The organism is Algoriphagus sp. Y33 (genome assembly GCF_014838715.1).
In the GTDB taxonomy this organism is placed as follows: domain Bacteria; phylum Bacteroidota; class Bacteroidia; order Cytophagales; family Cyclobacteriaceae; genus Algoriphagus.
This window is the reverse complement of the sequence record NZ_CP061947.1, coordinates 2,824,684-2,882,354: the sequence shown is the minus strand read 5'-3', so window position 1 is coordinate 2,882,354 and position 57,671 is coordinate 2,824,684. Positions and strand designations below refer to the sequence as shown.

The following is a 57,671-nucleotide window of genomic DNA, read 5'->3' as shown; positions in this document are numbered from 1 at the left end:
CTGGTGGAATTCTCGGCTGAAGAGCGGAATAATTTCAAAACTTATGTAGCGAATGGAGGCTTTGTCTTTGCCGATGATTGCAATCATGACATAGACGGGCTTTTCGCCAAATCCTTTGAGGCTGAAATGGCCAAGACCTTTGGAGAAGATGCACTCCAAAAAATACCCAATAACCACCCAATTTATTCGTCCTTCTTCGAGTTCGAAGATGGCCCACCCGCAACTTCCTTTGAGCTCAACGGCTGGGGAGATGACCTGATCCATGATTACTTGAAAGCTATTATCGTAAACGGTAGAATAGGAGTTCTTTATAGTAACAAGGATTATGGCTGTGAATGGGATTATGACTTTAGAAACAAACGCTTCTTAAAGGTTGACAATACCAGGTTTGGTGTCAACATAGTGGTTTATGCATTAACACAATGATATTGGAAAACACAGAATTAACAGCATTAAAAGAGTTGGTGGGAAAAATCCCCCAACTCAAAAAAGAGATTGCAAAAGTCATCGTCGGTCAGGAGTCTGTGATCGAAGAGATTATCATTACACTGCTGGCCGGAGGACATTGCCTGCTCGAAGGGGTGCCTGGCTTGGCAAAAACGCTGATGGTGAATTCGCTTTCCCAGGGAATGGAGATGGGTTTCAAACGAATTCAATTCACACCGGATTTGATGCCGGGAGATATCCTGGGGACGGAGATTCTGGAAGAAGACCATGAGACAGGCAAGAAGTTTTTCCAGTTCAACAGGGGGCCTATTTTCGCCAATATGGTTTTGGCAGATGAGATCAACCGGACTCCGCCCAAAACCCAGGCCGCATTGCTGGAAGCCATGCAGGAAAAAGTAGTGACTTACGGTGGACAACACCATCCGCTTCCAGCTCCTTTTTTGATTATCGCTACACAAAACCCTATAGAGCAATCAGGAACCTATCCGCTGCCGGAAGCACAGCTTGACCGCTTTCTTTTATACATCAAATTAGGCTATCCATCCGAACAGGAGGAACTGGATATCCTGGAAAAAACAACCGGGACATATAAAGGCAAGCCTGACCCGGTTTTTTCCGCCACGGATATTCTGAATTTACAGAAACTGACCAGAGAGGTCCACATTGACTCTCAGCTGCTTGCTTACATCAATAAGTTAATTCGAGCTACCCGTCCTGATAAGTCAGAAATTCAAACCGTTATAGACTATGTGGAGTGGGGGGCAGGTACCCGTGCAGGTCAGGCTTTGATTCTTTGTGCCAAAGCCCGGGCACTGGTGAAAGGGCGCTATGCGGTCACTCCCGAAGATATCAAGACACTGGCTTTCCCGGTATTAAGACATAGACTCTCGTTACACTTTCGGGCGGAGGCTGAGAATATTCAGGCTGATGCGGTCATCGCCAAAATCTTAGAAGCATTGCCTATCCATGCAAGCAAGTAACCTCGAAATCATCAAACTCAATAACTTGAAGTTGGCCGCTAAACTTATCAGCGAGCAGCTCAAGAACGGCGTGCACCTGGGCAAACGCGTGGGAGTGGGATCTGAGTTTGAGCAGTACAGGTACTATGAGCCCGGGGATGATCCCAAGCGGATTGACTGGAAGTACTTCTCCCGCTCCGGTAAGTACATGATCAAAGAATCGCAGACAGAAAGCCATTTGCATATCCGTATGATGCTTGATCTATCGGGATCGATGAATTATGAGGAAAACGGAATTGGACGTCTGGCATACGCTAAAAACCTCATTGCGTCGCTTTCCTACTTGGCACACCAGCAAGGAGACTCATTGAGCTATTTTACGTGTCAGGATGGAAAAGTCGTCCAGAAGGTCTCTGCCTCACCCAAGGCATTTCAGCGCATGCTATACTATTTGGAAGAAGAAACAGCGGCCGGATCCTGGCCGATAGGGAAGCAGGACTTTCCTGTTTTGAAAAGCAGGCAGAAAGAACTGGTAATTCTGGTTTCCGATTTTCTGCAAAAAGATGATGAGTGGCTGGACATCGTGGAGCAAATGCGGCATCCGAAAAAGGAGATTGTGCTCTTTCAGATTTTGGGAAAGCAGGAAGAGGAATTTGATTTGAAGGGCAATTTCAACTTTAAGGATTTGGAGTCAGACCATACCGTAATTTTGGATCATAAGGCGATAGAGAAAAACTATAATGAATCCATAAAGAACTATTTATCAGATTTTAAGAAGTCATTACTTCTACCACAAGTTCATTTTTTTCAGGTGCGATTGACAGATTCTATTTCCGGAGTAATCAGCAAATTTCTCTCCCAACGATCCCTCTCCTGATGCAGTTTCTTCAACCCATATTGCTTTGGGGTTTGCTGGGAATCAGCATTCCAATCCTGATTCACCTGTGGCAGGGAAGAAAAGGTCAGGTGCTCCATTGGGCAGCGATGCATTGGCTTTCCAAGGAAGAAAGCTCCGTTGCCAAAGGTTTCCGTCTGGAGAATATCTTGGTGCTTCTGCTGAGGATTCTTATGCTTGTGCTACTGGTGTTACTGCTTAGTCAGGTGTTTATCCCAATCCTGAAAAACATGCCCGAAGAACGGGTCATTCATTTGGTACAGCCAACTGCGCAAGTGGTGGAAGAGTTTAAATTTGAACTTCAGCAAGCCTTGGAAAAGGGTGATGAAGTCTATTGGGCGGACGAAAACCTCACACCAATTGAAGATTTAAATTACTTTAAATCAAAAGATAAAATAAGCAATATTCAAGCTTCACTTGATCTTATTCCAAGCGATGCATCAGCTCTTCATCTATACTTGGCTAATTCCCAAAATGGGTTGAACTCAGATTTTTACCTTAGCCCTCTCAAACCATTTCTTTATTTGGGAAGTGCTGATTTGACAACCTCCCAAAAAAAGCTTATTGCAGTAGAGGGAGGAAAAATGCTTAAAGTTGATCCAAGTGGAGTGGTGATCCCCAGTTCGGAGGAAAATGAAACAGCAGTTTCAATTGGCTTGGAAAAGGAAGATTTCGGGTATTATCTGGGGGATGTTTCTTCCACCGAACGTGAATTTATTAATGCATCTCTGGAAGCAATTTGGGATGTGTATGGATTTGGCTTCGTAGAAAAGGAAAAAATCGATGAGGCAAGCCTTATTTTTGATCGTATTCCCCCATCAGAAAAAGATAGGGTTAAGCTCTATTTTATCTCGGATAGGTTCTCTTTTTCGGAGCAGTCCAATCTGGTAGCTTTTTCGGAGCAATTGGATTTTGAGCATGCTGAAGTGGTGCAGACTGGGAAATTGCCTGAGGTGATTTTAGAGGCATTTTTAGAGTTTTCGGGTGTGGAAAAGAAAGATGCTCCCTTAAGCCATGCCCAGGTTGCGGGCAGGTTTTTGGTAGGGCAACACAAAGATGAAGGCAAGAAGGCAAATCTTAATTTGCTTTTATTGGGGCTTTTTATGCTGTGTTTTGGAGCCGAACGATACTTCGCCAATAAGAAAGGGTTATGAGCAGCATAGTACGTTATATCGCCAAAAGTGAGACGCAATTGCATGTGCAGTCCGGGCTGAAATCCTCGCTCGCCGGTCTGGCGGTTGCAGTGTTTGGGATGATTTTCACCTCATCTGTTTGGGTTATAGGTTTGATTGCTTTACTGGGTTTTATCGCTTGCGGATACGTATTGGGATTGTTCCGGAGCAAGCGGCTTCAGGCTGTTCAGCTGATGCATCTACAGTTTCCTGACCTGGAATTCAGTCTCCAACTTCTCGACAAGACCAACAAAAATATAGCTGAGCAGCTTCAGTGGGAGCGGGTAAATGCTAATTTCCGCGGTGGGGAAATCAAGGTGTGGTACAAGAGTACTTGGCCTTTCCTGATCGCCTTGTTTCTAGTCTCGGGTATCTATGGGCTTTCACGTATAAGTTTTCCCGAAGAAGCATCCCCGCCCGTTAAAGCCAAACCGGACAGTAAAGCGGAAGAAGTTTTCGTGGCTGATCTGCCGGTGGAGATGACTTCTGCAGTAGTTACCATCATTCCACCCGCATATACCGGTCTGCCAAAAGTAAATCAATCCACACTTGAAGTGAATGCTGTAATAGGATCTGGTATAGAATGGGTTATTTCGCTTTCCAATGCCAGTGATCTCTCATTGGAATTAATCAATTCCAACGGGGATGGGTTGCAGTTTACAAAGCAGCAGGAGCAGTTTGTCCTCCGGGACCGGGTGAGGAATTCGGGAATTTATGCGCTTCGTGCGAGTAAGGATAATGAGCTTATCTTTGAGTCTGATTATTTCACGTTGGAGGCTGTCCGGGATTTGGCTCCCGTGATTCAGCCTTCGGATAAGGAACTGTATACCTATCATTTCACCAATGATCCTAAGATCATGCATGTGACTGCAAAAGTCTCAGATGATTTTCAGGTTAAGGAAGTGTTTTTGGTGGCTACTTTGGCACGTGGATCCGGTGAAAATGTGAAGTTTCGGGAGAATAGAATCCCGATACCTATGCGGGATTTCAAGTCCAGAGAGCTGTCGGTAAAACTGGATCTGAATGCACTGGATTTTAAGCACGGTGATGAGCTCTACTACTATTGGGCGGCACTGGATAATAAGATGCCCGAACCTAATTTTTCGAGAAGCGATACCTATTTTATCAACTATGTGGATTCGGCAGGAATGACTGAGGAGGAACTGGTCGGAATGGCCATACATGTCATGCCGGATTATTTCCGAAGTCAGCGGCAGATCATCATCGATACCCAAAAGCTCTTGGCAGACAAAAAGAATCTCACCGGGCGTGAATTCAACGTCATCTCCAATGAAATAGGTTATGATCAGAAGATGCTCAGATTGCGCTATGGTCAGTACTTGGGTGAGGAGTTTGAAGACAATGCGGGTGGAGGAACGGTCGAAGCCTCAGATGTGGAGAATCTATTGGAGGGTTATGAGCATAGACATGACGAAGAAAGTGAAGCAGGAATCACTGATCATATGATTATGCCTACCGCTACTCATGATCACAGCCATGGAGAGGAAGTAGCCACAAATCCCCATAGTGATGACGGAGACGGCCTTGCGGGAATTATGGAATCTTACATACACGATCACCAAAACGCCGAGACAAATACCTATTTCGAAGAGTCTACCAAAGCCACGCTTAAAACAGCGCTGCAACAGATGTGGCAATCTGAATTATACCTCAGACTCTTTGAACCCGAGAAAGCAATCCCTTATCAAGAAAAAGCGCTTGAGTTACTTAAGTCTGTCCAACAGAAATCAAGGGTATATGTGAAGCGGACAGGCTTTGATCCGCCTCCAATCAAGGTGGAGGAGAAGCGGTTAACCGGTGATCTGGATGAACTGAAAAACAAAATTAAAGTTGATCAGCTGGCTCTTACCGGCCGCTTGGCACCACTCGCCGCAGAAGTGTTGGGAATGCTGCCCAAGACAGAGCTCTCGGTGCTTGACAAAGCCGCTGTGCAAAAGCTTGGTGAACTCTGGACGGCGAGGATGAACTATTCAGGCATGCAGGACTGGGTTGTTTTGGTAAGATTGCAGGAGTTGAATGCCGGAAAAATAGATGAAGAGGGAAAAAGGGAATTGTTTCAAAAACTATATCCTCTCCTAACCCAAAGAGAAGGTGTGAATGCATCTTTTCTCAAACAAAAAGAACTCGAAAAAGCCTTTTGGAGCAAGTTGCAATGATTCAATTCGAACCTTTGATATCCTGGACATGGGCTTGGGTGTTTGCCGGCGCAATTATGGTCATATTCGGCTTTCAGCTTTTTTGGACGTTAAAGTCCAAGCATAAAGGGTGGAGAAAAGCAGTCAAGGTCTCTCTTAACGCACTCTTTGCCTTTGTGCTGATCGCTTACCTGGTTCAGCCGGTATGGAAGTCTGATCAGCCTGCCGAAGCAGTAGTGGTTCATTCGGTGTCCATCTCAAAAGATAAGATACGCTATTGGAAAGATAGTCTGGGAATCAAAAAAACTGTGGCCATTGCCGATTACGGGGGACAGGGAAACCCCGTCTATCTCCTCGGCCCAGATTTCACTCAGACAGATTTATTGAAATTCACTGCAAAAGATGTCAGATGGATCCAAGATGTTGAATATGGTTCAATCCGATTTTTGGAATGGAAAGGGATGCTGCGTGACGGGGAAATGCAAGCAGTAAATGGCAAAATCGAAACAGGGGATTCGGTAAGAATCACGTTGGCCCAGCAAGGAGAAACGCTGGCTGAAACGGTGACAGACCCCGATACCGGTGCCTTCCGCTTAAGATTTCCCGCAAAAATAGTAGGAAGAAATGAGTTGAGTTTGATGGTGAATGATAGTTTGCTTGGTTCTATCAATTTCTTTACGCAGGCTGCTTTGCCGGTCCAATACCATTTGCAATTTGCTTTTCCTGATGCCGAAATCAGGACATTAAGGCAGCATCTGATCAACTCAGGCGAGCAGGTGAATGAACGGATTGATATCTCAAAAAGCTCAATTATAAGCTCAGGAAATTCTGAATCGGATTCGCTTCAGTTCTTGATCATCGATCCGGCTCAACTAGCCAAAAAATCTACCCGGGATGCTTTCGATAATGGAGCTTCTGTTTTGGTGATTAATTTGGGAGAGGCAGGGAATGATATCGCTGCAATTAATAAGGCATTTGGAACCAACTTTAAGACTAAGCGAACCACAACCGAAGAAAGCAGAGAACTTGGGGAAGGGCTGACAGCATTGCCTTATGCTATGGAGAATGCAATTGCACAGAAATCGTCTTTTGACCAGGCGTTTGCCATGCAGCAGACCGGCAATGCCAAAGTGGGCGTAAGTTTGCTTGGCAAGACTTTTCCACTCAAATTGGCCGGGGATAGTTTGAGGTATCAGGAGATTTGGGAGGAAATTCTCGGAGTGATGCTTCCCCGGAAATCAGGATCCGTTGAGATTCCGCAACCTACTTTTGCGGGAATGCAAGTTGAGATTCGTATAAATCATGAAGATTTTCAAGATGACTTTATTTATATTGACTCTGATTCAGTTTTTCTTCAGCCATCTCTGGTGAACCCATTCTCCAAAACCGGAAAGTTTGTAAACTTGGATTCCGGATGGGTTTCAGTTGCTGATAGTTTAGAGTTTTACAGTTATGCTACGGATGCATGGCCAAGTTTGAGGACTGAGAAATTACGGGCTGATTTTTTGCGATCCCATACAAAGCAAGAAACCTCCGCCAATAGTTTTACTTCGACAAGGAAAGTATCCGATTGGCTTTGGCTGGGAATGTTTTTGATGCTTTTGACCATGATTTGGCTGGAGCCGAAGGTTTTGATATAGGGGTATATGAGTATCCCCTTAACTGCAAGTACATGTTTTGAATTAATGCTAGAGGTTCAAATTTGGCAATTCCCCCTCCTCAGCTATCGGGACTAAAAGGGGAAAAGAGACTTCTTGTCTTGGCAAAAGTTCAACCCCATTCGGGGTTGTCGTCCGCATCCTTCCATTCCCCCGGTTGCACCGGGGTTATTGAAAGGTTCGACCACTACGTGGTCATTCCGAATCGATCATATGGGTCAACAAAAAACGACCCCGGCTAGCCATTCCCGGATGAGTGTAGCGATTTCGGGAGAATGTTTCTCCAAACAAAAATTATAGCCAATCATATTGGAACTTCAATCCCTTTCAATCCGCCAAACTTCCGATCTTGAAAGGTGTCGAACTAATCTTAGAACTTAAAACCAATAGTCAAAACCATCCAAAATCCGGAAATTCAATCATCCGTTTTTTTACCAAGACCTGATTTGTGGGAACTTACACTGGGTTGATTTACCACATCGTCTACTCCACAAAAAGTATGGATCAACAATCGACCAAAGGAAAATAAAATCGGAATTATTTAGCAGGTGGGTCAGAAATCGGAAATAGTCACTCTTTATCGGGATTTTAATCCTACTACCCTTAAATTCGTAGCTGAAACTGTCCCAATCCTATTATGCCAATTATCAATACCCATACTCTGGCGAAGCTAGTTCTTGCCTGCGGATTAAGCATTGTGACTCAAATCTCTCTTGCACAGACGAACGACACCATTCCTGAGAGTCAGCTCGGTGAAGTCATCGTGACTGCCCAAAAAGAAAGTGAAAATCTGCAAAAAGTGCCTTTTAGTGTGTCTGCGCTTGATACCCGAAAGGTGGAGGAAATGAATCTGTGGCAGACAAAAGATCTTCGGGGATACATTCCCAATCTATACTCATCCAATCCGGGCGACAATAGAAATGTGATGTCTATTCGAGGTATTACGACCACTTCTTACGAGCCTGCAGTAGCGACCTATGTGGATGGCGTAAATCAATTTGGCTTGGATACATACTTCTTCCTACTCAATGACGTGGAGAGAATCGAAGTACTGCGTGGTCCGCAGGGAACGCTTTATGGAAGAAATGCGATGGGAGGTGTCATGAACATCATCACCAAACCGAAATCGGATAAACTTTCAGGCTTTGTCCGTACCGATATAGGGAACTATGGCTTTTCCAGAATAGCGGCGGGGGTGAAGACTATGGTGGTTCCGCACAAGGTGTATGTGGGAGTCTCAATTTTGTCGGACAAGCTGGACGGATATTACACCAATCTTTTCAACGACAGCGATTTTGACAAGCAAAGGAACACGTTGATAGCCGGAAATGTGAATTACCTTTTTGCCAAAAACTGGGAAGCAATTCTAAACTTCAAAAGCAATTCAGGACGAAATAATGGACCGTTCTCTTTGGCACCTAATGCAGATTCTGCGTTGGAGAATCCTTTTGAGGTCAACCAAAATGCTATTACGGAAATGGTAGACGACAGTCAAAATATTTCCCTGGTAATCAAAAATGAGGGTCCGAGTCTTAATTTCTCTTCTCAGACAGCTTATCAAAACAATTATCGCTACTACAAAACTCCAATCGATGGAGATTTCTCTCCGATTGACGGGGTTTCCATAGTAAATAATTATGGCAGGGACTGGAACACTGTTTCTGTCTGGACTCAGGAGTTTAGATTGGCCTCTTCAAATACCGGTCAGAAGCTGAATTGGCAAGTCGGGTTCTTTGGTTTCAACTCTGAGGCTCCGACCAGGCAGGGGATTTACTTTGGAGATGATGCTGCATTGGTTGGCTCTCCGATTTCCAACTTCACCACCATCAATACGAATGTGTCCACCGGATACGGATTCGCTTTTTTTGGACAGGCTAGCTATAGCTTGACTGATAGATTGAAACTTACCGGTGGTTTGCGTTCGGATTATGAGAAAAAGAAGCTGACTGTTTCTCAGGAGATGGATTTTGGACAGGGTGATCCTATGGTCACTCAGCCGGACACTACAGGTAATGTAAGTTATAATGCGATTTCTCCTAAAGTTGCCCTAGCTTATCAGCTGGCAACTACCAATGAGGTTTATGGTAGTTACAGCCGTGGTTTCAGGCCGGGAGGGTTGACGCAGATCGGTTCGGATCCAAGTAATCCACCTTTGTTTGCCTACGATCCTGAGTTTTCGAACAATTTTGAAATTGGAAGTAAGAACTACTTTTTCAACAGGAAAATAAGAGTAAACTTATCGGCATTTATAACAACTGTTTCAGATGTTCAGATACCGGGCTTGATCTTGCCGGATGCGATTGTGGTGACTACCAATGCCGGTGACCTGACAAGCACGGGAGTAGAATGGGAGGTAAGCACAATTCCTGCGAGGAATTTAAGCATTGACTGGAATTTCGGATATACACATGCGACTTTTGACAAGTTGATGCTTCCCGGAGAATCCGGTGAGGTAGATTACTCCGGCAACAGACAGATTTTTACTCCCGACGTGACTTCCATGGTAGCAGTGCAATGGACACCCCAGTTCTTTTACTCAAGTCAGCTGAAGTGGGTAGTGAGAGCGGAGTGGTTGTATTTTGGGGAGCAGTTTTTCAACTTGGAAAATACCATCAGACAAGATGCTTATGAGATTGCAAATACCAAGTTTGGAGTGATGACCGATACCATGGAGCTTTCTTTCTGGGCTAAGAATATATTTGATACCACTTACATCGATTATGCATACAATTTTGGCCCTGCGCATTTAGGCAATCCGGCGACTTTCGGCGTGACGGCGATGTATAAGTTTTGAGTGGTTCGGGAATACTGTTGTCCTGCTTCTCCGGAAGCTGGACTTGATGTAAAAAATGGGTTACTACATAGCCACATAGAAAAACATAGCAGCGCGATCTGATAATCGACGGTTCCCGTGCAATTTTCGCTTGATCTCTTTGTGACTTTATGGTAAGAAAAGCTGCATTAGTCCAAGTCTTCGGACTTGGACCAAATATTTCCATGATAAAATGTGAGTGAGACACTCACATTGGCTTCGACTACCTGAAGTTCATCGTGAAAATAGTTCGTTCATTTGGTATGGAAGTCACCTGAAGACTGCCGTTGTGGAGATTCATAATCTGCCTTGAGATCGCCAGTCCAATACCACTTCCGGTCTTCTTGGTAGAATAAAAAGGAACAAATATCCGCTCCAGAGCTTCGGGGATAATTCCCGGGCCGGCATCTTCCACCTGTATCATTAGCCCTAAATCTCCCTGACCTATAGCTGAAAGCCATATCGTACGGTCAGCTTGATTATGAAGGGATTCAGCGGCATTTTTCACCAAATTGATCAAGATCATCGTGATCTGGTCGGGATCACAGTGTATTTCCAAGTCACTGGGACGAACCTTCGTTTCTACTTTTACCTCAGCCACTTTTAAGTCCTCCTTCATCAGATGGAGTACATTCTCAAAGAGCTGCCTTACAGGCATGGTTACCTTTTTCGGTACAGGGATATTGGTGTAGTCACGGTAGGCATTCACAAAATTCACTAAGCCTTTACTGCGGTTGGCAATGGTATCCAACCCCTCCTGCATATCCATGAAGCCGTCTCTTTTGATCAGAAAACCTTCCTGCTGCACATAGCTGTCCTCATCCAAAATTGTCCGAAGTGATTCTACCAAACTGGAAATCGGGGTGATGGAATTCATGATTTCGTGGCGAAGTACCTTGGTCAGGTTCTGCCAGGCTTCGAGTTCATTGGACTGAAGCTCCGCATTGATGTTTTGCAGTGAAAGCAATGTCCAGCTATGCCCCCCCATTTTCAGTGAAGTGGATTGTATGATCAGGTGCAGGGAAGGATTGACCTTTTTCGAAATCCGCTGTCCAGGCTTCATTTCCATCACATCCGTCAGGAGCTTGGGAGACAGCTTTCCCAGATCAGTAATATCCCGAAATTGGGGAATCTGAAGTAAATGCTTAGCGGCATTATTGATCACCCCGATTTTCCCGGCATCATTGAAAGAAATGATTCCGGTATTGATGTGCTGAATAATCACCTGAAGGAAAAGCATCTGTTCTTCCTTTTCCGCACGGGTTTGCTTGAACACCTCCATCACTTCATTGAAAGATGAGTTAACCTCCCTGAAGGATTTGCCCATTTTACTGTCTGAAGTGAAGGAACTTGAGAAATCAGCATATCGGATGGAGTCCAGAAACCGTGCGAGTTTATGATTGATGGAATTGACATAGTAGATCATTTCACCGATCTGTATGAGTGCGATCAAACCCAAAATAGCGGGAGCCAACCAAAGTCCCTGACTATAATATAGCCAAAGTCCAAGGTAAATACATGCGATAATTCCGAATATCCGTAAACCAACTCCAAGTGAAAACCGCTTATAAACCATATTTTTCCAGTCTGCGGTAGAGTGAGGACCGTGTGAGGCCGAGTTCTTCAGCTGCCCGGGTGATATGGCCATTGTGTTTTTGCAGTGCCTTGCGGATTAGGATGCGTTCCACATCTTCTATATTCAGGTGCTCCAGGCTTACGGATTCATCCTGACGTTCCGGCTGGTTCATTTTCTGCAAAAAAAGATCTTCCGGCTGCAATACGTTATGGTTGGACATGATTACCGCCCGCTCTATACTGTGCTGTAGCTCACGGATATTGCCGGGCCAGTGATATTTAGTCATACGTTTCACGAGCGGGTCGGAGGCTTTGCGTATGTCTTTGTTGTATTTTTTGGTGTAAAAAGCAATGAAATAATCTGCCAAAAGAGGAATGTCCTCCACGCGCTCCCTTAACGGAGGAAGCTGAATCTCAATGGTGTTGATACGGTAAAGTAAATCCTGACGAAACCCACTTTCATAGACCATACTATGAATAGGCATATTGGTTGCAGAAATAAGGCGGATATTTACATCCACTGGCCGGTTTGCACCAACCCGTGTCACTTGGCGGTTTTGAAGAACGGCCAAAAGCTTGGATTGAAGTGCCATAGGAAGATTTCCTATTTCATCCAAGAAAAGTGTTCCTTTATGCGCCTGCTCAAATCTGCCTGCACGATCTTCCTTGGCATCGGTAAATGATCCTTTTTTATGGCCGAATAGCTCTGATTCAAAAAGCGTCTGTGTGATAGAACCCAAATCAACTCCTACAAATGCCTCTTTATTTCTGCGGGAATGTCTGTGAATTGCCCGTGCTATTAATTCTTTTCCCGTACCGTTTTCTCCTAAAATCAGGACATTGGCATCCGTGACGGCCACTCGTTCTATAGTCTCAAAAACCTTCTGCATTGACTCACTTTGGCCGATGATGTCTTTGAACTTATTGTCAATATCCTGCTGCATGGTTTGCTTTTGATCTTTCAGCAGATCCACTTCCATCTTCTTTTTGCGAAGCTGCAAGGCAGAATTCAATGTTGCTAGCAGACGCTCATTTTCCCAAGGCTTTAAGACAAAATCAGTAGCTCCTTCCTTAATGGCTTTTACTGCAAGATTCACATCCCCATAAGCAGTGATCAAGACCACCACTGCGGAAGGGTCAAGTTCAAGGATACGGTCAAGCCAATAGAATCCTTCCTGTCCTGAACTCACATCTTTGGTGAAGTTCATGTCCAGCAGGATCACATCGTACGACTCATTATGTGTGAGAATGGGAAGTAGGTCTGGATTGGTCTCAGTGTCCACTTGGGAAAAGTGCCGCTTCAGGAAAATTTTTGCTGCCTTTAAGAGGTCTTCATTGTCATCTACAATCAGGATTTTGCCTGTTCGTTGCTCGCTCATAGTAAAAAGGAATTAAAAAAGCACGGAAACCTTTCCTGCTTGCACTGTGCTCCTGTTCCAAAAGCATACCGAAAAGCAAGACGATATAAATTTACCGTAAAACGTTTGATTTCGGACACTATGGGCATGTTTTGAGAGGATAGAGCGGAAATATAAGTTAGGTAAAAAATAGTCGACTTTGAAATATTTTGTTCGCTTGCGGACGAAAATGTTCGAGAGTCTTAAGTGCACTTTTTCCTAAATCGATGAAACAAGCCTGTGAAGGCGATTTTTTGCATGGCATACCATTTGGCATAGTGGGGGCAGCCCGAAAATGGCATTTACACACAATGGATAGAAAAATAGCTAAGAAAACCTGGACCCCAAAAAGAATCGCCTGGATAGTAGGCGGAGTGGCTATAGTCGCAGGAATTGTTTACCAAATCGCCTATGCGGATCACAGGTCTACAATGAATGTGGAGAAAGATCGCTTGAGCATCGCGACAGTTTCGAAAGGTGAGTTTACCGATTATATATTGGTTTCGGGACAGATCGAACCTGCGCAAACTTTTTTCCTCGATGCGGTGGAAGGGGGAATGGTCTCGCAGATAGTACGTGAATCCGGAGCACTGGTAGAGGTAGGAGATACGATTTTGATTATGGCCAATTCCAACTTGCAGCTGGATGTGATGCAGCGGGAGACCATGCTGTATGAGCAGATCAACAATCTGCGTCAGACCCGTCTTTTTCTGGACCAAAATGACCTGAGCCAGCAAGGACAACTGGCGGAAATAGATTATCAAATCAGTCTGCTTGAGCCACAGTACAAGAGATTCAAAGAGTTGCACGAAAAGAAGCTAGTCTCAGACAGAGAATATGAGGAAGTGGCTGAGCAGTATGATTACAATCTGAAGAGAAAGGAATTGACTTATAAGTCTTATAAGAGTGATTCCATCGCCAGATCTTATCAGCTTGCGCAGCTTCGACAATCTGAAAACAGAATGAATGCTTCATTGGAAGGAGTAGGACAGATACTGGATGGTCTCGTCATTAAAGCTCCCATTGCAGGCCAGTTGGCTATGGAGCAAATCGAAGTGGGGCAGGCGATTAATTCAGGTGCACGCTATGGACAGATTGATGTGCTGGATGAATTCAAAGTGCGTGTGCCAATAGATGAGCTGTACCTGCCTAGAATAGGTCAAGGTCTGCAGGGTAAGTTTACGCTAAGTGGTGTGGATCATGAGCTGGAAATAACCAAGATATATCCTACGATTGCCAACGGTCGATTTGAAGTGGATATGAGATTTACCGGTGAAAGCCCACAGGGAATCAGAAGAGGACAGAGTGTGAGAATCAGATTGCAACTTAGTGATAGTGAGCAGAGCTTGCTTTTGCCGACGGGCGGGTTCTTTAAGGATACAGGAGGAAACTGGGTGTTTGTGATCAACTCTTCCGGAAATGCTGAAAAGAGAAATATCAGGCTTGGAAACAAAAACCCTGAATTCTATGAAGTACTGGAAGGCTTGGTGGAAGGTGAGAAAGTAATCATCAGCGGCTACGAGAATTTCGGGAAGAATGAGGTGCTGGAACTTAGATAGATGGGAGACCTAAGAGAAATGACTTGTTTATAGGCGGAAAATAGTGGGAGTTCGTCATTGCGAGTGAGGAACGAGCGAAGCAATCTCTTTATTTTACTTAACAGATTGCTTCGGGGCAGAAATGTACTATTGATTTGGTAATAGAATAAACCCCTCGCAATGACGTGTTAAGCTTTCATCGCATCAGTGGCTACGAGGATTTCGGGAAGAATGAGGTGCTGGAGCTTAGATAGACGGGAGACCTAAGAGAAATGACTTGTTTATAGGCGGAAAATAGTGGGAGTTCGTCATTGCGAGTGAGGAACGAGCGAAGCAATCTCTTTATTTTACTTAACAGATTGCTTCGGGGCAGAAATGTACTATTGATTTGGTAATAGAATAAACCCCTCGCAATGACGTGTTAAGCTTTCATCGCATCAGTGGCTACGAGAATTTCGGGAAGAATGAGGTGCTGGAACTTAGATAGACGGGAGACCGAAGAAGCAGCGTAGTATTTGAGAGCCCTAGTATTAGTGATTTAACATGATAAAATATGAGCTTTAAGTTTGAAAAGTTGATCATTTGGCAAAAGGCGATGGATTTAGCAGAGGAAATTCATGATTTATCAAAGAAGTTTCCAAAAGAAGAAATCTATAATTTGACAAGTCAAATTCAAAGAGCTGCGGACTCTATTGCTTTGAATATTGCCGAAGGTTCGATTGGTCAGACTAATCCGGAGCAAGCTAGGTTTATTGGCTATTCCTTAAGGTCTTTAGCTGAGGTCGTAACTTGCTTACACAAAGCAAAAAGTACATTGAAGATTCAGAGTTTGAGAAACTCTATTCTGAATGTTTCAATCTGATGAATATGATAATAGGATTTAAAAAAGCTATTAAATAAGCTGGAAGACCGAAGATAGGAGACCGAAGTGGAGGTTCCAATCACTTCTGTCTCCCGTCTCCAGTCTTAAAAACATAAAATCTATCAATAAAAGGTGGAGGTACCAATTACTTCGGTCTTCGGTCTCCCGTCTTCAAACTTAACTCACATGAACGTAATCAAAACAGTCAATCTCCGAAAAATGTACGCTACCGAGGAGGTAGAAACAACAGCTTTGGACAGTATCCAAATTGAAATCAAAAAAGGCGAATTCGTGGCCATCATGGGGCCTTCAGGCTGTGGTAAATCCACTTTACTGAATATCATTGGTCTTCTGGATAATCCGGACGGAGGAGAATATTACTTTCTGGACAACGAAGTAGCTAAGTTCTCCGAGAGACAGCGTTCCTCACTCAGAAAGGGAAATATTGGCTTTGTATTCCAAAGCTTTAACCTGATTGATGAGCTGACCGTGTTTGAAAATGTGGAGCTTCCGCTTCTTTACCTGAAAGTCCCTTCTGACGAGCGAAAGAAAAAAGTGGAAGAAGTGCTTACCCGCATGAATATCATGCACCGGAGAAACCACTTTCCCCAGCAGCTATCCGGTGGTCAGCAGCAGCGTGTGGCCATCGCCAGAGCAATCGTGGCCAAGCCTTCCGTGATCCTTGCAGATGAGCCTACAGGTAACTTGGATTCTACCAATGGGGAAGAGGTAATGCGCCTTCTGGAAGAACTCAATAACGAAGGAACCACCATCGTAATGGTAACCCACTCTCCCCATGATGCGAACTATGCACACCGGATCATCAATCTGTTTGATGGTAAAGTGGTGACAGAGAATATCAGGGAGCAGTTTCATGTGTAGCTATTGAAAAATTGGAAGATTCTAAAATTGGAAAATTGGTCTACATAACCTTCGCCTTGCGGATCATATCCAGAACGATTTCTTCCCCTCGGTCTGTGTCCTCACAGACCGAAATAAAAGTGGTCTGTGCAGACACAGACCACGGCGAAGGACCGAAAACCGAAGTGAGCTCCGTCACTGCGAGGTACGAAGCAGTCTATCTTGATTTACAGATTGCTTCGCTCGTTCCTCACTCGCAATGACGAATAAATCGAATCTTCCAATTTTCTAATCTTAAAATCAAAAATCCGTGCTCCGTCATCAGCTTACCCTCGCCTTTCGCAGCTTTATGAAGTTCAAAAAGATCTTCGTGATCAACCTGTTTGGATTGGCCATAGGTCTTACCACAGTGATTCTAATTCTACTGTGGGTGAAGGATGAGTTGAATATAGGCCGGTATCATAAGAAGATAGATCGAATCTATACTGTGATGACCAATCACGATAATAGCGGGGGGATCGTAACTTGGTCAATAACGCCTGGAGAGATGGCTGAGGCAATGAAAGCAGAATTCCCCCAGATAGAATTATCTGCGGGTACCTCTCCGTTTATTGAAGGAGTTGCTTTTGAAAATGGTGATACCAAGATGTCAGGTGCGGGTTTGTTTGTGGACCAAAGTTATTTTGATGTTTTTTCGGTCGATTTTGTAGAGGGAAATCCTAGCCGGATTATGGCAGGGATCAATAATCTGGCGATTTCGGAGACTATGGCTACCAAGCTCTTTGGTTCACCAAAAGAGGCAATTGGTAAATCGGTGAAATGGCAGGTTTATGATTTTCAGAATGAGGTGGAAGTGACGGGGGTTTTCAAGGATCTAGGGTCTATGGATTTGGATAAGCATGATTACTTCTTGTCCTTTTCCTATTTCAAGCAGATGCTGGGAGATGGAGTACACTGGGGCAATTTCAATGCTTCGACTTATTTGCTGCTTCGCCGGGACACAGATGTGGAAGCTTTCAATGAGCAGATTGACGGCTTTATCAAAGCCAAGGATAAGGGGAGCAATGTGTCTGCTTTTGTTCAACCCTATGGAGATACCTATTTGTATGGGACATATGAAGATGGGAAAGTGGCAGGTGGAAGGATCAGTTATGTCAAGCTGTTTTCAGCCATTGCAATCTTTATTCTGATCATCGCCTGCATCAATTTCATGAACCTGACCACAGCCAGATCGATGAGTCGGGTAAAGGAAATTGGGGTCAAAAAATCCATGGGAGCAAGCCGTGGAGGTCTATTCAGCCAGTTTATGGTCGAATCACTGGTGCTCACTTTTTTGGCACTGCTATTGGCAATTGTATTTGTTTATATTTTACAACCTTTTTTCAATCAGGTCACCTCCAAGACACTAAGTTTGGCCTTCCAGCCTGAACTGATCTTGATTTTACTGTCAATAGGTATTGTGACAGGCATCTTGGCGGGTATTTACCCTGCTGCTTACTTATCTAAGTTTAAGCCCGTGGACGTGATGAAATCATCCGTGAAGGGAAGTTTTGGTGAGATGCTCGCAAGAAAAGGACTGGTTGTTTTCCAATTTTCAATTTCTCTTTTGTTGATCATTGGGATCTTAGTGATCGGCAAGCAGATGTCCTTTATCCAAAACCAAAACCTCGGCTACGACCAGAGTCATCTCCTTCAGATCAACGCCTCTGGGGTTCTTCCCAACGTGCTGGATTCATTTTTGGCGGAGCTGAAAAATAGTCCAGGGGTAGAAGATGCATCCAGTTTGAGTCATCCATTAGTAGGATTGCGAAGCTCTACCATCGGGCTTACCTGGGAAGGGAAAAATCCCGATGAACAGGTGAAATTCGAAAACATAACAGTCAATATGGGCTTGGTGGAGACGATGGGACTGGAATTGGTCGATGGAAGAGCTTTTTCACCTGACTTTGGAGAAGAAAATTCTAAGATAATTTTAAATGAGGCAGCAGTTCGTACAATCGGATTTGATGATCCGGTCGGTAAAATCGTCAACCTATGGGGAGAGGACAAAGAGGTGATCGGTGTGCTAAAGGATTTCAATTTTGAGTCGCTGAAAGAGAATGTCAAACCTGCATTCCTGAAGTATGATCCGGGTTTTGCCGAAAAGATTATGGTAAGAATTAACTCTGAAAATCAGCAGGAAACCATTGCAGGAATTGATGGGCTTTTCGTGAAGCAAACTGCTCAGCCGATGGATTTCTCATTTATGGATGCTGACTATCAATCACTCTATGTTTCTGAGCAGCGGGTTTCCAAGCTCGCAAAATACTTCGGGGTGATGGCGATTTTCTTAAGCTGCCTTGGACTAGTTGGGTTGGCTGCATTCACTGCTGAAAAGCGTAAGAAGGAAATCGGTGTCCGAAAAGTCATGGGTGCTTCTACCTTGGGAATATTGAGATTGGTATCCAAGGATTTCGTGCAGCTTGTTTTACTTTCGATTGTGATAGCTGTGCCGTTGGCCTGGTATTTAGCAGACAATTGGCTAAAAACCTATGCGTATCAGACCAATCTCAGCTGGTGGATTTTTGCAGGATCGGGAATCTTGCTGGTATTCATTGCTGTAGTTACGGTGGGAGTGCAGGCCTATAAAGCCGCTTCGGATAATCCTGTAAATTCACTGAAAAGCGAGTAGGGATTCGTCGTTGCGAACGACGAAGGAGTGTGGCAATCTCAATGAGATTGAGCATGGTGTACGTTGCACATACCGAAATATTATTGGTCTATGGAGTCACACACCACGTCGGGATCCCGTCATTGCCAGATCTTATACTAAAGCTATCCTCGTTGAAATAGATACAAGATCGAAGCAATCTTATCCTTTGATAAACCAGAGATTGCTTCGGACTTGAAGGATAGTAGTAGAAGAGTGCTTAGTAAAAGTACTTGCAATTACGACTTCAAACTGACTTTGGCAATGGGGCGACTGTAAATCAAAATAGGGTTGAGTTTCCATTCAATCTCGTAAATCGTAAATGAAACCATGCTTAAAAACTACATTAAAATCGCACTTAGGAATCTTGCTAAGCATAAATTTTACTCGTTTATCAACATCCTCGGATTATCGGTGGGTGTAGCGGTTTGCTTGGTAATTTCACTTTTTGTCATCAATGAGCTGAGCTATGATACCCATTTCAAAGATGCAGATAGAATCTATAGGGTCAAGGGCGATATAATTTTCGGTGGAAACCATTGGAAGATGATTGAGGCTCCGGCTCCAATGGCAGCTGCTTTGGTAGATGATTTCCCAGAGGTAGAAGCTTCGGTTCATTTTAGAGCAAGAGGTTCTTATCTAGTGAAGCGGGAGGAGGAAAATATCAAGGAGCATACGGTCATCTGGGCAAGTAGGGACTTTTTTAAGGTGTTTGATATACCAATGCTGGCAGGAAATTCTGAACGTGCGTTGACCGAGCCGAATACCATGGCGATCAGTGAAAGTGCTGCCAAGAAATACTTTCCCAATGATGATGCGTTGGGTAAATCGCTGATTTTGGACAACAAGATGAATTTTACGATCACGGGTGTATATCAGGATATACCTGAAAATTCTCACTTCCATTTTGATTTTTTGCTGTCTACGGAAGGCTTAGATGAGGCAAAGCGAGGTGTTTGGCTAAGCAATAATTTTCCTACTTATTTTAAGCTGAGAGAAAATGCTAAACCGGAAGCGCTGGTAGCTAAATTTCCATCTCTGGTCAAAACCCACATAGAGCCGGAAATAAGCAGGATTTTTGGGGAAGGATCTAGCCTTGAAACTTTTTTAAATGATGGAGGTAAAATTGAGTATGATGTACAATCCTTAACTGATATTCATTTAAAAAGTGATTTGCAGGGGGAATTTGAGCCTAATTTCAATATCACCTATATCTATCTTTTTGCCGCCGTGGCACTGTTTATTTTGGTGATTGCCTGCATTAATTTTATGAATTTGTCCACAGCCAGATCTGCAAATCGGGCGAAAGAAGTGGGGATCAGAAAAGTGATGGGCTCGTTCAGATCGCATTTGATCCGCCAGTTTTTGATGGAGTCCATTTTGTTAAGCTTCATATCCTTTTTAATTGCTTTGCCTTTGGTTTCTATATTGTTGCCGTTTTTCAACGATTTGGCAGGAAGAGAACTTACCGTTCCATTTTCTCAGACTGCATTTTACGGAATATTGCTGGCAGGAGCTATCGGGACCGGTTTGTTGGCAGGTGTCTACCCCGCATTTTTTCTTTCAGGTTTCAAGCCTATCAGCATCCTAAAGGGAAAAGTATCCATGGGTATGAAAAGCGGAATGATCCGTAGTTCTCTGGTCGTGTTCCAGTTTGCCGTTTCCATTATTTTGATTATTGCTACGATTACCGTTTCCAATCAATTGAATTATATTCAAAATAAAAAAATAGGATTCAATAAGGATCAGATCATCACCATTGATGACATCTATGCGCTGGGTGATCAGGCTGGGACATTTAAAAGAGAAGTGCTGGCAAACAGTATCATGGAAAGCGGGACTATTAGCGGTTTCTTGCCTGTTTCAGGTACTTGGCGCAGTGATAATCCCTGGTGGGCAGAAGGAAAAGATCCTAAGCAAACGGAGAATTTGGTTTCCATACAAAATTGGGAAGTAGACTACGATTACATCAGTACGCTCGGAATGAAAGTAGTGGAAGGAAGGGATTTTTCTATGCAGTATCCTTCGGATTCCAATGCGGTAATTTTGAACGAAACAGCTGTCAGGAATTTCAATTTTGAGGGAGATCCAGTCGGTCAAAAGATATTCGAAATGTCAGATGCTGAAGAACTGGAATTGGAGGAAAAGACAGTGGTAGGTGTGGTGGAAAATTTCCATTTCGAATCCCTAAAAGAGAATATAGGTCCGGTTATGATCTTTCTGAGTGATAGGCCGAGAGGAATCGCTTCTTTTAGGTTTCATTCAAGTGATACTGAGCAGGTGATCACTTTCATCGAATCCAAGTGGAACGAACTTGCTCCCGGTCAGCCCTTCACGTATTCATTTCTCGATGACCGCTTCGGAACTATGTATGCAGCTGAGACGAGGTTGGGTAAAATCTTCGCTATTTTCGCTGCTTTCGCCATAGTCATTGCATGCTTGGGGTTGTTCGCTTTGACAGCCTTCACGGCAGAGCAGCGTACCAAAGAAATAGGTATCAGAAAGGTGCTTGGTTCCAGCGTACGAAGTATTGTATTTATGCTTTCCAAAGAATTTACCAAGTTAGTGATCATCGCTTTCCTGATCGCCTCGCCGATTGCTTGGTGGGCCATGAATTTGTGGCTGGAAGACTATCGGTTCAAAATCCAGTTGGATTGGCAGATCTTTCTGTCTGCAGGTGTGTTTGCAACAGTAATCGCCTTGCTTACGATAAGTTATCAATCCATCAAAGCGGCTACTTCCAATCCGGTTAATTCACTGAAAAGTGAGTAAAGTATCAAGATAATAGAATCAAGAGATAAGAGACAAAAACCAAGAAGTTTGCGTGGTTTCGCAAAAAGAAAATGCTTAAAACCTATCTAAAAATTGCATTGAGAGGCTTTGCAAAGCATAGACTCACCTTTTTTATCAATCTATCTGGATTGTCTCTGGGTCTATGGGCGGCGAATTTGATCGGTCTTTGGGTAGATTCTGAACTCAATGTCAGTAGGGAATTTGCGGACGTAGACCGGATTTATAGAATAAAGGAGCAACAGCGGCATGGAGCTGGTATATTCACTACCGGCTCTACACAGGGGGTATGGGCGGAGAATATAAATGAGAATCCTTCTGAGATAGAATATGCCTCAACATATATCTGGATTCAGAAACAGCTTTTCATCCAGGAGGACCGGCGAATTAAACTGTCTGGAATTTATGCCATGCCGGATTTACTGCAGATTCTTCAGTATGACGTGGTAGAAGGTGATCGCAACCGCATGCTGACAGAAAACAACCATTTGGTTTTGATTGAGAAAGCAGCAACTTCACTTTTTGGAAGAACTGATGTACTCGGTGAAGGAGTAGAGATTCCAAAGGGGACTGATTTGGAGAATTATATCATTCAGGGCGTACAACGCGATTTGCCTGCTTCCTCATCTTTACAGTTCGATTATATTCTGCCTTATGGAGTTTTTAAGTATCAGGTCTAAATAATGAGGTCTATGGAGACACAGACCACGGCGGAGGTTTTTCTTGAAGAAAATGACAATGAGGTAGTGTTTAGTTACATTTTAAAGTTCCCTTCAGTATGTATAGAAATTATCTGAAAATCGCATTAAGGAATCTCCGGAAAAATAAGGTTTACTCAGTTATAAATGTACTTGGGCTTACACTTGGTTTTATGTGTTGCATATTGATCATGCTTCACGTGAAAGATGAACTTTCTTATGATAAGTTTATTCCGGGTCATGAAAACATATATCGTGTAGCATTAGAGCGGATTTATCCCGATCATACCAACTTCTATGCGGTCATCCCTGATAGCTTCTCGGAGGTTTTTGCGGAAGAAATCAAAGGAGTGGAAGAATCTACCCGTGTATTTGGATTGGGAAATTCCATAGTGATTGAGGTAGGGGATCAAAAGTTTGATGAGAAATTTGGGGCAGCTGCTGATTCTAACTTTTTTCGGATATTTGATTTTGAAATTCTTCTTGGGGCACCACAGGATGAAGCTTTGGCCAAGCCAAACACAGTTGTACTGACCCAGACCGCTGCCCAACGACTATACAAATCAGAAAACCCGATAGGTAAATCTTTTGAAATTTTTGGGTTGGATTTTGAAGTTTCGGCAGTGATGGTGAATGTGCCGGACAATTCCCACTTAAAGTTTGATTTCCTTTTTTCGTCCATTTCTTTTCCGGGATTGGATCAGGAAAATTTTACCGGGTTTTCTTCCTATACTTATTTGAAACTTACCCCGGAAGTCAATTCTTCGGAGGTGGAAAGCCAGATTCCAGACTTGGTTTCCAAGTATGCAGCAGGTCAAATAGAACGGGAATTGGGTGTCTCTTTTGCGGATTACACCGCTGCAGGAAATGGCTATCGATATTTCCTACAACCTATAACTACTGTTCATCTGCATTCAGATTTTGAATCGGAGATGCGGGTAAACGGCAATTACCTATACGTCTATATTTTTATTTCCATCGCGGTTTTTATTCTCATTTTGGCCTGTATTAATTTCATAAACCTGGCAACGGCTCGATCAGCAGATCGGGCTCGGGAAGTAGGGGTTAGAAAAGCAATGGGATCAGATCGAAGCCAAATCATTACACAATTTTTGCTTGAAGCTCTTGTTTTGACTTTTATTTCTCTGGCTTTTGGCATTGTACTTGTAAATTTGGCTTTGCCGCTTTTCAATGATCTTGCGGAAAAATCCCTGAAAATTGATTTTGAATCCATTCTGATTTTTCTTCCAATTCTTTTGGGATTTGGAGCTATCGTTGGACTGTTGGCTGGATATTATCCCGCCTTTCATATTTCGAAACTCAGTACGATCAGTATTCTGAAAGGAAAGTTGGAAATGTCAGGAAAGGGGAATTGGCTTCGAAATGGACTGGTTGTTTTTCAATTTTCAATTGCCATCATGCTGATTTCCGGTACTTTAGTCATTAATAGTCAGCTCAACTTTATCCAATCCACCAGCTTGGGTTTTCAAAAAGAAAATGTACTTGTGTTGGATCGATTTGGAATCCAGAAAACAAGCGAAGTTCTCAAAAAAGAGATAGAAAAACTGCCCGGAGTGCAATCTGTGAGTGTATCCAGTAGCGTACCTGGAAGAGGCAGTGTGGGAGTTCAATTTGTCAAACCCGGAGGGGGAGACGTGTTAACAGCAAAAAGTTTTGCCGGGGATGATTATTTTTTCCAAACCTTTGGAATTCAACCTTTGGAGGGGAGGGTTTTTGATGAGAATTTCAATGATTCACTTTCCCTGATTCTAAACACTGAAGCAGTAAAGATATTTTTTGGTGGAAAAAGTCCCATAGGGCAAAGACTTAGGACCAGTACAGATATCAATGGTCAAAGACAAGAGGTCGAGTTCTCTGTTGTTGGAGTGGTGGCTGATTTCAATTTTGAATCACTCCATTCCCGGGTTACTCCGTTGGCCATGTTTCACGTTGATAATCCCCGGAGTAATCCAAATTTTCTTTCTGTCAAATTCAATTCAGACCAACAGGTAGAGGTGGTTAACGGTTTGGAATCCAAATGGACCCAACTTTCGGACGGAAGTCCGATCACCTATTTTTTTCTGGACAGTGATTTGGCTCACCTTTATCAAAGAGAACGCGTTTCGGGTCAGATTTTAGTTGTATTTTCCATTTTGGCAATCCTAATAGCCTGCATTGGCCTCTTTGGTTTGGCTGCCTATACTGCTTTTCTCCGAACCAAAGAGATCGGCGTACGCAAAGTCTTGGGAGCCTCAGTGGGAAGTATTGTGCTTTTACTTTCTGTCAATTTCGCCAAGTTAGTTGCTGTCGCTTTTGCCATAGCTGTGCCCATCGCTTGGTTTGCGATGGATAGTTGGCTTGCAAGCTTTGCTTTCAGAATTGAGCTGGGGATCTTTGTATTCTTGATTGCTGGAATTTTGACTTTGGCAATCGCTCTACTGACTGTTAGTTATCAAGCAATAGCTGCTGCAATCGTAAATCCGGTAAAGAGTTTGAAAAGCGAGTAAGATAAAAAAGCATTACAAGAGAAGAAGGAATTTGGTAGCACTGCTTGACCAGAAATTTTAAAATGGAATAGAAGAAACAGAATTGACATTAGTGTGGCAGGTCGTCTTTTTCACTGGAGTTATTTTTTGAAGAGTTGGAATAGGTATCGTCCGTCCCTACGGGACTTTGCCGGATCATATTTCCATTAACTAATCCAGCGATTGAAATGGCTGGTAAGAATATGAATCGTCCTGATGGGACTGGTAAGAAAATAATCCTCTTACCCATTTTAGATCACAATCATCTTCCTTGGCTAAAGGATTATTATTTGGAGGAAGGGACTATTTGACGGTTTTTTAAGTTTTAGACTTTGATTTTTTCTTCTTTACCTTCTTGAAATGAATTACGGAACCGTCAGGTAGGATGATCATTTTGGTTCCCCGTTTTTTAATGATAATGGGTTGGTATGCTGAATTAGGCTTTGCAACCACTTGCTGGGAATTATCCGGTGAGAATAGAATGGAATGGGTTCCGTTTGGATTTACAATGATTTTAGAGTTTCCCTCACCCATAATCGGAGAGTGAGTGCCGTCGGGATTTACTATGATTTTGTTGGTTCCCGAACCCATGATGACAGAGTGGGTTCCATTGGGATTAACTATAATTTTGCTGTCACCATGACCAAGAACCACCGAATGAGTACCATCCGGATTCACTATCACTGCCTGAGCATACAGTCCAGAACTCAACATCGCGAAAAAAAGTAACACTAAAACCTTCATAGTAGTTTTACTGGACAGCTGAAGAAAGGTTCAGGAAATTTTCCCTATCCACGGTCTGTTTCTCACAGACCGGAATAAACCGGTAAGTGTTTTTACAGACCGAAATAATGCTAGTCAGGTAGAAATACTGAATGATATTAGGTACGCAGAATATAGTTGGGGCGTGGTTTGGACAGTGGTCTGTGGGTCATAGACCACGGAGGGGGACGATGGTTGGGGGAATGGTTTGTGCGAAACAAACAAAGGTTGTGATTTCGTTTTGTTCACTCTGAGCGTCCACGGAAATAATCGGGTTTCGTCCGAAATCGTGCAAAATCCATCAAATGCGGACAAGCAGCATTCTCGATAAAACCCCTTGGTTATGGATAGGTGGCTTTTTTGATGGATTGGCATTAGCTATGCAACTGTTCAGGGTCAATAAGCATCTCTATAGATAAAACACGTACTAGTTTTTCACCCTATTTCGCTCAGATATGATAAAGAACTACTTTAAAATTGCCTTTAGAGGTTTTGCCAAGCACAAACTCACTTTTTTTATCAATCTATTTGGCCTGTCATTGGGGCTTTGGGCAGCTATATTGATCGGACTTTGGGTTAATTCAGAATTGAAGGTAAACCGTGATTTTAAGGAGTTGGATCAAATCTATCGGGTGATGGAGCATCAGAGCTATGGGATGGATATTTTCACCACCACTTCCACGCCTGGGGTTTTGGCAGAAAGTATGAAAGAGACACTTTCCGAAGTGGAATTGGCCTCGACCTATACTTGGTCGCAGACGCAACTTTTCATTCAAAAAGATAAAAGGATCAAGTTGGACGGTCTATATGCCATGCCTGACTTACTTCAGATTTATCAGTATGAGGTGGTGCAAGGTAACCTAGATCGAATGCTTACTGAAAACAACCATGTGGTGTTGACTGAAAAGGGGGCGATTTCCTTATTTGGAATAACCGATGTAGTAGGTGAGGGAGTGGAAATCAGGCAAGGAACGGATTCAAAAAACTTTATAGTTCAGGGAGTTTTGAAGGATCTGCCGGAAAGCTCTTCCTTACAGTTTGATTATTTATTACCCTATGCCCTGTTTTTTCAAGAAAACGATTGGCTGGCAGATTGGGGGAATAATGGTCCAAACACCATCATAAAACTGAGAAAGGGTACTGATCCTGAGGTGTTTTCAGCAAGTATAGAAAATTACATCGCGGAGAGAAATGAGGAATCCAATGTTCGGCTCTTTACATATCCTTTGGCGGACCTCTATCTCCATGGTCAATGGAAAGATGGTCTCTTGGTAGAAGGGCGCATCAAAAACGTAAAGCTTTTTGCGATGATTGGGCTGTTCGTATTGATTATCGCCTGCATCAATTTTATGAACCTCAGCACGGCCAAATCCCAAAAAAGAGCCAAGGAAGTTGGGGTGCGAAAAGTAGCAGGAGCTGATAAGAGTTCGCTGGTGATGCAGTTTATGTCTGAGTCCTTATTGATCACACTTTTTTCTGGAATTATAGCACTACTGTTGGTTCAGGTGACCTTGCCTTTATTCAATAATTTGACTGGGAAGATCATGTCTGTTCCTTATGGTTCGTTGTTTTTCTGGGTGCAATTATTCGGTATTATTTTGTTTACAGGCATCGTAGCGGGCAGCTATCCGGCTTTTTACCTTTCTGCTACCAAAGTTGTGACTGTTTTCCGATCCTTCACCAAATCCGGAAAAGGGGTTGTACTAGCCAGAAAAGGCTTGGTGTTATTTCAGTTTATCTTGGCAACCATCCTGATCGTTTCTACTTTGGTTGTCTATCAGCAAATCAATTTTGTGATGGACCAGGACCTGGGCTATTCCAAGGATCAGTTGATTCAGATTCCTTTGGAAGGAAAGCTTTTGGAGAATTTTGATGTATTTAAAACGGAGCTTGAGAAAAACGAAAACATAGAAGCTGTGAGTCGTTCCTCCTTTGGTTTTCTGGGCAGAAACTCAAATACGGGCGGGGTACAATGGGAGGGGAAAGACCCGGAAAACTCGGCGCTTTTTGAGATTATCCGGGTGGATTATGACTTTTTAAAAACAGCCGGTTTGCAACTGGTCAAGGGTAGGGATTTTGATTTGGCCCACGGGGCGGATTCAGTTTCAGGTGCGATTCTAAATCAGACTGCCATGGATTTGATGAATCAGGATCATGAAGGGAGCGAATTTTTTAGAATGTGGGGAGATGAACGATCCATAACCGGCGTGGTGAAGGATTTTCATTTTGAAAGTTTTCGTCAGAATGTTGCTCCTGCAATTTTTCTCTTAGACCCTGCAAATACCTGGCAGGGGTATGTAAAAGTCAATACAGCAAATATTCAGGAAACGATTACCTACTTGGAAAATGTTGCCACCAACCTTAATCCAGAATTCCCATTTGAGTACAGTTTTATGGATGAGAATTATGCCCGACTGTATCAGGAAGATGTGCGATTGAGGGATTTGGCTCAATACTTCAGTATCCTGACCATCTTGATTTCCTGTTTGGGATTGTTGGGACTTTCGGCACATATCGCAGAACAAAAGACCAAGGAAATCGGAATTCGCAAGGTGCTAGGAGCTTCCACCTTTGCCATCCTGCAAGTGATCAACAAGGAATTTATACTGATTGTGTCCATCTCAATTTTGGTAGGATCGGGTATAGCTTTTTGGCTGATGCAGGATTGGCTTTCGGGGTATCAATTCAAGATTAATTTTGAGTGGTGGTTTATTCCCCTTGCTGCGGTGACTATTCTTGGCGTTGCATTCTTGACAGTAACCCTCCAATCTCTCAAAGCCGCCAACTCCAATCCCGTGAAGGCGATCAAGAGCGAGTAGGGGATTGCGGATTTGAGACATTTGATTTCGGATTTTATGACCGCGGCATTGCGGGGAGCCCTCTCTGTGGAGTCACAGACCACGGTGATATTTTGGAAACCGTCATCGGTATCCGAGGAACGGGGAGTGGCAATCCCGTCGCTAGTGTTTTGGATTGCTTCGTCCCTCTCAATGACGTATTTTTGCAAGACTTAAGTTTTAATTTCCAGACCCATGAAATACATTTCACTTTTTGCGCTGAGCATACTCCTTTGCTTTTGTACCACACAACTTCCGGCAAATCAAACTGAAGAACCCCAGCAAGAAATCAAAACGGGTGCTGAGCAAACTGAATTGTACCTGCCATTATTGGAAGGTAAAAGGGTAGCGGTGCTAGCCAATCAGACTTCCATCATCGGCAAAACCCATCTGGTGGATAGTTTGCAGAATCTGGGAATCAACATTGTGAAAGTTTTTGGTCCGGAGCATGGTTTCCGTGGAGATGCCAGTGCAGGTGCCAAGGTAAGTGATGCTATGGATGAGCAAACAGGCATTCCAATCATATCGCTTTATGGCAGAAAGAATAAGCCGAGTACCGAAGATTTGGCGGATGTGGATATTCTGATCTATGATCTGCAGGATGTGGGCGTTCGATTTTATACGAATATAAATGCGTTGGTTCGATTGATGGAAGCCTGTGAGGAGAACAGCAAGCAACTGTTGATTTTGGATCGACCAAATCCCAATGGGTACCTGATCGATGGGCCTGTACTGGATATGAAGTATAAATCCGGTATTGGAATGTTTCCGATTCCCATGGCTCATGGGCTTACCGTAGGTGAATTTGCAATGATGGCAAACGGGGAAGGTTGGTTAGCCAATAAAGTAAAGGCTGACATCCAAGTGATTCCAGTGGCAAATTATGCGCATGATATGCCCTACGAGTTGCCGGTAAGTCCATCCCCAAATTTGAATACCCCACAGTCTGTATTGCTCTACCCAAGTCTGTGTATGTTTGAAGGTACTTACATCAACCTTGGACGGGGTACTTATTTTCCATTTACAGTTTTGGGAAGTCCTGCTTACAAAGACATTTATGACTTCAGCTTTATTCCAGTGGGCATCAAAGGCATGGCTGAGACACCCTTATTTATGGATCAGGTTTGCTATGGAATTGACTTGCGGGAGTACGATACAGAGCTACTAAGAAAAAGCGGACAGATCAATTTTGACTGGATACGCGAACTCTATAAAGCCAGTCCTGAGAAGGAGAAGTTTTTTGACTCCAAGCTGAGTAATCAGATGAATACGATTGAAATGCAGATCGGTAGAGGGGATTTCAGGCAGCAGATTATTGACGATGTTCCTATGGAAACCATTAGGGCGGGTTGGGAGCCTGAGCTTACCGCATATAAGGAAATGAGGCTGAAGTATTTGCTTTATCCATAAGATGGTTTGACCGCAAGCGGACAAAAACGTTCGGTAGATAACTTGAGATTTTTGATTTTTTAGCCCTAACGTGCTGTTATAGTTATTTTTGACTGGCACAGAAGTGGAATTGAATAGGTCGTCATTGCGAACGACGGAGGAGTGCGGCAATCTGTTTTTCTTAAGAAGAGATTGCTTCAGGGAAAGATGACTGGAGTGAAATTATGTATAATGATGCCCTTCGCAATGACGGGTTAGTTACGTCATTGCGAGTGAGGCACGAACGAAGCAATCTGTTTTGTGGAATCACGATCAGATTACTTCAGGGCAAGATTTCTAAGGTGGAATTAAGTAGTATGATGCCCTCACAATGACGATTAAACCAAATCTTCCAATTTTTCAATTTATAAAATCTTTCAATAGCTAAGAAATGTGGAAAAACTACCTGAAAATCGCCTGGAGAAATATCACTAGAAGTAAGGGATATGCATTTATCAATATTGCCGGACTGGGAATCGGTATGGCTGCCTCGATATTGATCCTTATTTGGGTACAATTCGAGCTATCTGTAGACCGCTTTCACGAGAATTCTGACCGAGTCTATGCAAACTGGAGAAATGCTGAAATGCAGGGTGAGTTATTCACTTGGGATTATACGCCTGCGCCCTATGCACCTGCTATTATGGAGCAATTTCCCGAAGTGGAAGAGGTAGCGAGAATAACGGAATGGGATGAGCAGCTTTTTACGGTTGGAGATAATAGCTTTTATGAGGAATCCACCTTTACCGATCCCGGTTTTTTTAAGATGTTCAGTTTTGAAGCATTGGAGGGGGATCCGGTAGCTGCATTGACAGAACCCGGAAATATTGTTTTGACAGCCTCTGTGGCCAGAAAGCTATTTGGGGATTCTCCCGCAATGGGTAAATCTGTCACTGTGGAAAAGCAAATGGATTTTGAAGTAAAAGCTGTTATCAAAGATTTGCCTAAGAATACCGATTTTCCATTTGCTGCATTTTTGCCTTTCAAGAAACTGGAAACATTGGGTTGGGCGGATGACTACTGGGGTAACAATTCTTACCGCACATTCACGATGCTAAATGAAGGGACTGACCTCGGGGGATTTAATAAGAAGTTTTCTGATTTTACAGCTAAAAATTCAGAAATGGATGAGGTTTCCGATTTCCTCTTTCCGATTCGGGATCTTCATCTGTATTCTAAGTTTGAAAATGGTAAGTCTGTTGGTGGTAAGATAGAGATGATCCGGATGTTTGGAATTATTTCCATTATCGTTTTGCTTATCGCTGCCATCAATTTCGTTAATCTGAGCACTGCTCAAAGCGACAGGAGATCTAAAGAGGTTGGAATTAGAAAGATATCAGGGGCAGGCAAAGGAATGTTGGTTGGGCAGTTTTTGGCTGAATCTATTTTGATTGCACTTACAGCGTATTTGATTGCCATTGTTATTGTTTCCCTCTCTTTCCCTTGGTTTAAAGATTTGGTTGGCCAGGAATTGGAGAATCCATTTACCCAGCCCTTTTTCTGGGGAATTTCTGTGGTTTATGTCTTTGTGACAGGAATACTGGCTGGAAGCTATCCTGCATTTTTACTGAGTGCCTATAAGCCTACAGTGGTTTTCAAGTCTAAAATGAATTCGACAAGAAGTTTTGGATTGAAGCCCCGGGAAGTTTTGGTTGTGTTTCAATTTGCCGTGGTGGTGACCTTGATTTCAAGTGTGTGGATTGTGCAGGATCAGATGACATTTGTCCAAAATAGAGACTTGGGGATAGTTAAGGAAAACCTGATTTTTCATGCGGTAACTAAAAACATGAGGGAGAATAAGATTGCGCTCCGCAATGAATTGTTGTCATTGCCTGAAGTGGCAGAAGTAAGTTATACATTTTCTCCATTGACCAATATCCACTCGGATACAGATGGTATGGAATGGCAGGGAAAAGATCCGGAATACAGACCAATGATTAGCAGAATGGGAACTGATGCAAACTTGGTGAAAACAGCCGGGATGGAGTTGATCGCAGGTAGGGATATCGATGTTTATACCTATGCGGCTGATAGTTTATCGGCAATAGTCAATGAAAAGGCCGTTCAAGTCATGGGGCTTGAAAACCCAATCGGTCAGGTGATTAAAGACGACTCTTATGAGTTTACTATAGTGGGAGTGGTAAAAGATTTTATCATGGAATCGCCCTTTGATGACGTGATCCCGATTATGGTGATGGGGCCAAAGCGAAACTTGAACTTCATCCATATTCGATTTGCAGCGGGAGGAAGCTATAGGAATTCTTTGGCTAGTGTAGAGGCTGTTTTTGATAAATTCAATCCCGATTCACCTTTTGAGTATAAGTTTGTGGATCAGGAACATGCCCGGAAATTCAGTTCTCAGGAGCGCACGGCCAAGCTCACTTCGCTCTTCACCGGTTTGGCAGTGATGATATCCTGTATGGGGCTTTTTGGCTTGGCTACTTTCATTGCAGAGCGAAGGAAAAAAGAGGTTTCGGTACGCAAAGTAATGGGAGCTTCTGTGAGCAGCGTGGTGGGTTTGATCTCTTCAGAATTCACCAAGTTGGTCTTTGCCTCTGTGATTATTGGCATCCCGGCAACTTGGTATTTTATGAGTGACTGGCTGGAGACATTTGCCTATAGAACCAGCATAGACTGGACTGTATTCTTATGGACCGGTGGGTTAACGCTCTTGATAGCGCTGTTGACCGTGAGTTCTCAGGCGATCAAAGCGGCATTGGTGAATCCAGCGGAGACATTGAAGAGTGAGTGAGAGGATTGTGGATTTAGGTCATTGGTAACAACAGAGGAGTAAAGCAATCTGCTAGTGATTCTTAAATAGATTGCTTTTCTCGTTCCTCGCTACCAATGACGAATTAAACGAATGATGAATGTCGAATAATGAACGCTGAATGTTGAAGTACTAGAATTAAAAACAACCTAGAATTATCTACCATGTGGAAAAACTACCTTAAAATCGGCTTGAGAGTCCTAAAGAAAAACAGGCTGTATACTATTTTAAATGTAGTAGGGTTGACGATGGGGATTTCAGGTTTTTTGATGATTATGCTCTTTATTCAGGATGAAGTGAATTACGACCGTTTTTATCCTGAATCAGAATCAGTCTTTCGGATTACATCCCATTGGGGGGATTATGCTACAGCAAGTTATGCTACGGCTCCACCTTCCCTTGGCCCGAGAATCCAGGCTGATATTCCTGAAGTGGAAGCTGTCACCCGTTTGTTGAAATGGAATGACTTCACGATTCAGCCCGGTTCTGGAACTAATAAAGATCAAATCTTCCGGGAGGAAAAAGTCTATTACGCCGAATCCAACTTTTTTGAAGTTTTTGACCTTAATCTTCTGGCAGGAAATAAGCAACGGGCACTGGCCGATTCCAAAAATGTAGTTATCACAGAGAGTCTCGGACAGAAGTATTTTGGCGATGTTTCTTCTTCAGAAATGGTAGGAAAATCTATTCTGATGGGTAGCAATAATCCTGATCTAAAGCAGATCTCTGCCGTGGTGGAGGATATTCCTGCGCAGTCACATTTTCATTTTGATATGCTCGTGTTTGATCCGGGCATGAACGCCGAGATATTTGACATGGAAAGCTGGTCTTGGTCGATTCTTTATACGTACGCCAAATTCCCGCCCGATAAACAGCAAGTTGTGGCTGAAAAACTAGACCAGCTGGTAGCAACGTATGTGATTCCTTCCCTGGAGTCTGGGGCAGAGAACTCTGATTATAACTTGCAATTAATGCCGGTGCAGGACATTCATTTGAACTCACACTTACTACGGGAGCATGAGGCAAACGGCTACCAGAGTTACATTTACATTTTCTCCTTTGTGGCGGCATTTGTGCTGCTGTTGGCTTGTATTAATTTCATGAATTTGGCTACGGCCAAAGCCGGGCTTCGCTCAATGGAAGTAGGTGTGCGCAAGGTCATGGGTTCGCAGAAATCCCAGCTGATCTATCAGTTTCTCACTGAGGCGCTTTTGTTGGTTCTGATCAGTGTGGCGATTTCTTTGGTGATTGTGACACTTTCAAATGAGCCCTTTAATCAGATTTCCGGGAAAAATCTGAAGTTTGATCTCATGACAAACAGCATGATCATTTGGATGATACCGGTCTGGGTAGTCATCTTGACTATGCTTTCAGGTTTTTACCCTGCATTTTACCTTTCTTCCTTTAAGCCACTTCAGATAATCAAACGGCAGTTGTCAGTTGGGAAAAACTCCCACAATTTCCGAAATGGACTCGTGGTTTTTCAGTTTGCAACTTCACTCACCCTGATCATTTGTACGCTTCTGGTGCAGCGCCAGATGAGTTTTATCCAGAATTCTGATCCGGGTTTTGATCGGGATCAATTGGTGATCATTCATAATGATGGGGAAATTCAAAATTCCCAGCGGGATGATTTCAAAGGACATTTTGTCTCCAGTTCAAATGTGCAATCGCTGAGCTTTTCTACGGGAATTCCCATGTCCGGGCAATTTCAGATGCGCTCTTTTAAAATCCCGACCAGCGATTTGGAGCAAGGCATGAATTGGTATGAGGCGGATGCATCCTATTTGGATACGTATCAATTTAGCTTATTGAAAGGTAGAAACTTTGGTGAAACGCCCGGAGCCGATCAAAGTAAGATAGTCATCAATGAAATGGCTGCAAAACAACTGGGGATTTCAGCTGATCCAATAGGTCAGTTGGTCATCAAAAATGAAGGTGAAAACGATGAGGCTACACTCGAAGTTATAGGCTTGGTGGAAGACTTTAACTTTGAAACTTTTCGGAATGAAATCAAGCCGCTGGTGATCGAATACATGCACGATTATTTTCTCAGGGATTATATATCTGTGAAAGTACAAGGCGGGAATATCGTGGCAGGAGTGGATGAGCTGAACGTGGCTTGGAAGCAATTTGAGCCAAGAGTACCGATGAATTACAGTTTCTTGGATGAGGATTTTGGGAGACTGTATGCCTCCGAAATGAAAATGGCAAACCTGCTTCAGGTCTTGACAGGCATTTCCATTTTGATTGCATGCTTGGGGTTATTTGGATTGACGGCTTATACCACTGAATTGAGAAACAAGGAAATCGGAATCCGAAAGGTATTTGGAGCAACGCTTCCTGAGATATTCATGATGCTTTCGGCTTCCTATTTCAAGTTGATTCTGATCTCCATGCTAATCGCGGTACCGCTGGCTTTGGTATTTATGAATCGCTGGCTGGAGGAGTTTGCCTATAAAACCGGTATAGAGATTTGGGTGATTTTGGCTGCGGCGCTGGCTTGTTTTGGATTGGCTTTGGCGACGATATTCTTCCAAACCTATAAAAGCATCCGCGCAAATCCTGTGAAGACGCTGAAGAGTGAGTGATTAGCTTTTCGAACTAGAACGTCTATTGAAATGGGACGTAATCGCCGGTAATAATATCCAAGTTTGGGAAATGATGTAAAAAACTAATTCTTATCTTGATGTCACAATACTATAAGGCCATGAATAAAGAACAAGAGTTGAAAAATGTGGTAAAAGAGCGATACGCTCAAATAGCAGGGCAAGGCAAAGCTGAAAATGCTGCATCTTGCTGTGGTGCTACCACTCCATCAAATAAGGTTTACAACATCATGATGGATGATTATATAGGAACGGAAGGATATCTGAAAGAGGCAGATTTGGGATTGGGTTGTGGATTGCCCATACAGTTTGCAAAAATACAAAAAGGAGACACTGTAGTTGACTTGGGGTCAGGAGCGGGTAATGATTGTTTTATTGCACGTCATGAGACTGGGTCGGAAGGAAAAGTAATCGGAATAGATTTCACTCCTGCCATGATTCAAAAGGCCCGTGCCAATGCTGAAAAATTGGGTTACGTCAATGTGGAATTTCGAGAAGGGGACATAGACAATATGCCTGTAAATGACAATGCAGTGGATGTCATTGTAAGCAACTGTGTACTTAATCTTGTGCCTGACAAACAAAAAGTAATAGGAGAGATTTATAGGGTGTTGAAACCCGGCGGGCATTTTAGTATTTCTGATATTGTTTTGGTAGGTGACTTGCCGGATGCCTTGCGTGAAGATGCGGAAATGTATGCAGGGTGTGTTGCAGGAGCTATTCAAAAAAGTGACTACCTAGACTATATCAAGCACATGGGATTTCAGCACATCACTTTGCAGAAAGAGAAGCCCATAACTATTCCTGAAGATATTTTGAGCAAATACCTCACTGCGGAGGAAGTTTCCGATTTCAACAAGGGGAAGACAGGTATTTTCAGCATTACTGTATATGCAGAAAAGAAGGGCGTTAAACCTCTAAAGCCCAAGGTCAACCTAACAGAGCTTGGGGCAACTGATTGCACGCCTTCCTCACGGTGCTGCTAGTTAGTTTTGACGGGTTCTGAGTAGCGGATGAGCGTCTTGCACACGTTCCATAACTATTGGAATTGGATGAGGCACGGAGCAATTCCCTTGTCTGACCAGATTTTGAATAAGTTAAAAAAAACCGAGCCGCTGATGAACTTTATATTTTTTAAATATATCCTCCAAGGTGGTTAAGCATGGATATTTTTATAGGGCATAGCATGCCTATACGTTCTGTATCGGTACGGAATAAAAAAGGACTATCAGTACCCTTCATCGGTACATCATTCTATTCCTGTCTTTTCCTTTGCTTTAGGCCATATACAATAAAGATCCTATTCCGTTATTTATTGATCCAATTTCAATAAGCTTTTGCCTTCAAAGTTTATAATTTTCCTCTTTATAATAAGCATTAGGGGCTTATTAATGTAGGCTTTTAAGGAAATTGGAATAAATGGATAGCGTATTTGTTGTGTTTTCCGGTGAATACCTCACAGTGGAGATAAACACTAAGCAATTGGAGGGAAATTTACCTGTATTTAGAATCGAAGCGGTTTTTAGTTCTAAGAAGAAATGCGAGGAGTGGATAGAACATCATTCTTCGGGTAAAGCAACTATGCTGCTCAACTACCTGGAAATCCCCTTTGACTCTGAATACGGGCAGAAAGAAGAGGGTTTACAACTTTTTAAGATCCGCATGAATAGCAATTTGCAGATTTTGGAGATCCATGTTGTAGAAAATGAGCCTTTTTCCAAGAGCCAATCCTTCACTTATGAAGTCCTTGGTAATGGAGATATACTGGGAAGTTTTTGGGCGAGGGATTTTATAGACGCATGTAAGCTGGCCTACATCCGCTTGCAGGAGACAAATGGGATAAAGTAGACCTTTCGCTTAATGCCCGGTTTTAGCTAAGTGACGAAAATCTAGGTGGAGTGGTTTTTTTCTCTATGCTGCTTTCGGTAGTGGGAAGGGGTAGCGTGATAATGTTTTTTGAAGATCTCAGTAAAGTAGCTTTGACTGCTGAACCCTACCTTATCCTTGATTTCTTGCAAACTATCTTCCGTATTTATTAGCAGATCTTTTGCTAGGCTTAGTCTCAAGTACTGTAAGTACTCATTTGCACTTTTCCCATAGAAATGTCTAAACCCATTTTGGAATTTTCTTGAGCTCAGCCCCACTCTCTGTATAATGGAATTAAGTGAGGTGATGGTATTCAATTCCAACTTCATTATCTCCACGGCCTCCTTTATGGCATGGGCTTCCGATTTCCGAAGTATTTTTTTATCCATATTGCCTTCATAATCATCATCATATTGAATAAGTTGTTGCACAAGCATTCGATAAGATTGACTTTCAAGGAATAGTTTTTTGATGAAGTGACTATAATTCTGGGATTTCATTTCATCAAATAGTTCTCCCAAGACTAGACTATATAGTGAGTTGTGATAAAAGGAGTGCATGGCTTTCTCGTCCTCAAAAACCTTCCTTAGTCTCGGTTTCGCCTTTTCCAATTCGCAGGACATTTTTGCCCTAAACATTTTACGGTCTATTTCCAGACTATAGATTTCTGTAGAAATATTTTTTTCGAAATGCAGGACGTGCCCATTATAGCCTTGACTGGCCACTATTATGTTTTGATGTCGCTGAAGGGAGTGTTTTTCCGCATCTTGTTCGAAATGATGCGACAGTTTTCCATTCAGGCAGAATAGAAATTTCAGGGGATGCGTTAGGTTGACGGTAAAGTTCATTTCAACATCCTCGTAAAACATGCATTCGTAAATCAAGAGCCCCAATCCCCCCTCAAAATTAATTCCTTTGATTCTTCCATTTCCCCAATGTTCAGGAATATCAACCGTGTACTCTCCACAATCATGACTATAGTTTGTTCCTAAGCCATTGGCTATGTCAGTAATTACCTCTTTAAGTGGCAATGAATGGATATGTAGTTTTCTCATAATCTTGACAAGATATAGACTTTTTTAGGACCAAGTTTATCTCCTCTATATGTGGGGCAATCGCATGGCATTTGATTAGGGCTTTATCTGGGCACAGCATGCTACGTCGGGATTGGAGTGCTGACATTTGCTTCTGAAAAGGGCGAACATTTCATCGGTGTCGGTTTCATTTCAGGGAACATGAGGAATAGTGCCATCAATCAAGATGGATCCACATCTACTACAAATCGTACAGAGCGAAACTCGGGTCTGGATTTCAATTCCTCCGTGATTTTCCAGAGATGTTCTTTAAACACCACAGGGGTATTTCCGGACCGGTCAAGTTTGATCAAACTCTCAAATTGGTATTGATTCTTGATTCTGGCAATAATCCCTTTCTCCGGACCGAGTACGATTTTCTTAATAGGAATCTCTGCCATGCCATGATGAAGATTTAGGGCTGCTTTTTCGGCGACTCTATAATCTGCATGCCGGGTTGTGATCTTTACCAATTTTACAAAAGGCGGATAGTAGAACTTCTTCCTTTCATGTATTTCATGGTTGAAAAACTCAAAATAGTCACCTTTGATGACTTGGGAATAAATCTGCGTTTCCGGATCTCTGGTTTGTACGATTACCTGACCCTGTACTTCCCGTCTTCCGGCACGTCCGGCCACTTGCGTGATTTGCTGATAAGCCCGTTCTCCTGCACGGAAGTCCGGGAAATTCAGGATCCGGTCTCCATCCCAAATTCCGACTACTGTCACTCTTCCGAAGTCTAATCCTTTGGTGATCATCTGTGTGCCAACGAGAATATCCAGATTTCCGGAGCCAAATTCATCCAGTAGGCGCTGGTAGCCATGCTTATTTCTGGTTGTATCCAGGTCCATTCTGCCGATTCTAGCCTCAGGAAAAAGCAAACTCAGGGATTCTTCGATGCGCTCCGTTCCCATACCCATGGTGGTCAGTTGGGTACTTCCGCAAGCGGGGCAGGAGCTGGGGACTTTCTCCTTATACCCACAATAATGGCATCTAAGTTCCTCGGAGAACTGATGGTAGGTCAGGCTGACGTCGCACTGTACACACTGGCCTGTCCAACCGCAATCCTCGCATTGGATATAAGGGGAATAACCTCTGCGGTTTTGAAAAATCAATACCTGTTCCTGCTTGGCCAGTGCATCCTGAATCTTCTCTCTTAAAATTCGGGTGGTGTCAAGTTTGAGTAGGTTTTTTCGCTTATCCGCAGCCAAATCTGCCAAGAAAAAATTGGGCATGCTGGCATCACCAAAGCGATGAGTCAATTCCACATAGCCATATTTGCCTTGACTGGCATTGAAATAGGATTCGAAGGATGGCGTAGCTGAGCCCAGAAGCGTTCTCGCCTGATGAAAATAGGCAAGCATAATCGCAGAATCCCTGGCATGAAATCTTGGTGCAGGATCAAACTGCTTGTAACTGGATTCGTGTTCTTCATCTACGATAATCAGCCCCAAGCTATCAAAAGGCAGGAAAATAGAGGACCGAACGCCAACCACAAAGGAAAATCTACCACTTAAGACTCCATTCCAAACTTCCACACGTTCATTATCCGAATACTTCGAATGGTAAACGCCCATTTGGCTTCCGAAGACCTTCTTTAGCCGTGTGACGATCTGGGTGGTAAGAGCGATCTCAGGCAGCAGCAGTAAGACCTGTGAGCCGCTGTCAAGCACTTCCCGAATCATCTGAATGTAAATTTCAGTCTTTCCGCTGCCTGTCACCCCATGTAGTAAGACAGATTGCTTACTTTCGAATTGGTGCTTTATTTCTTCGAAGGCTGATTGTTGACTGGTGGAAAGAATGGCTGGCTCAGATTCCGGTTCTTCTTCGGCAAGTCTGTTTACCACGACTTTGAAGGTTTCGAAAATCCCGTTTTTGATAAGCGTATTCAACGAACTCTCGGAATCTCCCTCTTCCAGCAGAGTTGCTTTGTCCACACCTTTTTCGTTGGATTGAGGCTTTTGAAGGAAAGGGACATCTCTCAAATATTTCAGTAAAATAGATTCTTGCTTTGCTCTCTTGGACAAGCTATCGAAAACTTCCTGCAATGCACCTTTGCTTCCGGAAATCCCGGGAGTCAAACGAATTCTGGTTTCTACTTTAGGGGCGTATTTCTCCTGTACTTTTTCAAAAATCAGGATCGCTTCTTTTTTGACCAAACTTTTGAGGATTGGATGGATGCTTTTGATAGAAAGAACCTTTTCACAGTCATCATACGAAAGCTCAGGTTTATCTTCCAATGCATCTAAGATCATGATCTCGCGATTATCCAGAGGATAGCTGCTTGTTTCCCGGTCAAAATTGGGATTGAGCTGCACCTTGCTTTCGCTGCTCAATCTCAATCCTGAAGGAAGTGCAGCATGCATGACTTCCCCGATGTGGCAGAAATAATACTCAGCCATCCATACCCAAAACCGGATTTGAAGAGGATTGACACTGGGCTGTTCATCCAAAACTTCCAAAATGGGTTTGGCCTGATAGGCTTGGGGAGGCTTATTATGTACTTTTCCAATGATCCCCGTGAGCACCTTTTTTTTGCCAAACTGCACGATCACACGAGCCCCTAGGTTAATCTCCCCCAGCATGGAATGGGGGATGCTGTAGGTGAACATCCTTGGAATCGGAACAGGCAGAATGATATCTGCGAAATTATTTCCGCTATCGATAGGATATAAATCTTGATCTCCAAACAGGCTTTCCAATAGTCTTAGGCTAAATATGGGAGTTGAGAAACGGCTTCTTCGCGTGTCCTTACAGGCTTGCGGCAGGCGTGGTCGAAACAGACATAAATTAAGGCATTTCCGGTCGGATCGGGTGTCTTATCTGCAAGAATTGCGGCATTATCTGTCGGACTTTCTGAATAGGCCAAGATCATATTGGGCGTGTAATTCTGCTGAAATGCTCTGGCTTTCATTGTTGCCCCTGCTCCGATTATTGCTATTTCTGCGGTTGGGACAAGTTTTTCGAGAAACAAGGAAGCCCAATTGCTTAGGAATCCGGGATCTCTTAGGATTAATTCTTTCATTCCACCAAGCATTTTGGAGGCTATTTCAGTGTATTTTTCCTCGTAGGTGAAAAGCGAAAGCCGATGAAGGTTTCGCGCCATCATAGAATTGGAAGCAGGAATCACATTGTCAAAAAGCTCCTTTTTATCTGCAATTAATTTTTCTGCATTTGGATTGTTAAAATAGAAAAACCCATCCGTATCATCATAAAACTCTGTAATGCAAAAATCAGTCAGGGGTCTTGCAAAATCCAGCCATTGTGCATCTCCTGTGGCTTCAAAGGCCATTAACGAAGCTTTGATCACGGCTGCGTAATCTTCCAGAAAGCCTGGCGTATAAGCCTGTCCATTTTTGTAAGCACGGTGGAGTACACCATTTACCAGTAATTTCTCCTGAAGGAATTTCAGGTTTTTGACAGCAAGATCTAGCATGTTTTTGTCGCCGGTAGCATAATAAGCCTGAATCAATCCCGCACTCATGAGACCATTCCAACCGCTCAGTATTTTATCGTCTTTTCCTGGGAAAATCCGTTGGTTTCTTACTTCCAGAAGCTGACTCTTTACCCCTTTTAACTTGTTTTTCAACTCATCCTCACTCATCCCAAATTCTTCAGAGATTTCTTTTTCACTTGAAGTTTGAAATAAAATATTGACCCCATCTTCCCAATTTCCATCAGATTTGAGATTATAAAGTTTACTGAGCCATGGCAGTTCATCTGGAATCAAGTTCTTCAGTTCTTCATATTCCCATACATAGAACTTACCTTCTATGCCTTCCGAATCGGCATCCTGCGCAGCATGAAATCCACCTTCTCCATTCCCCATTTCAGCTTCGAGCCAAGCGACTGTTTCAGTTACTTTCTCTTTGAAAAACAGATCTCCACTCACTTGAAAAGCTTTGGCATAAAGTTCTAACAATTGGCCATTGTCATAGAGCATTTTTTCGAAATGAGGCGCAAACCATTCCCCATCTACGGAATATCGTGCAAAACCGCCTCGCAATTGATCGTAGATTCCCCCCATTCCGATTTTCCGAAGAGTGAAAAGAACTTCATCTAGGAGTTTTGGGTCCCGGCGAAGCAATCCATAATCCAACAGAAAGCTCCAAATAGCCGGCATAGGGAACTTCGGTACCCGGTTCATCCCGCCCCATTCCCGGTCAAGCTGAGCCGTGATTTTGGCTGCGATTTCTGCAAGCTCGTCAGGATCAACCTCCTGATCACCTGCTGAAATCCCGTATTTCTCCGTTTCCTTTCTGTTCAGACTGATTCCAAATCCCTCTGCACTCTCCGCCAATTGGTCTTCATGTTTTTCAAATGCTTCTGCGATGTTTGCCAACAGTCCTTTCCATTGGGGATTTGGGAAATAAGTGCCGCCGTAAAAAGGTTTTTGATTGGGCATCAAGAACACATTTAGCGGCCATCCTCCCTGCAGACCCATTGCTTGAACTGCATCCATGTAAATATTGTCAATATCAGGACGTTCCTCCCGGTCGATTTTGACACAGATAAAATACGCATTCATAAGCTTGGCCGTAGCTTCATCTTCGAAACTTTCCCGTTCCATCACATGACACCAGTGGCATGCTGAGTAACCAATCGAAACCAAAATCGGCTTGTTTTCACGTGTTGCCTTTTCCAGTGCTTCAGACCCCCAAGGAAACCAGTCCACTGGATTATGGGCGTGTTGGAGAAGGTAGGGAGATTGGGAATGAACGAGTTTATTAGAGTATTTTGGCATAGCAGAGTTTGGGCTAGTCACGCTGGGCGAAGTCGACGTGTTGTAAGGCTAAAAGTTGGAAAGTTGAATCGATGTGGATTCGATTTCTTTAGAAAAATCAAATTCGGTATTCAATCGTTCCAACTTGGACAGAAGACTCTGCAGAAATTTTCTGTGGCCCTCACTTTTGGGGTTGAGTGGGCGATGGTCCAGCTCTTGATTGATCTTATGAATCTGATCTGCTTTATGTTTTGTTTCTTCAGTGAAATTTGAGTTTTTCCATTTCTCCCAGATGTAGTTTTCAGCTTCGACGCTTGGATGAATCAGGTCTTCTCTGTAAAAGCGATAGTCACGCAATTCGTCTATAAGAATTTCATAAGCAGGAAAGTATATTGTATTACTTAGTTTGTTTTCTAATTCATGGCAGAGCACACGCAGAATACTTTTACTAAGTTGGTTTTCCGGAATCCCATCTTTGATATGACGAACCGGACTGACTGTCAAAATAATTTTCAAGTTGGGATAGGCTCTGGAGATATTCCCAAAAACGTGGCTTAGATAGGAGACCATTTCTTCCAGTGGAACAAGTTTTTTCTTAAACAGCTTTTTGGGGAGTTTGTGGCAATTTGCTACTCTGCCAAATTCCTCTTTTTCGTAGACCCAGGAAGTTCCCAATGTCAAAATAAGATGCGTGCCATTTTCCAGGTATTTCCGGGTTTCAGCAAGGTGAAAAGCATAGTTTTTTTTCAATTCCTCAGGAGAATTCCCATTAAGGTCAGAATGTGTCCCCAGATAGAAATAGATACCATCCCGCTCAATCAAGCCATTTTCTTCCAAGTTATCCTGAAACATCGTATGATCCAGCAGATCGCCCAAAATCATAGGGTGAAAAATGGTCCCAAAAGGATTGACAAGGCAGTCGAATTTGTGAGTGAGCATCTTTTGCCCTATAGTCTGGGCAAAGCATGAACCCAAGCTCAAGATTTTACTTTGATGGGAAATAGGAAAGGGGGATTCTGAAATTGTAAAAGGAGTGAACCACTGCATAACACGAAAATAAGAAATTGTGACGGATTTCGGATTTTACCAGAGAGTGCGCAGAGTGTCGCGCAGAGAGCTCAGGGTTTATTTTAGATTTTCGCAATAGCAGTTGTCCTGCTTCTCCAGAAGCTGGACTTTATTACTATTTCCGCCACTGTTCGTGTCACGAACAGTTTTTCATCTACTGTTTTATTTTTGCTAAATATTTTCCAACAATTCTGTGATTTTTTCTGGAGATCAGAGACTAATAGATAAAAGAAACCAAATGAACAAAGAGGACGAGTTTGTCAACCTTATCCATCAAAACCAAGGGCTAATCTATAAGATAGCGTCGATTTATTCCCGGGAGAAGGATGAACAGGATGATCTTTATCAGGAGATTGTCTATCAGACATGGAAGTCATTTGATAATTTCAAAAGAGCAGCCAAACCGTCCACATGGCTATATCGAGTAGGAATGAACACAGCCATCACTCATTTGAATCGATCAAAGAAACAACTACAGGTAGTACCACTTCAGGATGTTAAGATTCAGTTTTCTGACTCAGGTGATACTGAAAAGGAAGAGAAAATCCAGCAGCTCTATGCACACATCAGAAAGCTTAATCTACTGGACAGGGGGATTGTGTTTCTTTTTTTGGAAGGAAAAAGCTATGAGGAAATTGCTGAAATATCGGGAATCTCGGTAAGTAACGTAGGCACACGAATGTCCAGAATCAAAGCAAAGTTAAAATCAGGCGTCACCGCTCAAACCCACTAGAAACATGGAACTTGAAGAAATGAAATCACTTTGGGCTGATTTAAGTCTGCAGGTGGAAAAACAGGATAAAATTCAAAAAGAATTACTTATTCAAATCACGAAACAGAAATTCAGAAAGAAACTAAACTATGTAAGAGTTCCCGAGATCATTGGATCACTCTTCTGTGTGGGTTACGCAATGTATATTTTATCTCATTTTGCGGATTTTGAACTCTGGTATAATCAGCTGTTTGCATTGATTAGTATTTTTATCTTAATAGTGCTTCCGGTAGCAAGCTTATCCGTCATAAAAGGTATGAGAAGCCTGCGGATTGATTCAGAATCTCCCGCTGTTATTTTGGATAAGTTTACCAGGAGTAAAATTAGATTTAAAAAAGTGCAACAGTATGCTATGATCTCCGGAGCGATATTGTTGCTTACGATTTTGCCGCCATTGGCAGAATTGGATGGTTCTTTTGAAAAGATTTCAAACCCTTTGTTTTGGATAATCTATATTCCTGTCTGCTTAGGGTTAATGTTTCTTCTAAGTCGCTGGTTAATAAAAAAATACATGGGAGTAATTGATTCATCAGAGAAAATGCTAAAGGAATTGGAGTGAGAAGGGGCTGTCTCAAATGTCAATTTCGGGATTACCTCACCAACTGTTATTTTCTGGGCAAATCTAGATGATAAGGAGAAAGGGACAAGGAAAAGGGTGAAAGAGGCTAACCTTTCATCTTTTTCCTTTGACCTTCACCCAAAAGGGATTGATTGACAGAATATTAATTTTTTGAAACAAAATGATTACTAATTCATGGGAAAGCCTTTTACTTAGTGCTTCAATTCTTCCCAGAGCCGTTTTGCCTGCAAATCTCCGTAACCATAAATCGCATGCTTAATATGAAAAGCCCGGAAGATTTTTCCGAAATCATCTGTTCCCAATTCAGTAGCGATTTCTTTTAAAGCAGCTTTTGGCTTTCCCTGATAATCTCCATGGGGAATTGATTCTCTCCAAGCTGCTACTACAGGATAAAGAAACGGAAGTTCCGGACCGACTTGCCTTGAAAGGGTTAATGCTTCCGAAATGTTTTGCCTTTGGTATAGTTCCCACATATCTGAAAGAATATGTCTTTCGTTTGCAGTCAGTAATCTTGCATCTCTAAAGGCTTGCTCCAATTTTAGCTGATTCATTCCTCCAAAACCTTCTATTAGATCAGTGGTGGGCGTTACTAGGTACACAGAGCCTTTGTGCTTTTTGAGCAGATTCACGACAAACCACAGGTTTACCTGACAAAATAAATCATGCTCAAACCAAAGGTAGACTTTTGTCTCCACGGAAGCTGTCAGGATTTTTTCAAATTCCGGGACGACTTTGGTGAAATAGTCCTCTTGAGCTGCCTCAGGGTATTTTTTTGAGAGATACTTGTCTCGAATCACCCAAAGTTCTTCTAGAGATTCGGCATGCACAGGGCCGTCAACCAACGCTTCCCGAACAATTGCAACTTCGCCTGGAATGCTGGCCGGAAATGAGGATGCCAGCGAATCGCCATTCAAAACATGTAGCATATTACTGGTTTTTTGTTCTTACTAAATTTATTGAAGAACGGATCATTTCCCTAAAGGTTTTCTCATCAATATCTGCCAATTTACTGATGTAAAGGCAGCCTTTGGCCTTTTTATACTTTCCAAGCTTCATCAGAAAAGGCTTCAGGTCATTGTCTTCCAGCATGATATAGATTGATAAAGACTGCTTTCTAGGTGAAAAACCTACGGGAAACCATTCCATTTCTTTTCCGGAAGGATACTTATAAGTGTATTTCCCGAAACCCACGATGCTGGGGCCCCACATCACCGGCTCTTCACTTGTTTCATCCTTGAACAATTGCAACAGCTTGAATCCATCCTCCCTTCGGACGGGGTGAGCTATTGTGTTGAGAAAGTCTTCCACTGAATCCTCGGTTGCTTTGGTTTTGAGTTCTGCCATAGTTGAGATTGTGTATTTTATGCGAAGGTGGAAAATATGGGGGTGATAAAAGATTCCCTTTTTATACTATTTCTATTGACTTGAAAGCATGTATTCCTAAACTTAAGGTTCAAACTGACTTTTTGCCACTTATGTCATTCTACAAATTCTGACGGGTAGAATTTGTTAAATTGGCCTAACCAAAATATAAACTTATGAAATTAAAGGCTACAAAAATTTTTGCGTTAGCTATTTCCCTCAGCATCTTTTGGACAGACTTGCTGGCGCAAAGCACCTATCAAACACCACCACAATCCATAGCTGATCTGGTAAATGCACCGAGCACACCTTCTGTAAGGTTTTCTAAGGATGGTGACTGGATGCTGCTGATGGAAAGATCGGACAATCCAAGTATAGCCGTACTTTCTCAGCCTGAATTGAAAATAGCAGGTATGCGGATCAATCCGGCGACCTCTGGCCCTAGTAGACAAATAGGGGTAGAAAACATCAAAATCAAGAATACGCAATCAGGTGAAGAAAGCCAGATAACAGGCTTGCCTACTCAGCCCAACATGGGTGGATTTAGGTTTTCCCATGATGAGAAATACATGGCATTTACGCAGACAGATGCCGATGGTATCAGCCTTTGGCTGGTGGATCTGAGTACTAATTCAGCTAAAAAGCTTACGGCAAATATTATTAATGAAATTTATGGAAATGCAGTCACGTGGACACCGGACAATAAACTCTTGGTAAAAGCCGTGAATCCTGACCGTGGCACTATTCCGCAAAAACCTTCCGCACCTGCCGGACCTATTATCCAGGAAACTACCGGAGATGCAGCACCCAGCAGAACCTATCAGGACCTGCTAGAGAACCCATATGATGAGACGCTTTTTGCCTACTTCATGGATTCGCAGCTTATGGAGGTGGATTTGGAAGGAAACAAAAAAACTATAGGAGCAACAGGCATGATTAAATCCGTTGATCTTTCTCCTGATGGAAGCTATATTTTGGTGGACTTGATCAGAAAGCCCTTCTCGTATTTAGTACCGGCAAATAGATTCCCTTATGATGTGGAAATTTGGTCGAAAGACGGGAAAAAAGTAAAGACTTTAGCAGAAATACCCTTGGATGAAAATAGACCAACAGGCTTTGATGCTACGGTGACCGGTCCAAGGTATATCAGTTGGAGAGCGGATAAGCCGGCAGTGCTTTACTGGGTAGAGGCTCAGGACGGGGGAGATGCCCGTGTCGAGATGGAAGAGCGGGAAATTGTGTACACTTTGGAGGCTCCTTTCTCTGGGGCAAAACAAAAGTTAGCTACCTCGTCTTATCGATTTGCAGGCATTGATTGGTCAGATGATTCATTTGCCATTATGAATGAACGTTGGTCAAAAAGCAGAAAAGACCTTCGGTCAGTGATTAATCCATCCGATCCATCGCAAGCCAAGCGAATGATAATAGAACGGTCTTTTGACGATTTGTATAATGATCCCGGAGATCCGGTCATGATCGAAAATGAGTTTGGGAAAAAGGTATTGCTGCGAAAGGGAGATTTGGTGTATATGACAAGCCCTGGAGGTTCGCCTGAAGGGGATATGCCTTATTTATCTACATTCAACACAAAGACCAAGGATGAGAATATCCTGTGGAGATCCCAGGCACCCTATTACGAGCGTGTGGCTAAGGTTCTGAGTGAAGATGCCACTGAGTTTGTGACGATTAAAGAGAGCACTGATATCCAGCCTAACTATTGGCTGGTAAATACTAAAAAGAGAATTGCTCCACGGCAGCTCACGGACTTTGATAACCCCTATGAATCCATTAAAGGTATCCAAAAACAGTTGGTGACCTATGAAAGAAATGATGGCTTGAACCTATCGGCTGTGATTTATACTCCCGAAGGATTTGAAGCCGGAAAAGACGCACCACTTCCCGTGTTGATGTGGGCGTATCCAAGAGAATACAAATCCAAGGAGGTTGCTGCGCAGGTAAGAGGTTCCCAATACGCATTTACCCGCGTGAATTATGGTTCACCGCTTTTCTGGGTGACAAGGGGATATGCCGTAATGGATAGAACGGAAATGCCGATAGTAGGAGAGGGGGACAAGGAACCAAACGACTACTTTATTGATCAGCTTGTGGCCAATGCGGAAGCTGCCATTGATGAAATCGTGGATTTGGGAATAGGCGACAGAGATAGAATCGCTGTGGGAGGCCACTCATACGGAGCCTTTATGACAGCTAATTTACTTTCCCACACTAATCTATTTGCTGCCGGGATTGCCAGAAGTGGTGCATATAATAGGACTTTGACCCCTTTTGGTTTCCAATATGAGCAAAGAACGTATTGGGAAGCTCCGGAGGTCTATTTCAATATGTCCCCATTCTCATTTGCCCATAAAGTGGAAACTCCCATTTTGTTGATACATGGACAGGCAGACAATAATTCGGGTACGTTTCCTATTCAGTCTGAGCGGTATTATAATGCATTGAAAGGCCACGGTGCAACTGCAAGATTGGTTTTCTTACCCAATGAAAGCCATGGGTATGCTGCAAAAGAATCCATTAATCATATGCTATGGGAAATGGATAGTTGGCTTGAGAAGTATGTGAAAGACAGGAATAAGCTTGATGAAGGCAAGTAATTGCTTGAAAAAAGTTTAGAAAGGGAAGCTTCCTTATACCGATGATCGGATAGGGGAGCTTTTTTACTCTTCAAATAATACAAAATATCGCCAATTAAAGGTTTTGAACAGATTTTACGTTTATTTTCCAGATTTGGGGTGATTTTTTGGCCGTTATGGCTAGGAAAATCATAATTGATGTTAAATTTACGATATTAAGACCCAGATATAAATAATAAAAGTGTCCGATTTCGAGTAAGCGGTGTTTTTAACTTTTTGCCGACTTGCGATTTGATACTGCAAATAGAAGGATTATGAGAATTGAACTTGACAATAGATACCTGATTAAGAGCACGCAAAAATTGCTGTTTTCTCAGATTTCAATTCTGAAAGTCTAACACCTATAAATTTCCTATTAAGAAAAAGCAACCTCAAGGTGAGGCTGTGTTTATTACCAATTAATTTAACTTATGAAAAAAGCATTACTCAGTATGCTCTTTGGATTACTGATTACCGGTAGCGTTTTTGCTCAGCAGCGCGTTATCACCGGTAGAGTAATTTCCGATGAAGAGCCCGAAGGACTCATTGGAGTCAGTATTTTGGTGAAAGGTACTACCATTGGAGTAGTCTCAGACTTGGATGGTACCTATTCGCTTGAAGTTCCCGAAGGTTCTCAGACTTTGGTGTTCAGTTACATCGGTTACAGTTCGAAGGAGGAGGCCATCGGCAATAGATCGGTGATAAATGTGAGCTTAGAGCCTGATGCCCAGAATCTGGATGAAGTAGTGATCACTGCTTATGGTGGTACTGTAGATAAAGGTAACTTTACAGGTTCAGCAGTTTCTCTTAAGGGAGATAAGATTGCTGACCGACCTATAAATAATGTGATAAATGCGATAGAAGGACAGGCTCCAGGTGTAATCACCACCTCTTCTTCTGGACAGCCCGGTGCTACACCTGCAATAAGAATTCGTGGAGTTGGTTCAGTGAATTCATCTTCTTCTCCATTGTATGTAGTAGATGGAGTGCCTTATGATGGAGATCTGTCCAATCTTAACCCTTCGGATATTGAAGATATGACCATCTTAAAGGATGCGTCTTCCGCTGCGTTGTATGGATCTAGAGCTGCCAATGGTGTGATCATGATCACCACTAAAACAGGTAAAAAGAATAAACCTACCTTTAATTTAAAAGTTCAGCAGGGTTATTCGGGCAGAGCTCTACCTGAGTATAATCGCGTAAATGCAGGACAGTATTATCCGTTGGTTTGGGAGTCTCTAAAAAACAGTAGGCTTGGATCTGGGCAAACTGCAGAGTCAGCTGCTCAATACGCTTCGTCTAGTTTAATAGATAACGTGTTAAAGTATAATATTTATAATGTACCAAACGATCAGGTTGTAGGTTTGGACGGAACATTAAATCCAAATGCTGTAAATAACTTTGAAGGATTGGATTGGTATGATTTCCTTCAAAGGACAGGCGATCGTAAAGAATATAATATGACTTATTCTGGCGGTTCGGAAAAGACAGATTTCTACACGTCGTTTAACTATTTAAACGAGCAGGGATTTGTGATTAAATCTGATATAGAAAGATTCACAGGTCGTGTCAATGTGAATACTCAGGCGACTGACTGGCTAAAAACTGGTTTAAATGTATCTGCTACCATGAGTGAAGGAAACAACGCCAGAACTACGGGGAGTACTAGTTATGTCAACCCATTTTTCTTCGCTAGAAATATAGGCCCTATATATCCTGTTTATGCTCAAAATATGCAAACAGGTGGGTATATTCTTGATGAGAACAATGAAAGAATCTATGATACGGGAAATTTGTCAGAACTAGGTCTTCCAAGCAGAGGATCAGATGCATCTGCTGGAAGGCATGCGGTTCAAGAAACACTCTTAAATATTGATTCATTTGATAGAGATGTTCTCTCTGGGAGAGGATATGTAGAAGCTACTTTTCTGAAGGATTTCACATTCAGAACCAATATATCTACGGATATGACTTCTTTATTGGAAATAGGGTATGATAACCAAATTGTTGGAGATGGAGCTCCTGCAGGAAGAACAAATAGAGAAAATATCAGAACAAACTCCTTGACGTTTAATCAGCTGCTATCTTATTCAAAAGTGTTTAAAAATAAACATTTTGTAGAGGCGTTGGTAGGGCATGAAAACTATAACCTTCGGATTGACAGGCAGTATTTAGGCAAGCAAGATCAGATTGTAGCGGGAAATATTGAGCCTGATAACTTTGTGACTACTACCTCTGCCACTGGTCGTGTGGATGTGGATAGAATCGAATCGTATTTCAGTAGATTAAATTATGTCTATGATGACAAGTATTCCTTTTCTGCTTCTTTTAGAAGAGACGGTTCATCTAGATTCTCCAGCGATGTAAGGTGGGGTAATTTCTTCTCAGTTGGTGCTGCATGGACCATCGATCAGGAGAGCTTCTTTAATTCAAGCTCCATTCAGTTGATGAAATTAAGAGCATCCTATGGACAAGTAGGAAACAACAAGCTTGAATTTTCAAACGGGGATGCGAATTACTACCCTTGGCAGGCACTCTATGATTTAGGCTATAATAATGCTTCCGAGCCGGGCATTTTACAGGCTTCCCTTGCTGCAAATGGATTATTATGGGAATCTAACAATACATTTGACGTAGGTTTGGATTTTGCATTTGCCAATAGATTTCAAGGTACCCTTGAATATTATTACAGAGAGTCAGAAAACTTGCTTTTCGAAGTACCCTTGTCTTTGACGACAGGTCTAGAAAGTAGATTCCAGAATATAGGGACTATGAGCAACCAAGGTATCGAGTTCAGTATTGCAGGTGATGTGGTAAGATCAGGTGATTTTACATGGAATGTGGGTCTGAACGTTTCAACTTTTGCAAATGAATTCAAGAAATTACCTTTCGAGGAACAAATTGAAGCAACCAAAAAGTATGAAGTGGGAAGTTCTATTTATGACTTCTGGCTAAGAGACTGGTATGGAGTTGACCCTGAAACTGGAGATGGTCTATTTAGAGCGGAGGAATTTAGTGAGGATGATGAAGATATAAGAATCATAGGAACTGATACCCTTACTATTGATCAAGGAAATGCAAGATTTCACTATGCAGGAAGCGCAATACCTGACTTCTTCGGGGGTGTTACCAATACCTTCAACTACAAAGGGTTTAGTCTTAGCGTGTTGATGAGTTTCTCAGTAGGTGGAGATATTTACGATGGGATCTACGCGGGATTGATGGATGCTGGTACAGAAGGCGGTGCCTTGCACACAGACATCTTGAACAGATGGCAAAAACCGGGTGATGTTACCGATGTCCCTAAAATGGATGTATCGGGTGCAGCTAATACCAATGTTCAGTCTGATAGATGGTTGACTTCTGCATCCTATCTAAATTTGCGTTCGATAAACCTTGCATATACTCTTCCTAAACCGTTTTTGGACAGGATTAAAGTGAAAGGTGCCACGGTTTATTTAGCTGGTGAAAACTTGGGTTGGGCTTCTTCAAGGAAAGGCATGTATGTATCCGGTACGTTCAGTGGAACTACTTCAAACACCTATACTCCAGCGAGATCTTTCACTTTGGGAGTTAATTTAACACTCTAATTAGAAGACAATGAAAAAAAATATTAGTAAAATAGTTATAGTAGGGTCACTTTTGTTTACAACTAGTTGCGCGGAGGATTATCTGGATACAACTCCAACGGATGCAGTAGGTGTAGAAGAAGCTTTTGAATCTACTCAGAATGCAATGGCTGCATTAAACGGTATTCATAGAATGCTCCATATTCGTTTTGACAGTCAGGGTCAGGCGGCTGAAAGTGGTGTAATGATTATGCGTGAAGTAATGGGTGAAGATGTGGTCTTCACTACTACTGGTAATGGCTGGTATGTTTCTACAGCAAGATGGTTGAACCACCTTAATGAAAACTCAGGTGATGTTCGATTTGTATGGAGATATTATTACAAAGTAATTGGTAATGCCAATATGATTATAGCCAATATTGACGATGCGGAAGGAACTCAGGAAGAAAGGGATGAGATTAAAGGTCAGGCATTGGCTTATAGAGCGTGGGCACATTTCAACTTGGTTCAGATGTTTGCTGGGCGCTACGATGCTGCCGGAGCGAATTCACAAATGGGCGTTCCTATTGTAATAGAACCAATCACTGAGGGAGGATCCAGAAATACAGTGGAAGAAGTTTATACTCAGATTAACACTGATATAAATGCTGCTATTGAACTATTGGATGAAGCTAGAAATGCGACTTCTCACATAAACATCAATGTGGCAAAAGGCATCAAAGCTAGAATTGCATTGACTCAAGGTAATTATTCATTGGCTGCTGAAATGGCAAGTGAAGCTCGTGAAGGATTTCAGTTGATGTCGGAAAGTCAACTCTATCAGGGATTTAATTCTGTGGAAAATCCAGAATGGATATGGGGTAGCCGTCAGGTAGATGACCAAGGAACTTTCTTTGCTTCATTCTTTGCTTACATGTCTTTAAACTTTAGTTCGACCAACATTCGAGGGAACCCTAAAGCCATTAATAGCAAGCTTTATGATATGATTTCTGATTCAGATTATAGAAAAGGTCTATGGGATCCAAATGCCTCAGACCCGGAATTGAGAGATCCTTTTATTGATGAGATGACACTATCTAGTTTCAGTAAGTATGATTATATGAATCGTAAGTTTCTTGCCCAGGCGAATGCATCATCTGTAGGGGATGTGCCTTATATGAGGGCCGCGGAAATGTACCTTATTGAAGCTGAGGCTTTAGCTCGTCGTGGGGATGATTCGGAAGCCGCTGACATTCTTTTTGACTTAGTATCCAAAAGAGATCCGGAATACGTTAAATCCACAAATACTGGAGAAGCTTTGATTGAAGAAATAATGATCCAGAGAAGAATTGAATTGTGGGGAGAAGGATTCAGATTCTATGATTTAAAGCGCCTTAACCTTCCTTTGGATAGAACGGGAACTAATCAGGTAGAATCAGTCATCAACGGTAAATTCACAGAGCCGGCAGGTACTAACAACTGGCAATGGAGAATTCCAATAGATGAGTTGAATGCAAATGACAATATGATCCAAAACCCATCTTAATTGTTAGGATTGGATATTAATAGAAAAGCCCGAGAAAGTTCTCGGGCTTTTTTTAGTCACTATACTTCATAAAACTCTATCGGTAAGCCATCAGGATCTGCTATGAAAGTGAATCGCTTTCCGGTAAATTCATCTATTCTTATAGACTCAGAGCGTATTTGGTGGTTATCCAAATGATGTATGCATTGATCTAAATCTGTTACGGCAAAGGCTAAATGTCTCAATCCGACAGCTTCCGGTCGGGATGGACGGTCAGGAGGAGAAGGAAAAGAAAATAACTCAAGGATATAGATTCCGTTCAGCGTCAAATCTAATTTATACGAACTCCTTTCGGCACGGAAGATTTCCTGTTTGATCTCTAAACCAAGTATTTCAGTATAGAATTTTTTCGAACGCTCATAATCTTTACAGATAATGGCTATATGGTGTATACCGAGTAATTGCATTAGATTAGTTTCTTAATTTAGTAAGTGTTTTTTGAGGAAATCAGCTGTAGCCTGATCCACTTTGATCATATTTGACCATTTCATCCAGTGGTGTGTGTCGCCGGGGATTAGAATAGATTCGTAAGGTTTTCCAAGCTCTTCAAATCTTCTGATCAAATCAGCCGTCTGGCTTACAGCAACATTGCGGTCATCATCGGCATGGATGAAAAGCACAGGAGAAGTCCAGGTGGCTAAATCTGCCATCGGTGAGGATTCCCAGGCAATCTCCTTGGCTTTGTCTAGGTCAGCAGCAACTTCATACGTTTCGGGCAAATCATATCGACCGTCCAGATCATGGACTCCGTGAATATCAACCCCGACTTTGAACAAATCAGAATCTCTGGCCAATGCCAAAGCTGTCAAATAGCCACCATAGCTGCCGCCATAAATCCCGATTTTACCTCCATCTACCTGTGGCAAAGAAGCGAGGAATTCACCACCGGCTTTGATGTCTTGATACTCTATTGCTCCTTGGTAATAGCCATTGGCAGGACGGTGAAACTCATAGCCATAGCCGATTCCCAATCGGTAATTCACGGAAAGAACCACAAAACCCAACTCAGCCAGGTATTGGTTTAGGGCATAGGTATTGGAATAATAATCCATATAACTCCAGCCCAACAGCATTTGTCGCTGCGGACCACCATGGACGAAAACAACTCCGGGTTTGCTGGATGCTCCCCCTTCTTTTTCAAATACCTGTCCATATAGAGTGGTGCCATCAGGAGCAATGAATTTCACCTGTTTTGGAATGACAAGGGAAGATTGTGGGAAATCTTCCGGGATAATTGACTCTTGCAAAAGTTCGGTGCTGGCTCCATCATTCACAGCCACTAGATGCGAGCGTTGTGCAGTAGCAGTGAAATAGGCTGTTTTCTCTTCATTTCCAATCCACACAGGATATGCTTCTATTCCCGAACCTGTAGTTTTCCAAGTTAATTCTTTGCTAGTAATGTCAATGGTTCCGATATGTCTTCGATCTGTATCCTCTGGTTCAGCCCCTGTATTTCCTGAGAAAATAAGTTTTGATTTAGTGGAATTCATTTTGATCTGTTCCACCATATAGTCACCGGGAGTGAGTAAAGTAGTTTTGCCGGAGGCTACTTCCAGAGCATATAAATGTTGCCAGCCGTCTTCGTAGGACTGGAAAACCAAATTACCATCTGCACTGAAAGATATAAAAGGAGAGGAATAAGAGCCTCTCAGTGTCTCCGGAGCTTTCCACAATTTGTATCCTTCCCCCGTTTCTACATCTGCCAGCCATATTTCCCAGGATACATGCCTAGGTTCCAGTAGTGGAAAAGCAGCACCTCTACCTCCCTGAGTACGGATAAAGGCAAGTTGCTTACCGTCCGGAGACCATTGTGGTAAAACGTCCCGGCGGAAAGAAGGCGAAATCCAATGAATAGGAGTGGTGTCATTTTCATAGATTCCTACCAAAGAATGTGATCCCCTGTTGGTCACAAAGGCCAACTTAGTCCCATCGGGGGAATATTGGGCATAATTAATGTTTCCTTTTACTTCAAAAAGTTGGGATGGCTTAGACATACTTTTTAAATCAACTGTCCAGATTTGCCCTCCTTTGAGGTAACCTAGGGAGTGAGGTGCTCCGACAAAAGGATCATCTGCTTCGGTAATGGGTTCCGCTTTGCCATCCGCAAGGTGGATTTTCCAGATTTCCACTTTTGGGAGTTTTGGAAAATTTTGAGCATTGACAGTGGAGGAAGCATTGCCACCTCCATGATCTCCTCCACGGACAAATACCAACCAATTTCCGTCAGGAGTAAATTGTAGACTACTAATTTCCTGCCCTTCGTCTTCGTCGAATCCAGTAAGCTTTTTAGGCTCAAAATTGGGAGCCTGCGCAAAATATACATTTCTCTTCCCCTGTTCATTCATAGCCCAAGCTATTTTCTCTCCGGTAGGTGAGGAGGTTAATTCTGAGGGGAAGCTGAATTTCCCTACCTGATCCATGGTGAAGGATTGGGATTGGAGATCTTTAGGTAGAAAATTGACAGTGAAAAGTAAGAGGTAAACCGAAAGTTTGGCAAAAAACCTCATAGTTGTTTTGATCATAGTTTGATAGTTAAGTTACTTATGGCTTATGTTTTTTAGCCCACAGATATCCCATAAAGCTTCTAATGTGGCATGTATTCTCTTAGAAATTCATTAAATACAAGTATTAATTCTTAGCCTCAATTTCCAATTTTTCAATTCAGCTAATACTTGTCGTGGATGTAATAGAGTATCTTGTTAAGTTCGGTTTTCAAATCATTTGCAGAGATGGCATAGTTGTTCATCAGGCATGAGAAATGAAGAATTTTCCCACTTTTTGTCAATAAATACCCGCTGAGCGCATTGCTCATGGAGAGTGTTCCGGTTTTGGCATAAATATAAGCTGGTTGCCCTTCGTCAGCAGGATACCAATTTCGGATAGTTCCTGATTCTCCTCCCGCCGGGAAATAGGCTTTGATTTTTTCCAAAGGGACTTCCGCTCTTATTTTGCCGAGTAAAGCAATGATGGTTCTGGGTGTAAACATGTTTTTGGATGAAAGCCCGGAGCCGTCAACCCATATGG

37 protein-coding genes (2 of these 37 only partly in view) are annotated in these 57,671 nt (G+C 42.7%); 25 read left to right on the top strand and 12 right to left on the bottom strand.

All coding sequences use genetic code 11. The features are described 5' to 3' along the window. The 7 genes from ID165_RS11675 to ID165_RS11645 form a co-directional block, all read left to right on the top strand. Positions 1-426, top strand: the 3' portion of a protein-coding gene (locus tag ID165_RS11675) for a DUF4159 domain-containing protein (protein WP_192350758.1). The gene continues 192 nt to the left of window position 1, outside the view; the window shows 426 of its 618 coding nt (coding positions 193-618); its start codon lies beyond the left edge, outside the window; the stop codon is at positions 424-426. A 2-nt stretch (positions 427-428) separates the two neighbouring features. After that, positions 429-1,427, top strand: a complete 999-nt coding sequence (locus ID165_RS11670) for a MoxR family ATPase (RefSeq protein WP_192350756.1) — start codon at positions 429-431, stop codon at positions 1,425-1,427. Beyond that, entirely contained in the window at positions 1,414-2,283 is an 870-nt protein-coding gene (locus ID165_RS11665; protein WP_192350754.1) for a DUF58 domain-containing protein, read from the top strand. Before ID165_RS11670 ends, ID165_RS11665 begins: the two co-directional genes overlap by 14 nt. Beyond that, positions 2,283-3,455, top strand: a complete 1,173-nt coding sequence (locus ID165_RS11660; RefSeq protein ID WP_192350752.1) for a BatA domain-containing protein — start codon at positions 2,283-2,285, stop codon at positions 3,453-3,455. The genes ID165_RS11665 and ID165_RS11660 overlap by 1 nt, the downstream gene beginning before the upstream one ends. Then, entirely contained in the window at positions 3,452-5,650 is a 2,199-nt protein-coding gene (locus tag ID165_RS11655) for a hypothetical protein (RefSeq protein ID WP_192350750.1), read from the top strand. The genes ID165_RS11660 and ID165_RS11655 overlap by 4 nt, the downstream gene beginning before the upstream one ends. Beyond that, entirely contained in the window at positions 5,647-7,269 is a 1,623-nt protein-coding gene (locus tag ID165_RS11650; RefSeq protein WP_192350748.1) for a hypothetical protein, read from the top strand. The genes ID165_RS11655 and ID165_RS11650 overlap by 4 nt, the downstream gene beginning before the upstream one ends. A 655-nt stretch (positions 7,270-7,924) precedes the next feature. Continuing rightward, the gene (locus tag ID165_RS11645; protein ID WP_192350746.1) at positions 7,925-10,081 is read left to right on the top strand and encodes a TonB-dependent receptor; all 2,157 of its coding nucleotides are present in this window, start codon (positions 7,925-7,927) and stop codon (positions 10,079-10,081) included. Between the two features lie 241 nt (positions 10,082-10,322). Here the strand turns inward: ID165_RS11645 and ID165_RS11640 are convergent, their stop codons facing one another. Further along, positions 10,323-11,747: a PAS domain-containing sensor histidine kinase gene (locus ID165_RS11640; RefSeq protein WP_225587097.1), complete on the bottom strand. Its 1,425-nt coding sequence runs from the start codon at positions 11,745-11,747 to the stop codon at positions 10,323-10,325. After that, complete coding sequence (locus ID165_RS11635) at positions 11,665-13,053, bottom strand: sigma-54 dependent transcriptional regulator (RefSeq protein ID WP_192350744.1); 1,389 nt, start codon at positions 13,051-13,053, stop codon at positions 11,665-11,667. Before ID165_RS11635 ends, ID165_RS11640 begins: the two co-directional genes overlap by 83 nt. 245 nt (positions 13,054-13,298) lie before the next feature. Here ID165_RS11635 and ID165_RS11630 point away from each other — a divergent pair, with 245 nt between their 5' ends. The 7 genes from ID165_RS11630 (at position 13,299) to ID165_RS11600 (ending at position 25,016) form a co-directional block, all read left to right on the top strand. Next, the gene (locus ID165_RS11630; RefSeq protein WP_225587096.1) at positions 13,299-14,630 is read left to right on the top strand and encodes an efflux RND transporter periplasmic adaptor subunit; all 1,332 of its coding nucleotides are present in this window, start codon (positions 13,299-13,301) and stop codon (positions 14,628-14,630) included. Between the two features lie 532 nt (positions 14,631-15,162). Then, complete coding sequence (locus tag ID165_RS11625; RefSeq protein ID WP_225587095.1) at positions 15,163-15,471, top strand: four helix bundle protein; 309 nt, start codon at positions 15,163-15,165, stop codon at positions 15,469-15,471. Between the two features lie 186 nt (positions 15,472-15,657). Beyond that, positions 15,658-16,353 carry an ABC transporter ATP-binding protein gene (locus ID165_RS11620; protein ID WP_192350742.1) on the top strand — a complete coding sequence of 232 codons (696 nt, stop codon included), beginning with the start codon at positions 15,658-15,660 and terminating at the stop codon, positions 16,351-16,353. Positions 16,354-16,681: 328 nt separating this feature from the next. Continuing rightward, a complete protein-coding gene (locus ID165_RS11615; RefSeq protein WP_225587094.1) occupies positions 16,682-19,003 on the top strand; it encodes an ABC transporter permease in 2,322 nt (773 codons plus the stop codon). Positions 19,004-19,351: 348 nt separating this feature from the next. Then, positions 19,352-21,793, top strand: coding sequence for an ABC transporter permease (locus ID165_RS11610; RefSeq protein ID WP_192350739.1), 2,442 nt, complete (start codon positions 19,352-19,354; stop codon positions 21,791-21,793). Between the two features lie 71 nt (positions 21,794-21,864). Beyond that, the gene (locus ID165_RS11605) at positions 21,865-22,491 is read left to right on the top strand and encodes an ABC transporter permease (RefSeq protein WP_192350738.1); all 627 of its coding nucleotides are present in this window, start codon (positions 21,865-21,867) and stop codon (positions 22,489-22,491) included. Between the two features lie 98 nt (positions 22,492-22,589). Next, the gene (locus tag ID165_RS11600) at positions 22,590-25,016 is read left to right on the top strand and encodes an ABC transporter permease (RefSeq protein WP_192350736.1); all 2,427 of its coding nucleotides are present in this window, start codon (positions 22,590-22,592) and stop codon (positions 25,014-25,016) included. 336 nt (positions 25,017-25,352) lie between these two features. Here ID165_RS11600 and ID165_RS11595 read toward each other — a convergent pair whose 3' ends face one another. After that, positions 25,353-25,778, bottom strand: coding sequence for a hypothetical protein (locus ID165_RS11595; RefSeq protein WP_192350734.1), 426 nt, complete (start codon positions 25,776-25,778; stop codon positions 25,353-25,355). A gap of 473 nt (positions 25,779-26,251) precedes the next feature. Between ID165_RS11595 and ID165_RS11590 the strand changes: the two genes are divergently transcribed. The 6 genes from ID165_RS11590 (at position 26,252) to ID165_RS11565 (ending at position 37,288) form a co-directional block, all read left to right on the top strand. Next, a complete protein-coding gene (locus ID165_RS11590) occupies positions 26,252-28,615 on the top strand; it encodes an ABC transporter permease (RefSeq protein ID WP_192350732.1) in 2,364 nt (787 codons plus the stop codon). 213 nt (positions 28,616-28,828) lie between these two features. Next, positions 28,829-30,043 carry an exo-beta-N-acetylmuramidase NamZ domain-containing protein gene (locus ID165_RS11585; protein WP_192350730.1) on the top strand — a complete coding sequence of 405 codons (1,215 nt, stop codon included), beginning with the start codon at positions 28,829-28,831 and terminating at the stop codon, positions 30,041-30,043. 409 nt (positions 30,044-30,452) lie between these two features. After that, positions 30,453-32,813 (top strand): ABC transporter permease, encoded by a 2,361-nt coding sequence (locus tag ID165_RS11580; protein ID WP_192350728.1) that lies wholly within the window; start codon positions 30,453-30,455, stop codon positions 32,811-32,813. Between the two features lie 182 nt (positions 32,814-32,995). Beyond that, positions 32,996-35,422 carry an ABC transporter permease gene (locus ID165_RS11575; RefSeq protein ID WP_192350726.1) on the top strand — a complete coding sequence of 809 codons (2,427 nt, stop codon included), beginning with the start codon at positions 32,996-32,998 and terminating at the stop codon, positions 35,420-35,422. 119 nt (positions 35,423-35,541) lie between these two features. Continuing rightward, on the top strand, positions 35,542-36,426 hold the full coding sequence (locus tag ID165_RS11570) for an arsenite methyltransferase (protein ID WP_192350724.1): 885 nt from the start codon (positions 35,542-35,544) through the stop codon (positions 36,424-36,426). 433 nt (positions 36,427-36,859) lie between these two features. Beyond that, positions 36,860-37,288 carry a hypothetical protein gene (locus tag ID165_RS11565; RefSeq protein ID WP_192350723.1) on the top strand — a complete coding sequence of 143 codons (429 nt, stop codon included), beginning with the start codon at positions 36,860-36,862 and terminating at the stop codon, positions 37,286-37,288. 41 nt (positions 37,289-37,329) lie between these two features. Here the strand turns inward: ID165_RS11565 and ID165_RS11560 are convergent, their stop codons facing one another. From ID165_RS11560 to ID165_RS11545, 4 genes are all read right to left on the bottom strand, one after another. Beyond that, positions 37,330-38,361 (bottom strand): AraC family transcriptional regulator, encoded by a 1,032-nt coding sequence (locus ID165_RS11560; RefSeq protein WP_192350721.1) that lies wholly within the window; start codon positions 38,359-38,361, stop codon positions 37,330-37,332. A gap of 200 nt (positions 38,362-38,561) precedes the next feature. Further along, entirely contained in the window at positions 38,562-41,081 is a 2,520-nt protein-coding gene (gene priA, locus ID165_RS11555) for a primosomal protein N' (RefSeq protein WP_192350719.1), read from the bottom strand. Between the two features lie 5 nt (positions 41,082-41,086). Then, positions 41,087-43,123 (bottom strand): thioredoxin domain-containing protein, encoded by a 2,037-nt coding sequence (locus ID165_RS11550; RefSeq protein ID WP_192350717.1) that lies wholly within the window; start codon positions 43,121-43,123, stop codon positions 41,087-41,089. Between the two features lie 48 nt (positions 43,124-43,171). Then, positions 43,172-44,149 carry a GSCFA domain-containing protein gene (locus tag ID165_RS11545; protein ID WP_192350715.1) on the bottom strand — a complete coding sequence of 326 codons (978 nt, stop codon included), beginning with the start codon at positions 44,147-44,149 and terminating at the stop codon, positions 43,172-43,174. Positions 44,150-44,408: 259 nt separating this feature from the next. Here ID165_RS11545 and ID165_RS11540 point away from each other — a divergent pair, with 259 nt between their 5' ends. Both ID165_RS11540 and ID165_RS11535 read left to right on the top strand, forming a co-directional pair. After that, positions 44,409-44,903 (top strand): RNA polymerase sigma factor, encoded by a 495-nt coding sequence (locus tag ID165_RS11540; protein WP_192350713.1) that lies wholly within the window; start codon positions 44,409-44,411, stop codon positions 44,901-44,903. A gap of 4 nt (positions 44,904-44,907) precedes the next feature. Then, on the top strand, positions 44,908-45,501 hold the full coding sequence (locus ID165_RS11535; RefSeq protein WP_192350711.1) for a hypothetical protein: 594 nt from the start codon (positions 44,908-44,910) through the stop codon (positions 45,499-45,501). Positions 45,502-45,713: 212 nt separating this feature from the next. Here ID165_RS11535 and ID165_RS11530 read toward each other — a convergent pair whose 3' ends face one another. Then, on the bottom strand, positions 45,714-46,448 hold the full coding sequence (locus ID165_RS11530; protein ID WP_192350709.1) for a DUF1835 domain-containing protein: 735 nt from the start codon (positions 46,446-46,448) through the stop codon (positions 45,714-45,716). Position 46,449: 1 nt separating this feature from the next. Then, positions 46,450-46,866, bottom strand: a complete 417-nt coding sequence (locus ID165_RS11525; protein WP_192350707.1) for a DUF1801 domain-containing protein — start codon at positions 46,864-46,866, stop codon at positions 46,450-46,452. 194 nt (positions 46,867-47,060) lie between these two features. Here ID165_RS11525 and ID165_RS11520 point away from each other — a divergent pair, with 194 nt between their 5' ends. The 3 genes from ID165_RS11520 to ID165_RS11510 all read left to right on the top strand — a co-directional run bounded on the left by ID165_RS11520 (position 47,061) and on the right by ID165_RS11510 (position 54,608). After that, positions 47,061-49,496 (top strand): prolyl oligopeptidase family serine peptidase, encoded by a 2,436-nt coding sequence (locus tag ID165_RS11520; RefSeq protein ID WP_192350705.1) that lies wholly within the window; start codon positions 47,061-47,063, stop codon positions 49,494-49,496. A gap of 449 nt (positions 49,497-49,945) precedes the next feature. Then, positions 49,946-53,104 (top strand): SusC/RagA family TonB-linked outer membrane protein, encoded by a 3,159-nt coding sequence (locus tag ID165_RS11515; RefSeq protein WP_192350703.1) that lies wholly within the window; start codon positions 49,946-49,948, stop codon positions 53,102-53,104. Between the two features lie 10 nt (positions 53,105-53,114). Beyond that, positions 53,115-54,608, top strand: a complete 1,494-nt coding sequence (locus ID165_RS11510) for a RagB/SusD family nutrient uptake outer membrane protein (protein ID WP_192350701.1) — start codon at positions 53,115-53,117, stop codon at positions 54,606-54,608. A 59-nt stretch (positions 54,609-54,667) separates the two neighbouring features. On the opposite strand, the gene ID165_RS11505 is transcribed toward ID165_RS11510, so the two are convergent. The 3 genes from ID165_RS11505 to ID165_RS11495 all read right to left on the bottom strand — a co-directional run. Then, positions 54,668-55,054, bottom strand: coding sequence for a VOC family protein (locus ID165_RS11505; protein ID WP_192350699.1), 387 nt, complete (start codon positions 55,052-55,054; stop codon positions 54,668-54,670). Between the two features lie 12 nt (positions 55,055-55,066). Continuing rightward, positions 55,067-57,169, bottom strand: a complete 2,103-nt coding sequence (locus ID165_RS11500; RefSeq protein WP_225587093.1) for a prolyl oligopeptidase family serine peptidase — start codon at positions 57,167-57,169, stop codon at positions 55,067-55,069. 143 nt (positions 57,170-57,312) lie between these two features. Then, positions 57,313-57,671 carry the end of a D-alanyl-D-alanine carboxypeptidase gene (locus ID165_RS11495; protein ID WP_192350697.1) on the bottom strand. 949 nt of this gene lie beyond the right edge of the window, so only the last 359 of its 1,308 coding nucleotides appear in the window; its start codon lies beyond the right edge, outside the window; it ends in the stop codon at positions 57,313-57,315.

What these genes read in the sequence shown, in the direction of transcription:
- ID165_RS11665 (WP_192350754.1), top strand. Translation starts at nt 1,414, where the DNA reads ATGCAAGCAAGTAACCTCGAAATCATCAAACTCAATAACTTGAAGTTG.
- ID165_RS11660 (WP_192350752.1), top strand. Translation starts at nt 2,283, where the DNA reads ATGCAGTTTCTTCAACCCATATTGCTTTGGGGTTTGCTGGGAATCAGC.
- ID165_RS11655 (WP_192350750.1), top strand. Translation starts at nt 3,452, where the DNA reads ATGAGCAGCATAGTACGTTATATCGCCAAAAGTGAGACGCAATTGCAT.
- ID165_RS11650 (WP_192350748.1), top strand. Translation starts at nt 5,647, where the DNA reads ATGATTCAATTCGAACCTTTGATATCCTGGACATGGGCTTGGGTGTTT.
- ID165_RS11645 (WP_192350746.1), top strand. Translation starts at nt 7,925, where the DNA reads ATGCCAATTATCAATACCCATACTCTGGCGAAGCTAGTTCTTGCCTGC.
- ID165_RS11640 (WP_225587097.1), bottom strand. Translation starts at nt 11,747, where the DNA reads ATGGCCATATCACCCGGGCAGCTGAAGAACTCGGCCTCACACGGTCCT.
- ID165_RS11635 (WP_192350744.1), bottom strand. Translation starts at nt 13,053, where the DNA reads ATGAGCGAGCAACGAACAGGCAAAATCCTGATTGTAGATGACAATGAA.
- ID165_RS11630 (WP_225587096.1), top strand. Translation starts at nt 13,299, where the DNA reads ATGAAACAAGCCTGTGAAGGCGATTTTTTGCATGGCATACCATTTGGC.
- ID165_RS11625 (WP_225587095.1), top strand. Translation starts at nt 15,163, where the DNA reads ATGAGCTTTAAGTTTGAAAAGTTGATCATTTGGCAAAAGGCGATGGAT.
- ID165_RS11620 (WP_192350742.1), top strand. Translation starts at nt 15,658, where the DNA reads ATGAACGTAATCAAAACAGTCAATCTCCGAAAAATGTACGCTACCGAG.
- ID165_RS11615 (WP_225587094.1), top strand. Translation starts at nt 16,682, where the DNA reads ATGAAGTTCAAAAAGATCTTCGTGATCAACCTGTTTGGATTGGCCATA.
- ID165_RS11610 (WP_192350739.1), top strand. Translation starts at nt 19,352, where the DNA reads ATGCTTAAAAACTACATTAAAATCGCACTTAGGAATCTTGCTAAGCAT.
- ID165_RS11605 (WP_192350738.1), top strand. Translation starts at nt 21,865, where the DNA reads ATGCTTAAAACCTATCTAAAAATTGCATTGAGAGGCTTTGCAAAGCAT.
- ID165_RS11600 (WP_192350736.1), top strand. Translation starts at nt 22,590, where the DNA reads ATGTATAGAAATTATCTGAAAATCGCATTAAGGAATCTCCGGAAAAAT.
- ID165_RS11595 (WP_192350734.1), bottom strand. Translation starts at nt 25,778, where the DNA reads ATGAAGGTTTTAGTGTTACTTTTTTTCGCGATGTTGAGTTCTGGACTG.
- ID165_RS11590 (WP_192350732.1), top strand. Translation starts at nt 26,252, where the DNA reads ATGATAAAGAACTACTTTAAAATTGCCTTTAGAGGTTTTGCCAAGCAC.
- ID165_RS11585 (WP_192350730.1), top strand. Translation starts at nt 28,829, where the DNA reads ATGAAATACATTTCACTTTTTGCGCTGAGCATACTCCTTTGCTTTTGT.
- ID165_RS11580 (WP_192350728.1), top strand. Translation starts at nt 30,453, where the DNA reads ATGTGGAAAAACTACCTGAAAATCGCCTGGAGAAATATCACTAGAAGT.
- ID165_RS11575 (WP_192350726.1), top strand. Translation starts at nt 32,996, where the DNA reads ATGTGGAAAAACTACCTTAAAATCGGCTTGAGAGTCCTAAAGAAAAAC.
- ID165_RS11570 (WP_192350724.1), top strand. Translation starts at nt 35,542, where the DNA reads ATGAATAAAGAACAAGAGTTGAAAAATGTGGTAAAAGAGCGATACGCT.
- ID165_RS11565 (WP_192350723.1), top strand. Translation starts at nt 36,860, where the DNA reads ATGGATAGCGTATTTGTTGTGTTTTCCGGTGAATACCTCACAGTGGAG.
- ID165_RS11560 (WP_192350721.1), bottom strand. Translation starts at nt 38,361, where the DNA reads ATGAGAAAACTACATATCCATTCATTGCCACTTAAAGAGGTAATTACT.
- ID165_RS11550 (WP_192350717.1), bottom strand. Translation starts at nt 43,123, where the DNA reads ATGCCAAAATACTCTAATAAACTCGTTCATTCCCAATCTCCCTACCTT.
- ID165_RS11545 (WP_192350715.1), bottom strand. Translation starts at nt 44,149, where the DNA reads ATGCAGTGGTTCACTCCTTTTACAATTTCAGAATCCCCCTTTCCTATT.
- ID165_RS11540 (WP_192350713.1), top strand. Translation starts at nt 44,409, where the DNA reads ATGAACAAAGAGGACGAGTTTGTCAACCTTATCCATCAAAACCAAGGG.
- ID165_RS11535 (WP_192350711.1), top strand. Translation starts at nt 44,908, where the DNA reads ATGGAACTTGAAGAAATGAAATCACTTTGGGCTGATTTAAGTCTGCAG.
- ID165_RS11530 (WP_192350709.1), bottom strand. Translation starts at nt 46,448, where the DNA reads ATGCTACATGTTTTGAATGGCGATTCGCTGGCATCCTCATTTCCGGCC.
- ID165_RS11525 (WP_192350707.1), bottom strand. Translation starts at nt 46,866, where the DNA reads ATGGCAGAACTCAAAACCAAAGCAACCGAGGATTCAGTGGAAGACTTT.
- ID165_RS11520 (WP_192350705.1), top strand. Translation starts at nt 47,061, where the DNA reads ATGAAATTAAAGGCTACAAAAATTTTTGCGTTAGCTATTTCCCTCAGC.
- ID165_RS11515 (WP_192350703.1), top strand. Translation starts at nt 49,946, where the DNA reads ATGAAAAAAGCATTACTCAGTATGCTCTTTGGATTACTGATTACCGGT.
- ID165_RS11510 (WP_192350701.1), top strand. Translation starts at nt 53,115, where the DNA reads ATGAAAAAAAATATTAGTAAAATAGTTATAGTAGGGTCACTTTTGTTT.
- ID165_RS11505 (WP_192350699.1), bottom strand. Translation starts at nt 55,054, where the DNA reads ATGCAATTACTCGGTATACACCATATAGCCATTATCTGTAAAGATTAT.
- ID165_RS11500 (WP_225587093.1), bottom strand. Translation starts at nt 57,169, where the DNA reads ATGATCAAAACAACTATGAGGTTTTTTGCCAAACTTTCGGTTTACCTC.